This window comes from Pseudomonas sp. NPDC087598, assembly GCF_044743525.1.
In the GTDB taxonomy this organism is placed as follows: Bacteria; Pseudomonadota; Gammaproteobacteria; order Pseudomonadales; family Pseudomonadaceae; genus Aquipseudomonas.
The window spans coordinates 56028-113698 of the sequence record NZ_JBIUWQ010000015.1; the positions used below are offsets into that span (position 1 = coordinate 56028).

The following is a 57671-nucleotide window of genomic DNA, read 5'->3' on the forward strand; positions in this document are numbered from 1 at the left end:
CGGCCGTATGCGTTTGGCGCAGGGTCGAACAGCGTCGAGGTGATCAGCGCCGAAGGCCAGTCACTCAAACGCGTGCAATTTTATGAAGCAAATAACTTGCGCACACCGGCGCGAATTCGTCTTGTCTTGGGGTGGGACGATCCAAAAGCCGAGCTCGATCTGCACATTGTCACGCCCGACGGTCAGCATGCGTTCTGGGCGCACCCGGCGTTGAGCAATGGCGGTGGCCTCGACCCGGATGGCGTCGATGGCCCCGGGCCGGAAATGTTCACCATGACCGCGCCGCTGCATGGCACCTATCTGGTTTACGTCAACTATTGGGGCAACTTCGGTAACGGCGGCTATAACTTCGATGAGACCAGCAATCAGAACGAGGTGATCACCTCGCAAATCACGCTGGTGCTCAACGAAAACACCGTCGACGAAAAACGCGAGACCTTCATCGTGCCCCTGCGGGCGATCGGTGATCTGCTGCTGGTCAAGACTTTCAACTACTAAGCATCCCGCACCACGGATGAACTTCGGGTTTTGTGAACATGAGTGATAACACTGTTACTCCGGCCGTTGAAACGCCTGCCGGCAAACCTTCCCGGCGCTGGCCTCTGCTGTTGGTCGGGCTGTGCCTGGTGGCCGGCGTGGCCGGTGGTCTCGGCTGGCTGCTGCACAAACCCAAGGCGCCACCGGCTGCACTTGCCAGTGACAAACTCGGCCTGAGCCGCCCGGATGCACTGCTCGAAACCCGTTCCCTGAGCCAGTTGCCCAAGGACTTGCTGGCGGTGCCGTTCCTCAAGGCTACGCTCACCGAAGATTTCGTCTTCTATTACGAAACCCACGCCGACCGTCTCGGCCTGATCGGCAGCCTGCGCCGGATCATTTACGAGCATGACCTGAAGCTGCAGGACAGTCTGATCGAAGAGCTTTTCGATCAGCCGGCAGACGTCGCGCTGTGGCGCGGTGCCGATGGCCGGTTGAAGGATTTTCTGTTGGTGATGGATCGCGGCGGACTGGCCAAGCTGTTGGAGCCACTGGCGAAAGTCGCGCTGGATGACACCCAGCTCAGTCAGATGGGCGGACTCAAGGTCGGTGGCGACACGGTGCCGCTGTACCAACTGACCTACAACGCCAGCAAAGCCCTGTTGTTCGCCTCCCACGGCGACAAACTGGTGGTGCTGTCCAACCCGGCCAAGTATTACGACCCCGAAAGTGGCGCCTCTGAAGAATCGGGCCACGTTTCGCCACAAGCGCTGGCGGCACTGCTCAACGGTGAAAAACTGTTCCCGGAAGCCTTCGGCCTGCCAGCGAAAACCCCTGAGACCAAACAGCGTCTCTCGGTCAATTCCAGCGTCCTTGCCATGGGGTATCAGCGCTTCATCCCGAATTTCGCCGGGCTGCGCTTCGACATGGACGATAAAGGCTGGCACAGCTACCTCGCCATGGATGAACTGGACAACCAGCCGGATTTCGATTTCAAACCGGTGTGGCAGGCGATGCCGCTGGGCGCCAGTGCTTGCGTGACCTTGCCGGTCGCCGCTGAACCGCAAAAGCCGTTGCTGGTGAAACTCGGCGCCGAAGAAGCGGTGGCGCAGACCCTCACCGAACATGTGGCCGGCGCGGCGGGTCTGTGCTGGTATGCGGATTCACGTTTGTACACGCCATTGCTGGTTGCCAGTCTGAAGGACGAGGACAGCAGCAAACTCGACGGCGATCTCGGCAAACTGTTCGGCTCGATGGTCGGTGCATTCGAATCCAACGTCGAAGAAAGCGTCTTCCCGGTAGTCGAGAAGCAGGAAGGTCAGAGCCACGTCTGGCAACGTCAGGTCAGTTCCAATTTCGGCCCTTACGCGGCCAAAGAGGCCGAGGACCCGGACGCTATTTCCGGCAAGGCCTTCATGAAAGTCAGCCTCGCTCGTCACGGTTCAACACTGCTGTTTTCTCTCGACGACAAACTGGTCGACAAGGCTCTCGGCACGCTCGATAAACGCTTCCCGCCGATGGCTGACGTGCTGCCCAAAGATGTGCTGATGCCGATCTATTTCGGCCCCGACTCGATGGCGCAACTGATGCAGCAGGAAACCCTCGACAGCCTGCCGCAGGACATGGAGCCAGTGTTCTACAACGCCGCGCAAACCTACCTGATCCCGAAGCTGCGCACCCTCGGTGGTTACGGCAAGTACGCGCTGACCTTGCCGGAAGGCAGCGAGCCTGACGGTCATTGGCAATGGCTGCCGCTGGAATGGAAAGCGCTGTGACGGCACTGATCCGCAGCCTCGGCCTGCTCGCGCTGTTACTGAGCGCGGGCGCCCGAGCCGTCGAGGCACCGGCTCTCGATCCGGCGCAATCCCAGGTATTCCGCGCCTGGTTTGTGCGCATCGCTCAGGAGCAACTGAGCCAGGGCCCGAGTCCGCGCTGGTATCAGCAGGACTGTGCCGGGCTGGTGCGTTTTGCCGCCAACGAAGCGCTGAAAGTCCACGACGACAAATGGTTGCGCAGCAATGGTCTGTCCAATCGCTACCTGCCGCCGGAACTGTCGCTCAGCGATGACCAACGCAAGCTCGCCCAGCAATGGCAGCAGGGCGGCGGCAAGGTTGGGCCGTACGTCAACGCGATCAAACTGATTCAGTTCAACAGCCACCTGGTCAGCCGCGACGTGTCGCAGGCGCGCCCCGGTGACTTGATGTTTTTCGATCAGGGCGACGACCAGCACCTGATGATCTGGATGGGCCGCTACATCGCCTATCACACCGGCACCACCACCCCCACTGACAACGGCATGCGTTCGGCAAGCCTGCAGCAACTCATGACATGGAAGGACACCCGATGGATACCCGACGCAGCCAACCCCAACTTCATCGGCGTCTATCGACTGAACTTTCTCTCCCAATGACCGGTGCCCGCATGTTGCGAATCTGCGCTCGAATTCCCCTGCTGCTGGCGCTATTGCTGCCATTGGCGACCGTCAATGCCGAAGATTCGGTAGAACCGAGCAATTACACGCCGGTGTCCGGTGAAAGCTTTTTCCTGCTCGCCGACATCAGTTTCGCTGCCGACGAACAAGCGATGGTGCGCCTCGAAGCGCCGGGTCGTGACTACCGCCGGTTCCGCATGGAGCCCTATGGTGGCGCGGACATTCGCGTGTACCGCATCGACAAGCCGCTGGACTTCCTCAAGCGCCAGAAGAACCTGCACCGCGTGGTCAGCGACGGTCAGTTCAAGGGTGAAGGCCTGTCCAACACCCTCGCGTACCTGTGGGACAACTGGTACCGCAAATCCCGTCGGGTGATGCAGCGTGCGTTCTCCTACGAGTCGCGCAAACAGGTCACCGAAGAAGTGCCGGAACTGAAGATGGGCAACGCCATCGCCGCGCCGACGCCGTACGACGCACAGCCGCAATTTGCGCTGATCCCGGGTCTGCCGGTGGTCAGCCAGTTCCGTTATCCGCTGTGGCAGGCCAAGCCGATCCAGCCGCCGGCCGGGGTCAATCTGGCCGGCTCTTCCAGCGACTTTGTCAGCGTCGCACCGGGTAATGTCTACATCCCGCTGGGCAACCTGAAGCCAGGTCTGTATCTGGTCGAAGCGCTGATCGGCAAGTACCGCGCGACCACCATGGTGTTCGTCTCCAACACCGTCGCGGTGAGCAAGATTGCCGGTGATGAATTGCTGGTCTGGGCGGCGCGCAAACACGAAGGCAGTTCGGTGCCGAAGGTCAATGTGCTGTGGACCGACGGCCTCGGCGTGATGAGCAGCGGCGCCACCGATGCCGATGGTTTGCTGCGCCTGAAACACGTCAGCCCGGAGCGTTCGTTCGTGATTGGCGAAGACGAAGAGGGCGGGGTGTTCGTCTCCGAGAACTTCTATTACGACAGCGAAATCTACGACACCAAACTCTATGCCTTCACCGACCGGCCGCTATATCGCCCGGGGGATTGGGTGTCGCTGAAGATCGTTGGCCGCGAGTTCAAGAACGCGCGGGATTCGGTGTTGCCGGGAGCGGCTGACGTTAATGTCAGCGTGCTTGATGCGACTGGCACCGAATTGCAGCATCTCGATTTGAAACTCGATTCGAAGGCCGGCACTCAGGGCCGATTCCAGTTGCCGGACAATGCCGTGGCCGGTGGTTACGAGATTCGCTTCAATTACAAGGATCAGGCCTACAGCAGCGCCTTCCGCGTGGCCGAGTACATCAAGCCGCACTTCGAAATATCGCTGAATCTGGCCAAGCAGGATTACCGCACCGGTGAGCCAGTCAAGGGCAGCCTGGTGCTGCTCTATCCGGACGGCAAACCGGTGGCCAATGCCAAGCTGACCCTGAGCCTGCGTGCCCAGCAATTGTCGATGGTCGACAACGAGCTGCAATACCTCGGGCAATTCCCGGTGGAGCTGACCAGCACCGAACTGACCACCGACAGCAAGGGCAACGCGACCCTCGACTTGCCGGCCGCCGACAAACCGAGCCGTTACATGCTGACCGTGTTTGCCAGCGACGGCGCGGCGTATCGGGTCAAGACCACCAAAGAAATCCTCATCGACCGTGGTGCGGCAAGCTTCCGCTTGAGCGCGCCGCAACGCTTCAGTGCGGTCAATGACAAGGTTGCGTTCAGCTACGCCAACGAGGGCGGCACCGAGCAGAGCAAAGCGGTCACGCCGAACAGTTACGCCTGGGTGCGTCTGGAAGACCAGAGCACCGGCGAGGGCAAGCTTGCCGTCAAGGACAAAGGTTTCAGCATTGCCTTCGAGCGTCCGGGTACTTACAACCTGACGCTGAAAGATCAGCAAGGTCGTGTACTCGGCGCCACTGGCCACTCGGTCACTGGCGATGGCGTCAAAGCGGTGCCGGGCACCGTGGAAATCGTCCTCGACAAACCGGAATACAAGGCTGGCGATGAAGCCCTGGCGTTGATCACCTTCCCGGAGCCGGTCAGCGATGCGTTGCTGTCGCTGGAGCGTGACAAGGTCGAAGCCACCGCGCTGCTGGCCAAGGGCGGTGACTGGCTGAAACTGGAAAAACTCAGCGACACCCAATACCGCGCACGCATCCCGGTGAAAGACAACTTCGCGCCGAACCTGACCTTCTCCGTGCTGTACACCAAGGGTGGTCAGTACAGCTTCCAGAACGCCGGGATCAAAGTGATTGCGCCGCAAATCGACGTGGCGATCAGCACCGACAAAGCGGTGTATCTGCCGGGCGATACCGTCACGGTTGACTTGACCACGCAGTTCGCCGGCAAAGTGGTTCCGGCGCATCTGACAGTCAGCGTCGTCGACGAAATGGTCTACGCGCTGCAACCGGAAGTCGCGCCGACCATCGACCAGTTCTTCTACCATCCACGCCGCAACAACGTGCGCACCAGCGCCAGCCTGTCGTTCATCAGTTACGACGTGGCGTTGCCGGGCAGCCCGGGTGCGCCGGGCAAGGCCAACCGTAGCGAGCGTGGAGTGAAAGTGCTGGAGCGGCCGCGTCGTGAAGACGTCGACACTGCCGCATGGCAGCCGGAATTGCTGACCGGCGCAGACGGCAAAACCCGTTTCACCTTCAAGATGCCGGACTCGCTGACCCGCTGGCGCATCACCGCCCGGGCGATTGCCGATGACGGTCAGGTCGGGCAGAAAAAGCAGTTCGTCCGTTCGGAAAAACCGCTGTACCTGAAGTGGAGCGGCCCGAGCAAATTCCGCAAGGGCGATCAGCCGCAACTGGGTGTGTTTGCGTTTAGTCAGGCCGAGAAACCGGTGAAGGCTGAACTGGTCACCCATTACGCAGGCACCGAACAACGCCTGCCGGTGACGCTGAACAACGGCATCAACTACCTGCCGTTGCCGGCGCTTGCGCTGGTCACGGGTGAGTGGACGGCGGAACTGGTGCAGGATGGCAAAACCGCCGACTCCCTCGCCGTACGTCTGAGTGCGACCGGCGATGGTTGGCAAGTGACGCAGACCCAGAGCCTCGACGTGGCCAGCGGCGATACACCGCTGAACCTGCCGGCGGACGCCACGGACATTCGCCTGCGCCTGGATGACAGTCCGCAAGCGCTGTTCCGTTCAGCCCTAGACGATCTGCTCAGCTATCCGTACGGCGGCGTCGAGCAGACGGCCAGCCGTTTGCTGCCGCTGAGCATCGCTTATCCGTCGTTGGCGTCGAGCCCGCAGATCCGCGATCGCCTGCGTCTGATCATGCAGAACAGCCGTCTGCGCCTGGTGCAAATGGCCGGGCCATCGGCGAGCTTCACCTGGTGGGGCTACGATGGCGAGCCGGATGCGTTCCTTACCGCTTACGCTTACTACGCCGACTGGAACGCCAGCCAGGTGCTGGAGCTGACCTTGCCGCCGGAGCATTGGCAGCGGGTGCTCGAGGTCTACGCCAAGCAAGCGCCGAACACGCCGTTGCTGCAACGGGCGCTGATTCTGTCGTTCGCCAAGCAGATGCATCTGCCGGTCAACACGCTGCTCAGCGGCTTGATGGAGGATCTGGCCAAGGCTGGTGAAGGCAACGCCGAAACGCTGCTGGACGATGGTGAAGACAGTCTGGTGATGGGCGATCCGGATTCGGCGCTCGGTCTGGCGGCGGCGCGAGTCTTGACCGCAGCGCTGGCCACGCAGTCGAAAGTGACATTGCCTGATGCGTTCAATCGTCAGGTGGGCGCGGCGCAACAGCGTCTGTCGGTCAGTTCACAACCTTTCGCCGAGGCGCTGAATCTTTCGCTGCAACCGTTCGATCAGGCGCGTGCGACGGCGTTGCTGCAACGTTTGCTGCCGCAGCAATCGACCCTCGAACGCGCACTGGCGCTGAGCTGGTTGCAACGCAGCATCGCTCAGGCTTCGCCGACCATCGCGCTAACGCCGGGTGAAGGCTGGAAGAAAAATTACGGCGCGACTGGCGAGATGTTCTGGACATGGCAGGGTGCGACGCCGGTGCCGAGCGTGTTGTCGGTGTCTGGCACTCAGGAGCGTCCGCTGCGTGCGGCGCTGAGCTTCCAGACCCAGCAACCGGCCGTCGATCCAATGGCCGTGACCATCACCCGTCGCCTGTCGCGACTGGTGCCGGGCGACGAAGCGTTCACCTTCAAACTGGAGCCGGTCGGCACCAAGCCGCTGTCCAGCGACAGCCTGTATCTGGACGAAGTGATCCTCACCAGCAAAGCGCCGAAACCGCTGCGCTACGGCATGCTCGAAGTGCCGCTGCCACCGGGCGCCGATGTCGAACGCACCACGTGGGGCATCAAGTTGCAGGGCAAGGACGGCACCGAGCCGACCGCGCTGGAGAAGGCGCGCTTCGAACCGGGGCAACTGGCTTACGCGGTGCCGGTGGATGCGCTGAGCGGTGAATTGCGCCTGCGTCATCTGGTGCGGTTCTCGCAGAAGGGTCAGTTCAATCTGCCGCCGGTGCGTTTCACTCAGGTTTACGCGCCGCAACATCAGGCTCAGGAAGCGAAAGCCGCCCTCGGTCAGGTCACGGTCAACTGACATGACCCGGCCGCTGCTGTGGCTGCTGATGTCTGTGATTCCTGCGCTGGCGGCGGCGCAGGATGAACCGTTGCGCGTGGCGTACAAGGGTGAATTGTTGTCGTTGAACCAGACGCAACTGATCGCTCGCGAGCCTTTGCCGCCATCGCTGGATACGCCGCTGGGCAGTCTGTGGAAATTGTTCGTTTATGCGTGGCTGGTGGATACCGGCGCTCGCGAAGCGGCTTATGAATGTCGCGGGCAGTCGAAAGAGGAAGTCTATTGCTGCTCGGTGGGCGGCAAGATCGAACGTGATCAGGCGTTGGTGAAATCCTGCGGGTTGTATTTCGAGCCTGCGCGGTTGGGTATTGCGGCTGCGGATTGGCGAACCTATTGGCAGGCGCGGCAGGCACCTTCGTGGTTGCTGGAGTTGCCATCGGTGCAGCCAGCCACGCGAGTTTCCGTGGCTGACTTGCTCAAGGTGTTGGCTTCGTTGCCGGCGCAGGAGCAGATGCGCCGCGTTTTGCTCGATGTGGTGCTGAATGCTGCCGACGGCAATGTCGTCGGTGAACTCGGCGGACGCCTGCGGGTGAAAACCTGGAGCTGGCTCGGCGATCAGGATCCGCATTCGCGGCAGGGTGGTTTTGCCGGTTGGACGGCTGATGGCTCGCCGGTTTGGGCCGGTGGACGCGGCACCAGTCAGATGGTTCTGCGTCATTACGGTCAGGCGTTGGCGCCTGTGTTGCCGGCGGCATGGCCGGCGGAGGCGGGGCGCTGTGTCGAGGTCGGGCTGTTCTCTCGCTATCCGCTAACCCGCGTTCTGGCGGGTGAACGGGTCGTAACTTCCGGCCCGCTACAGGGCGACTACCGCGTCGAATTCGCCAACGGCAATGCGCTGGATATCCACAGCGACGGTGAACTGTTTCTGCTCAACGACAAACTCGTCGCCAGGCTCGATCGCGAAGAATACGTCGCCCGAGTGCTGGAACGCGAAGCCAAACCGGAGCCCGCCGAAGCTGCCAAAGCCTTGGCCGTGGCGATCCGCACCTATCTGCTGCAAAACGCCACGCGCAGCGGCGACTGCCTGAGCATCGACGACAGCAGCACCCGTCAACGGGTTGCGCCACGTCCTGCTTCCGCCGAATCGCGCAACATCGCCGCATGGACCGCGGATCTGGTACTGGCCGGCAGCACCGTCACCTATCACTCCGATCAACCCGGCCCGGACAAACTCGCCTGGCAGCAAGCCGTGGAACAGGCCAATGCCGGCCAGCGCTACGACGCGATTCTGCTGCATGCCTATCCGCGCGCGAGCCTCAGCCGCTGGGACAATCCGGTTGCCTCCTGCGAAGCATTGCCCGCTGCGCAAGACTGGCTGCAAAAGCAGCGGCGCGGCTGGCGTCCGAAGCTGGAAAGCGAAACCGGCTACAACGAAGTCAGCACATTCGCCGTGTGCAAACTCGCCTTCGGCCGCCCCTTCGTCGACCGCGAACGTCAGCGCATCTACGTGCGCGGCGTGCTGACGTTGCAGGATCGCCTCGACCTGACTCACGAATATCTGCACCTGGCCTTTGAAGCACATCCCAATGGCCAGGATGAAACCTACATCGAAGGGCTCGCCCGTCACCTTTTGCTGGAATAGACCATGACACTCCGTTATCCACAGGTCTTGCTGCTGCTTTGCACGTTGACCGCGCTATCGCCGGCAATCGCCGCCGACAGCGTCAAACTCGACACCCCGATCGGCGGCTGGCGCAGCGGCGCCCCCGAAGGTGAGGGCGAAAGCTTCCGCCAGACCGTGAATTACCCGGCCTCGTCGGTCAACACTCCGGTCGGCCAAGCCAACACCGCACGCATCAGCGGCGAAATCAAAGCCACGCCAAAGAGCCGCGAGCCTGGCCGCTTGATCGTCAACGGCGTCAGCATGCCGCTGAAAATCGACGACAGCGGCCGCTTCGACCGGCCGTTTTCCTTTCCCAACGGCAGCAACAGCGTCGAAGTCCGCAGCCCCGGCGGCCAACAACGCCACCGCACGCAATTTCTCAATACCAGCGGCGGCGCCACCCCGGCCAAACTGCGCGTACTGCTGGCGTGGGACAGCGACGGAACCGACCTCGATCTGCACCTCGTCACCCCCGACGGCGCGCACATCTGGTACGGCAACCGCACCGCTGCCAACGGCGCTGCCCTCGACGTAGACGTGACCACCGGTTACGGCCCGGAAATCTTCGCCATGCCGGCGCCGATCAAGGGGCAGTATCTGGTGTACGTAAACTACTTCGGCGGTGGTTATCGCAGTGATGAAGATGGCAGCGATGAAGCGGTGCAACCGTTGACCACGGCGCAAGTCACGGTGATCACCGAAGAAGGTACACCGAGCGAGAAGATGGAGACGTTTTTGATCCCGATGCGCGCGGTCGGCGAGCTGACGCTGGTGAAGTCGTTCAGTTATCCGTGAATCACCTGTTCATTTAGGAAAAACACCGCACAGGGCATTGCCTTCGTAACCGTGCACGATCGGCCCCAGCACCATGAGTGGGCCGCAGGCGTAGAGCGGGGAGGGCACTGTTTGTTGCGTGTCGAGCAGAACGACTTCCCTGCCGAATTCGTCGCTGCCAAAGGATTGCTCGTAGTACGAATTGCACACCGGCAGCTTCAACGGCACCGGAATCACCAGCGCCCAGACCGTGATTCCGCACCATTCGCGGGTGGGTGTCGATGTTGCTGTTCTGGTGATTTGTGGAGTGATTGAACGGTAGCTTTGCGCTCTGTAGGCGTCGGTTTTCAGTGTGACTTTTTCCGGGAGGGAGATGCCTACGCCGACGCATCCGGTCAAGCAGAGGCACAGGGTTGTTGCAGCAACGGATTTCAGTCGTGTGCTCAGAGTTCGGGGGATCAATTTCTAACTTCCTTGTGGAGCGATTCTCGGGTTTCTAGCCCCTCCAACCGCGTTGGACGGTTACTTCAAAAGAGGTTTCAGCAAACCAATGGCAACGTGGGTGTTGAGTTGCTGGCGTTGGCACTTTTGAGGTGCAGCAGCAACGCAGGCATGAACGCGACGTCCAGCCTGTCGCGCCTGCGCCAGAGTTCGAGCATCGTCAATAAGCCGTTGCCGAATGCCAGCAGTGAGTAGAGCAACACACTGTTCGGCATCGACTGGTAGAGGGCGGGTATCAGACACAACAGCAACCAGATCACACCTCCTGCCAGAATCCCCAGCAAGCACGTCTTGCGACTGACCAAAGTGCGCATGGCCGTCCAGTTGAACGCCGCGCTGAGCAATGGCGCAACGTTGCCGAAAATGATCGGAATGTAGTCGACACCCCCGGCCGGTGAAGGGGATGCGGGTAAAAACAGAGGGTGGTTATGGGGCGGGATTTAGCACTGAGGAGGTGGAATTTGCAAGTGTTTGGGGGCCAAGCAGACGAGTGATTCACCAGAACTTCCTCGGTGCGCAAACGTATCCACGTTTCACGGGGGTGTACCGGTACTGGAGGCTTGTGGCATCAGGTTGACGCCGAAATGTTCGTTTCCCAGCGGTTTTTTTCCGGGTGTCGGCGAGGTTACGGCGATGATCGTCGCCTGATCCTGACGCCGCATGGGCATGACTATGCTGGTGTCGGCATTCAGGTAACTGGCCATCGTCGCGAGCGTGAGCCCTACGAAAGGCGAGGCCGAGCCGGTGTCACCCAATCGCTGGGTGAGGTCGTAGCTCGCGTGCGAATCGAGCAGGTTCAGCGGACTGTGTGCCGCGTTGAGCGCCGGCAACAGTTGCGCCAGTGGCGTGGTATTCGAGCCCCCGTCAAAGAACACCCGGGTAGGCTTTTGCGCGAGTCTGTCCGTGGCCTCTTTCCAGCCAGCGGCCAGTTTGACGGTCATGACCTCACGCTTGAGACGTTCACCGTTATCGGGCTGCAGCAGCGATACATTGACCGGCCGATGTAATCTGGCCAACACGGGCAGTGCATCCCATTGCTCGAACGCATGCCGGGTCCAGGGCTGAGGAATGAACATTGAGGGCCGGAACTCCACGGCGGGTTTGCTCGTTCCCCAACCGGTGAACTCCGGGTCAATCCTGTTCTTGTTGACCTTGGCAAACTGAGCGTAGTAACGCAGCCATTCGACGCGTTCGGGGCGCCCGACGACCATGGCGACCATCGAGTCGGTGAGCTCACCTGGTTTACGCGGGCCAGGCCCACCAATCAGTGGCGCTTTTTTTGCGGAGAGAGCAAACGACATGCTGAACCCTTCAACGTTGTAGATCAGTACGGCGGGGAGGTCGGGGTTTTGCTCGAACAGTCGGAAAAGGTTTTCTACCAGGCCTTCGGGGGTGTCGTTACAGATAACGCCGTCTTGCAGATTGCGCACGCGATGCCAGTGCAGGCCCGCTTCCGTGCGGTATGTGTTGACCATACCGGTAAGCATTTGCCGGGTTCTTTCTGCGGAGAAACGCAGGTTCGGTGTGTCAGGGTTCCAGCCTCGAACCACGGTGATGGCGGGGATGGGCCACTTTTCCACGAAGTCGCGTAAACCCAACTCCAGCGCATCGGCCTTGCGCTTGTCGTAGGCCATATCTTTGTCGTCAGCATCCACCGGGTACTTCTTCGGATCGGTAGGCAGGATGCTGCCGACGTGCCGGGCCTCGGCCTGTTGTGCATTCTGTTCCTGCAAGGCTTTCCAGACCTGGCCCTGACGGAAGATATCCAGACTTATCCCGACGGCGAGCACATCCAGAGTGTCCAGACGGGGCGAGGTAACCGGGGCGCGGTAACGAGCATCAACAGGCATGGCTGCGGCATCCTTGGCAGAGGTATAGGTCGTCACGGGGGAGGGCGGGCTGGCAAAGCAACGGCTGACCGTCAATGGTTGCTCAGCGGCCAGAGTCAGAGGAGAGGTCAGGAAAAAAACGCTGAGCAGCAGGCAAGCAGGCTTGAGAAGCATGCCGTTTTTGCTCTTGCGACGCCGGCAGGCTGTGCCGTCATCGTTGGCGCGCATGCTGTTGCTGGCTGGCGGCGGATAGGGGATCGATTGCCTGGAACAAGGTTCCTTTGCCTGTGCAGCGTCAGTCATCACGCATTTCCTCCTTGAAAATTGACTCGATGGCCTCAACGAATGCGCCTTCGATTTGATCCCCCGCGATAATGACCCTTATTGGCGTTGCACCTCAAATACGAAGGGATCTCCCTGATTCGGGAAGTGCAGCAGGTACTGCGCAACCGGAGTCTTGCCATCGGGCAACAGATAATCCATTTTCAGCCCGGTCGGATTATTTTCCCGCTCCGGACCCAGGTAGGAATTGTCCGGATAGCTGAACTGACTCTGTGGTGCTTTGCGAACGCCCGCACAGGACGCAAACAGCCGCGGCAACGCGTAAAAGTGTTGGCCGTGTATCAGCAAAACCTGAGGGTATCGATCACCGTAGCCACTGCTCACGTACTGCATCTCGAGACACGCCGAGGTGCCTTGGCGCCAGACCGTAGCCGACGCCACATTTTCCGGGTCGACCGGATCACCTACGCGCCATGCCGGCGTCGCGAGGTTGCTGACGTCGCGCAGCGGCCAGCGCTGTTTGCCGATCGCCAAGGCCTTGCCATCGAAAACAATTTCGGGCGTGCCTTTGGGCGGTTTTAGTGGCAGCCCATCGGGCGCGCTCCAAAGCGCCTGGTTATAACGTTCAAACGCTGGGCGCATGGCATTGACCCAAAGGCAATGCCTCGGCGATTCAGAGCAGGTCATGGCCAGTTCCATCCCCGACCCTACAAACAGGTTGCTGCCCAGCGACTCATAGAAAGCACGGTAATCGGTGAACTGCACCGGGGCTGCCGAGGCCGCAAAGGGCAGGCTCGCACCGAGAAACAGGCTCAGGCAACAGGTAAATGTGCTCATCGATGCCCCTTGGCGCCGGATGCCTTGATGTAATGCGGATTGATGGTACGGAAATCGTTTTGCCGATGGTTAGCCAATTGTGCTCAGAAGTCTTCCGCCGTGACTGACACATTGATATAGAAGAACGTTATTTCTGACCATGATTCGCGTCTGTTTATGAGCGTTTCTTCGGACCCCATCCCCAGCAGATACCAACGCTTTGTATTTTTATCGCGATAAGAAAAAAATGTGGAATCCCATCCACAGCAGATATGTCGTAACTCAGGCATTGCGAAGCTACGGCTCATGTAGCGTTCAGCTTTAAGAGCATCCGAGCCTTTGACGCGGTAGCGAGCATTGAGCGGTTTGCCCAACTGTTTGTTGTCTTGAGTGCACTCCAGAAACTCGACGAAGCCAGGCTTGTCGCTGAGTTTCGCAAGAAAATCCCCGCATTGCGGTTCGGCCATCGCGTTACCTGCAAATGTGGATAAGCCTGCGAAGACAAGTCCGCCAATCAACCTGTTCATGTATTCATCCATGATAAGTGCACCAACGTATTTTCCTCCTGCTCTTTTCATACGATCAGGCAGCGAGGTTATACAAGGCTCCCCTACTGATACAGCTTTACGCTGGTCAAGCTATCGGGGAGATTTCTGGACAGGATAGGATTATTTCAGGCATTAAAAAGCCGGCTTGTGGCCGGCTTCTCGGGGACTGGCTTGGTTTATTTTTGGTAAGCCGCGCCAGCCTTCAAAACGTACACCCGGATCTGCGTCCGGCTGTGGGACTTGGTCAGACGTTGGTCTGCCGCGTCGGGCGTCATCGGAGCCGCCGGGAGCGGGTCGATGCGCAAATGTGGGGCGCAGGATACTGAGTTTTGCCGGGGATTCCCAGCCTGAAGTGCGGTTTAGAGCGACCGCAGTCGAACAAATTCGAGATTTGTACCGATTATCAGGGCCTCATCGCGAGCAGGCTCACTCCTACAGGGGGCTTTGCAGGCCGTGCGATCATATAAACGGCACCACTGGCCGTCGTTTGCTCAGGGTCGACCACCAGAATACCCAACCCAATATATGGATCCGATGCTCTTCAATTTGCGCCGGGTGGAAGACTTCGTCCGGGTATTCGGCGCTGTTGTGGCTACGCAGGCGCAGGCCGTTGCCGGGCATGCGGTGCAGGTATTTGATGCGCAGCATGCCGGCGTGTTCGATGGCGTAGATTTCGCCGTCGACGACTTGAGTCAGGCGGCGGTCGATGGCGACGATGGAGCCGTCTTCGATGCAGTCGGCCATGCTGTTGCCGATCATGTGTGCGCAGATGGCGTCGGCTGGGCGAATGTCCAGTTGATCGAGGTGTGAGCGCAGCAGGCGGATGGAGAGGTCCGGGTCCTGAATGACATGGGTTTTACCAGAGTCATTGGGCAGTGGTGTTTCTTTGAAGAACGCCAGTTCGATGTCGTTGGGATGGATGAATCGATAGGCGCCCTGCGGATCTTGGGCATCAAAGCTGGCGCCGTTGCTGGCAGTCGGGGTCAGGCTCGGCAGCTCTTTTGTGCCTTCGCCGGTTTTCAGCCATTCGCTGTTGACGGACAGCAGGCGTGAGACTTCTTCCATGCGATACGCCGGGACGCCCCGGGTGTACCAGTTGTGGACATTTTGGGCTTCCGTGCCCCAGAACTTTGCGAAACCCGTCGTCGAGATGTTCGCTGCTTCCAGGAGTGCCTTGAATCTTGGACCGCTAGTGTTCTTTCTCATAAACACGGAGTCTACGGCCGTGCTAGAGCAGTTTGAATAAACCGGGTGTTCAAAAACGGGCTGAATTTTGCGACGGGATGTAAGACGTCCTTGTGGGAAATTACACAGGCTAAAACTTTTTTGTAGTCCGCTATAAACACTCTGTTTAAGGCGGCTTTTCCCGGGCACAAAAAACCCCGGATCAACCGGGGTTTTCTTCAAGCATCACGCGTAGCGCAAGTGCTTAACCTTTGTAGGCTGCAACCGACTTGGTGATCGCGTCGCGAGCGGCGTCAGCACCGGCCCAACCTTCGATCTTGACCCATTTGCCTTTTTCGAGATCTTTGTAGTTCGCGAAGAAGTGCTCGATCTGCTGAATCAGCAGTGGTGGCAGGTCGGTGTATTCCTTCACGTCGACGTACAGCTGGGACAGCTTGTCGTGTGGCACTGCGATGACTTTGGCATCGCCGCCGCCGTCGTCGGTCATGTTCAGGATGCCGACTGGACGTGCGCGGATCACCGAGCCTGGAGCAACCGGGTAAGGGGTCACGACCAGTACGTCGAGGGGATCACCGTCGTCAGCCAGGGTGTTCGGGATGTAACCGTAGTTGGCCGGGTAGAACATTGGGGTGGCCATGAAACGGTCAACGAACAGGCAATCGCTGTCTTTGTCGATTTCGTATTTGATCGGCGCGTGGTTGGCCGGGATCTCGATCGCGACGTAGATGTCGTTCGGCAGGTCTTTGCCAGCCGGAATCTTGCTGTAGCTCATTGGGCGTTGCCCCCGTAGTTGACCAAAAACACTTGGCCGGATTGACCAAAAAGTGGCGGCGATTATAGGCATATTCTGCCGGGCGCGCCATGTACCGAAAGTCGTGCAGAGCTTAGTCGTGCGCCTGATAGACCGGGTCCGTGGCTTGAAGTTGCCGCAACCTGCCCAACGGGTCCTGCCGATAAAAAAGCTGCAGCTGCGTGTACACCTGTGGATAACTTTCGTGCAGCACATCCGGTGCACTGAAGAAGTACTCGCTGGTGACGGCGAAGAACTCGGCCGGGTTCTCGGCGGCATACGGGTCGATGGCGGTTTCGGCATCAGGGTCGCGGTCGAGTTGATGGTTGAGGTCGTCGTAGGCCTTTTGCATCACGTCGGCCCAGTCGCTGACGCGCATGTCGGCGTGCAGCGGCGGCAGGCCGTTGGCGTCGCCATTGAGCATGTCGAGTTTGTGCGCCAGTTCGTGGATCACCAGGTTGTAGCCTTCCCAGCCACCACTGGCCATTACGCCCGGCCAGGCGAGGATGATCGGCCCCTGCTGCCAGGCTTCGCCGCTGTGTTCGCCATCCCACTCATGTTCGACGCCACTGGCATCGCGATGGCGCTGCGGGCTGAGGAAGTCATCGGGGTAGAGGACGATTTCGTGGAAACCCTGATACCAATTCAAATCACCGAGATTGAGCAGCGGTAATTGCGCCTGGGCGGCGAGCAGCAGGCGTTGTTCCTGATGCAGTTCGACGCCGGGCAGGGCGGTCAGGTGTTTTTCTTCGAGAAACAGTACGCAGGCTTCGCGCAGCCACTGGTCTTCGGCGGCGCTGATGCCGTCTAGAAAGCTCAGGTGATGGCGCACCCGTTGCCACATGTCATCGGCAATCGGGTGCTTCGCCAGAATGCGCCGGCGTCGCCAGGCGCTCAGCGACCACATCGGCTTAGTGCGATTGCGCTTTGGTGCCGCCGAAACGGCTGCGCACGACGCCGATGATCATCGGCACCAGCGACAGCAGGATGATGCCCACCACCAGCAGCGACAGGTTCTTCTTGATGAACGGCACGTTGCCGAAGAAGTAACCCAGCGTCACCAGACCGCCGACCCACAGCACGGTACCGAACACGCTGAAACCGAAGAAGCGTGGGTAGGGCATCTTCGCCACGCCGGCGACGAAGGGTGCGAAGGTACGAATGATCGGCAGGAAACGCGCCAAGGTCACGGTTTTGCCACCGTGCTTGTCGTAGAAGTCGTGAGTCTGTTGCAGGTAATCGCGACGGAAGATTTTCGAGTTCGGGTTGCTGAACAACCTTTCTCCAGCCGTTCGTCCTATCACGTAATTGGTGCTGTCGCCGAGGATTGCCGCCAGCATCAGCAGGCCGCCCAGCAGCACGGGGTCCATGCCTCCGCCAGCGGCAACGGCACCGGCGATGAACAGCAGCGAATCGCCCGGCAGGAACGGCATGACCACCAGACCGGTCTCGCAGAAAATCACCAGGAACAGGATGGCGTAGATCCATGGCCCGTAATTGTTCACCAGCAAATCGAGGTAAACGTCGAGATGCAGGATAAGGTCGAGCGGGTTGAAATCCATGGAGGCACCTGTGGTGATGGCCCGACTCGGCAGGCCTGTGCGGATGACTTCGTGTAAGCCTACAACGGGGTGTAGTTTTTCTTACAAGCCGGAAAGATCGGGATTATACGGTCTGAAAGATGAAAAGCGCGTTGGTTTTGTAGCGGGGGATGTCGGGGTGTGAGGATTTGTCAGGGAGGCATGGATTTTGGTGGCGAGTGTTTTTTGTGGCAAGGGCGCTTGCTCCCGCTGGAGGGCGCAGCACTCCCGAATCCGCAGGCATGCGGTGAGCCTGCGGGATCGAGGTGTTGAGGTTTGGGGCTGCTTTGCAGCCCAGCGAGAGCAAGCTCCCTCGCCACAGGAGCTATCCGAAGTCGGTCCAGGGGTCAGAGTTCTTCGCTGATCGGCAGCACGTAGTTCTTGAACTCGGTGTCTTCCTTGAATCCGATCGATTCATAGGTTTTCTGCGCCACCTCGTTATCGGCACTGGTGGACACGCGCATGCGCACGGCCTGGGTTTCCTTGGCCATTTTCTTCGCGGTGCGGATCAGGTTGTCGGCGACCAGTTGGCGGCGGGCGTCTTCGGCGACGTAAATGTCATTGAGGATCCATACGCGCTTGAGCGACAGCGAGGAAAAGCTTGGATACAACTGACAGAACCCCATCAGTTTCTTGTCGTCATCATCGGCCAGAGCCAGGTAGATCACCGATTCCTTGCGGCGCAGGCGTTTTTCGAGAAACGCGCGGGAGGAGTCCGGATAAGGCAGGGAACCGTAGAACTCGCGATATTTGACGAACAACGGAGTCAACAAATCCAGATGTTCGAGGGTCGCTTGAATAATCCGCATGATAGGTCTCGTCTTCAAGTGGCTGTCTTCAACTGCTCTGACGGCGATGGGAAACCCTGGCGGCCGTGTATCGATCCTGCCTGAAACCTGCGCAGAAACGCAATGCGGAAACGGTTCAGGTTGAGGGCGCATCCAGTAGGAAATTTCCTTTCATATCTGCACCTGCGTCCGACTCCAGCGTCTGAACCTGTGCTTCGTCCTTCAGATTGACCCCCGACAGCTGCCGCCGGCAGGCTTCGCGCATCAGGTACAGCAAGCGATGCGCCGCCATCCCATAGCTCAAACCCTCCAGCCGCACGTTGGAAATGCAATTGCGGTAGGCATCGGTCAGTCCGATCTTTGGATTGTAGGTGAAATATAAACCGAGGCTGTCCGGCGAACTGAGGCCCGGGCGCTCACCGATCAGCATCACGACCATTTTTGCGCCGAGCAGTTGGCCAATTTCATCACCGACGGCGACCCGGCCCTGTTCGACCAGAACGACGGGGGCCATGGACCAGCTGTCAGCGCTCATCTGCTCTTCCAGGCGGGTGAGAAACGGCAATGTATGCCGATGCACCGCCAGTGCCGACAAGCCGTCCGCCACGACAATCGCCAGATCAACGCCGCCCGGATGTGCCGCCGCGTAATTACGCAGGCTCTGCGCCGAGTCTGCGCTCAACTTGCGCCCCAGGTCCGGGCGTTGCAGGTAGCTGTTGCGATCCGTCGCCGCGCTGTGCAGTAAAAGGCTTTCGCGCCCGCGCTCGCTGAGTTGCGCGCTGAGCCCTGCATGATCGAACGGCAGATGCACCGCATCCCGCGCTTGTGCGTGGGCAAACTGGAAATCCAGTTGAGCGCTGGTCGGCAGACTGGTGCCGGTGCGGCCGAGGGCTATGCGTGCCGGGGTCAGGCGGCGCAGTTCCAGCCATGGGTTTTGCGGGTCGACAGGCGGTTTTTGCATAAGACTCATCCCAGTTGCGCCAAGGCCTGGCGGAAGGCCGGCGGCAGGTTATTGCCGAAATGCACCTTGCCGTCCGCTTGGGTGAAGATGCCCATTCTGGCCAGCCATTGTTCAAACTCTGGCGCCGGTTTCAGGCCCAAGGTCTGGCGCGCGTAGAGCGCGTCGTGGAACGAAGTGGTCTGGTAATTGAGCATGATGTCGTCGGAGCCGGGGATGCCCATGATGAAGTTGATCCCGGCGACACCCAAGAGGGTCAGCAGGGTGTCCATGTCGTCCTGATCGGCTTCGGCGTGGTTGGTGTAGCAGATGTCGCAGCCCATCGGTACGCCGAGCAACTTGCCGCAGAAGTGGTCTTCGAGGCCGGCGCGGATGATCTGTTTACCGTTATAGAGGTATTCCGGGCCGATAAATCCTACGACGGTGTTCACCAGGAATGGCTTGAAATGTCGCGCTACGGCGTAGGCCCGTGTCTCGCAGGTCTGTTGATCGACGCCGTGGTGGGCGTTGGCCGACAGCGCGCTGCCCTGACCGGTTTCGAAATACATCAGGTTTTGCCCGAGGGTGCCGCGATTCAGGCTCAGGCCGGCGTCATAACCTTCCTGCAAGACATTCAGGTTGATGCCGAAACTGGCGTTGGCCGCTTCGGTGCCGGCGATGGACTGGAACACCAGGTCCAGCGGCACCCCACGGTTGATCGCCTCGATCGAGGTGGTGACGTGGGTCAGCACGCAGGCCTGGGTCGGGATGTCGTAGCGCTGGATGATCGCGTCGAGCATTTCCAGCATCGCGCAGATCGAAGCGATGCTGTCGGTGGCCGGGTTGATGCCGATCATTGCGTCGCCGTTGCCGTACAGCAGGCCGTCGAGAATGCTCGCGGCAATACCGGAAGGCTCGTCAGTGGGGTGATTGGGTTGCAAACGAGTCGACAGGCGCCCGCGCAGGCCGAGCGTGCCGCGAAATTTCGTCACGACGCGGATTTTTTGTGCGACCAGCACCAGATCCTGCACGCGCATGATCTTCGACACTGCCGCGACCATTTCCGGCGTCAGCCCGGGGGCGAGGGCGCGCAGGCTGGTTTCATCGGCGGCGTCGCTGAGCAGCCAGTCGCGAAAACCACCGACGGTGAGATGGCTGACGACGGCGAAGGCCTGTTTGTCGTGGGTGTCGATGATCAGTCGGGTGACTTCATCGGACTCATAAGGAATCAGCGCTTCCTGTAGGAAATGCGTTAGCGGAATGTCAGCCAGTGCCATTTGCGCAGCCACGCGCTCGCCGTCATTGAGCGCGGCGACACCGGCGAGAAAGTCCCCGGAGCGCGCCGGGCTGGCCTTGGCCATCACATCCTTGAGGCTGTCGAAGCGAAAGGTCTGGGCGCCGACGGAATGGGCAAATGCGGCCATGGGGCGGTGTCCTCTTGATTCTGTGGATAACTCAGTTCCTTGTGGGAACGGACTCCGTGGTGAGGGGATTTATCCCCGATGGGGCGCGCAGCGGCCCCAAACCCTGAGATCGCGGAGTATCAGATACACAGCGATAAATGGGTTTACGACTGCTTCGCAGCCGATCGGGGATAAATCCCCTCGCCACAGGTTCATCCCCCGCACAAGGGAGGTGTATGCACTTCTATATAGCGGGCACCTGGTGAAAGGCCCGGTGCCGGTGCAACTAGATACCTTCGAGCATAGCGTCTGCCGGCGCTTCGGCGCGTTGCTTGGCGGTCAGCTGGAAATACAGATAACCGGCGGCCATGAAACCCATGAACACACAACCGATCAGCGTGTTGAACCACGCCATCGCCACCAGGCACACCACCGCCAGGAACAGCGCAATGGCGGGTACTACCGGGTAGCCCGGTGCGCGGAAAGTGCGTTCCAGGTTCGGCTCGGTTTTGCGCAGTTTGAACAGGCTGAGCATGCTGATGATGTACATCACGATCGCGCCGAACACCGACATGGTGATCATTGCAGCAGTCAGCGTCATGCCTTGCAGATTGACCAGACCGTCGCTGTAGATCGCCGCGATGCCGATCACGCCGCCGGCCAGAATCGCCCGGTGTGGCGTCTGAAAGCGCGAGAGTTTGGCCAGACCTTTCGGCAGATAACCGGCGCGGGCGAGGGCGAAGAACTGTCGCGAGTAGCCGAGAATGATGCCGTGGAAACTCGCCACCAGACCGAACAGGCCGATCCACACCAGCATGTGCATCCACGATGAGTTATTGCCAACCACGGCTTTCATTGCTTGCGGCAGTGGGTCGTTGATGTTCGACAGTTGACGCCAGTCGCCGACACCGCCGGCCATCACCATCACGCCGATGGCGAGGAACACCAGGGTCAGAATCCCGCTGACATAAGCCTTGGGAATCGTGCGTTTCGGGTCTTTGGCTTCTTCGGCGGCCATGGCCGCGCCTTCGATGGCGAGGAAGAACCAGATCGCGAACGGTATCGCCGCGAAGATCCCGGGGATCGAGCCCATGGTGAACTCGTTCGAACCCGACCAGCCGTTAAGCACGAAGTTACTGAAGCTGAAGCCCGGCGCGACCACGCCCATGAACACCAGCAATTCGGCGACCGCCAGTACGGTGACCACCAATTCAAAGGTTGCGGCAATGCTGACGCCAAGAATATTCAGGGTCATGAAGACGAAATACGCGCCAACCGCCGCGATCTTCGGATCAAGCTCCGGGTACTGCACATTCAGATAAGCGCCAATGGCCATGGCAATCGCCGGTGGCGCGAAGACGAACTCGATCAGCGTGGCGATACCGGCGATCAGTCCGCCCTTCTCGCCGAACGCACGACGGCTGTAGGCAAACGGCCCGCCAGCGTGTGGGATTGCGGTGGTCAGTTCGGTGAAACTGAAAATGAAGCAGGTGTACATCGTCGCGACCATCAGCGCCGTGACCAGAAAACCCAGAGTGCCCGCGGTGCCCCAGCCGTAACTCCAGCCGAAGTATTCGCCGGAAATCACCAGGCCGACGGCAATGCCCCAGAGGTGCAGGGTGCCGAGTGTGGGTTTGAGCTGTGTGGTGGAAGTCATAAGTCCTCGCTGTCTTTTTTATTGTTTGATCTGTTGGACTTTCGGGTGTCGCGGTTAGGTGGGTGGATGCTGTTCACGCAGCGGCAGTTGTCGAGCAAATCCTGAATGACGGGTACGCAAGGGCCGTGCCAGAGCGGCCAGGCCTTGGGTTGTGTCATTAAGGACGCCTTCGCGAGCAGGCTCGCTCCCACAGGGTTACTCGGTGCAAATGTGGGAGCGAGCCTGCTCGCGAAAGCGGTAGACAGGGCGACACCGAAACATCAGTGTCGCCCCTCAGGTTTTAGAAGAAGCCCAACGGATTGATGTCGTAGCTCACCAGCAGGTTCTTGGTCTGCTGATAATGATCGAGCATCATCTTGTGGGTTTCACGGCCGACGCCGGACTTTTTGTACCCGCCGAACGCGGCGTGCGCCGGGTACAGGTGGTAGCAGTTGGTCCACACACGACCGGCCTTGATGGCGCGGCCCATGCGGTAGGCGCGGTTGATGTCGCGGGTCCAAAGGCCGGCGCCGAGGCCGAACTCGGTGTCGTTGGCGATGGCCAGGGCTTCGGCTTCATCCTTGAAGGTGGTGATGCTCACCACCGGGCCAAAGATTTCTTCCTGGAACACGCGCATTTTGTTGGTGCCCTTGAGCAGGGTCGGCTGGATGTAATAGCCGGTCGACAGATTGCCCTCGAGTTTTTCCACTTTGCCGCCAGTCAGCAACTCGGCGCCTTCGCCCTTGGCGATTTCCAGATAGGAAAGAATCTTGTCGAACTGCTGTTCGGACGCCTGTGCGCCGACCATGGTGTCGGTGTCCAGCGGATCGCCACGTTTGATTTGCAGGACTTTCTTCATCACGACGGCCATGAACTCGTCGTAGATCGATTCCTGCACCAGTGCGCGGGAAGGGCAGGTGCAGACTTCGCCCTGGTTGAAGAACGCCAGGACCAGACCTTCAGCGGCTTTCTCAATGAACGTCGGCTCGGCCTGCATGATGTCTTCGAAGAAGATGTTCGGCGACTTGCCACCCAGCTCAACGGTGGACGGAATGATGTTTTCGGCGGCGCATTTCATGATGTGCGAGCCGACCGGGGTCGAGCCGGTGAAGGCGATCTTGGCGATGCGTTTGCTGGTCGCCAGTGCTTCGCCGGCTTCTTTGCCGAAGCCTTGCACGACGTTGAGTACGCCCGGCGGCAGCAGGTCGCCGATCAGCTCCATCAGCACGGTGATACCCAGCGGTGTCTGTTCGGCGGGCTTGAGTACTACGCAATTACCGGCGGCCAGCGCTGGCGCGAGTTTCCACGCGGCCATCAGGATCGGGAAGTTCCACGGGATGATCTGACCGACCACGCCCAGTGGTTCATGAATGTGATAAGCCACGGTGTTGCCGTCGATTTCGGCAGCGCTGCCTTCCTGGGCGCGCAGGCAGCCAGCGAAGTAGCGGAAATGGTCGGCGGCCAGCGGGATATCGGCGTTGAGGGTTTCACGGACGGCTTTGCCGTTGTCCCAGGTTTCGGTGATCGCCAGCAGTTCGAGGTTCTGTTCGATACGGTCGGCGATTTTCAGCAGGATCAGCGAGCGCGCCTGCACGGAGGTCGCGCCCCACGCATCGGCGGCGGCGTGGGCGGCGTCCAGTGCCTTGTCGATGTCTTCGGCAGTGGAGCGCGGGAATTCGGCAATTGGCTGGCCATTCACTGGCGAGGTATTGGTGAAGTACTGACCTTTGACAGGCGCGACGAACTCGCCGCCGATGTAGTTACCGTATTTACTCTTGAACGAGACTTTGGCGCCTTCAGTACCGGGGTGAGCGTAACGCATGATGATGTTCTCCTTGGCTTTGTACTTATTAGAGAAACGCGCAAGTGCGCTTGCTATAAGCGTAGAGCAAAGGTCGGGCCACTGCCGTGCAGGTCAGGTAAATCAAGGTCTTGCGTGGTTTTTGTCGGACGAGCGGATTGCGTCTGTGACGCTTTCGGTACAGGTGTCGTGACACTTTGTACCGTTTTCGGCACAGCCTGTGACCGGGCAGTCTTGCCAGCATTGCAATGCCGTAGCGGCTGGAGGATGCTGGGCGTCACCTCAAGCATTGGGCCGCCGAGCCTCGGGGAGAACAATAAGAAATGCACGACAACCATTTGAGTCGCCATGCCCAACAGGTTCTCACGGCCACACAGGGCAAATCGCACCTGCACGGGCCGGGAGCCGATCCATCGATTGCCCGCTCGTGGCTGCGCTGTCTTGAGGACTATCACCTCGATCCGGCCCTGAGCATGGCGCCCACCGTGCTCGAACACGGGCGCGTCCTCGAAAGCCGCGAGCGTCTGCAGCAGGTGTTGCAGATCGCCGGCAATGAAATGAGCAGCCTGCATCAACAACTCTCCGGCGCCGGCCACGCGGTTTTGCTGACGGATGCGCGTGGGGTGATCCTCAACTGCGTCACCGCACCTGCCGAACGCAAGATCTTCGAACGCGCCGGCCTCTGGCTCGGTGCCGACTGGAGCGAAGCCTGCGAAGGCACCAACGGCATCGGCACCTGCCTGGTCGAGCGTCAGGCCCTGACCATTCATCAAGATGAACACTTTCGCGGCCGTCACACCGGCCTGACCTGTTCGGCGAGTCCGGTGTTCGATCCGCATGGCGAACTGCTCGCGGTGCTCGACGTGTCGTCGGCGCGCCACGATGTTTCGCGACAGAGCCAGTTCCACACCATGGCATTGGTCAATCTGTCGGCGAAGATGATTGAGAGCTGCTACTTCCTGCGCTGTTTCGATAATCAATGGTTGCTGCGTTTTCACTTGCAGGCCGAATCGGTGGGCTTGTTCAGCGAAGGTTTGCTGGCGTTCGATGGAGAAGGGCGGATCAGTGCGGTCAACCAGAGTGCGCTGAATTTGCTTGGGCATATTCGCGGTGGTTTGCTGGGCAAACCGGTGGAGGCGTTTTTCGATAGTTCGCTGGATGAATTGCTCGGCCGCGCGAGTGCCAATGCCAGCGCCAGTTGGCCGTTGCGCACCCGCGATGGTCGACATCTGTTTGCCGTATTGCGCGGCGAGTCGCGCAAGCCGACGCCGATCATGCCCGTCAGGGTAGTGCCCGAGGCGCCACGTCTGTCGGGCATCTGCCTTGGTGATGCCGCGTTGCAGGCGGACTTCCGCAAAGCCCTGCGCGTGTTCGAACGCGATGTACCGCTGTTGATCAATGGCGAAACCGGCTCCGGCAAAGAGGCGCTCGCCAAAGCGGTGCATCAGGCCAGTCAACGCTCAAGCAAGGCCTTCGTCGCCCTCAACTGTGCGGCCATTCCCGAGAGCCTGATCGAGAGCGAGCTGTTCGGCTATCGCGGCGGCAGCTTCACCGGTGCACGCAAGGACGGCATGCGCGGCAAGTTGCAGCAGGCCGACGGCGGCACGTTGTTCCTCGATGAAATCGGCGACATGCCGCTGGCCTTGCAGACCCGATTACTGCGGGTGCTGGAGGATCGACAGGTGGTGCCGATCGGCGGCGAGCCGGAAGCGGTCAACGTGCGGATTATCAGTGCGACTCACCGCAATCTGCTGGAGCGGGTGGCGGACGGCAGTTTCCGCGAGGATTTGTATTACCGGCTCAATGGCCTGGAAGTGGCGTTGCCGGCGTTGCGCGAGCGCAGCGACAAATCACAGTTGCTGGACTTCTTGCTGGCCGAGGAGGCTGGCGGCGAAACGATTCTGCTCGCAGAGCCGGCGCGGCAGGCATTGCTGGCGTTCAACTGGCCGGGGAACGTGCGCCAGTTGCGCAATGTCCTGCGTACGCTGGCGGCGTTGTGTGATGAAGGGCGGATCGGGCTGGAGGATTTGCCGGCAATGATTAGGCAGTTGCGGCCGCCAGTGGTGGAAACCCCGACATCCGAACACCCGCTGGAAGATGCCGAGCGGTCGGCATTGCTGAGTGCCCTTGAGCAAACGCACTGGCATATGACGCACACGGCGCAACAGCTCGGCGTCAGCCGCAACACCCTCTACCGAAAACTGCGCAAGCATGGGATTGAGCGGCGGGTCAGTTAGAAGCCCCTCACCCTCACCCTAACCCGCTCCCAGAGGGAGAGGGGACTGACCGAGTTGTTCTCTCGCGCTACGCCGACCTGAGCTATCGAGGTGAACACAGGATTTGAGAGCAGCAAAGATCGGCTCCCTCTCCCTCGGGAGAGGGCTGGGGTGAGGGGTAGCAATCTGCAGCCATGTCGAGATTCATTGTCCAACCAATCCCGCCCCATCACCTAAAGAGTGCGATTTCCCCCTCCCTACGCTAACCTGCGGCCATGTTTTACGAGGTCGACTATGCACATTCATATTCTGGGTATCTGCGGGACTTTCATGGGCTCGATGGCCGTTCTGGCCAAAGAACTGGGCCATCACGTGACCGGCTCCGACGCCAACGTCTATCCGCCGATGAGCACACAGCTTGAGGCCCAAGGCATTCAGCTGACTCAGGGCTACGACCCGGCCCAGCTCGATCCGGCGCCGGATCTGGTGGTGATCGGCAACGCCATGTCCCGCGGCAATCCGGCGGTGGAATATGTGCTGAATAAAGGCCTGCCATACGTTTCCGGCCCACAGTGGCTGGCCGATCATGTGCTGCAAGGTCGCTGGGTATTGGCTGTCGCTGGCACCCACGGCAAAACCACCACCAGCAGCATGCTCGCCTGGGTGTTGGAACACGCCGGCATGAGCCCGGGTTTCCTGATCGGCGGCGTACCGCAGAATTTCTCGGTATCGGCACGTTTGGGTGGTACGCCGTTCTTTGTGATCGAAGCCGACGAATACGACAGCGCGTTCTTCGACAAGCGTTCGAAGTTCGTTCACTACCGCCCACGCACCGCGATCCTCAACAACCTTGAGTTCGATCACGCAGACATTTTCCCGGATCTGCCAGCGATCGAGCGGCAATTCCATCATCTGGTCCGTACGATCCCGAGCGAAGGCCTGGTGATTCACCCGACCACCGAGCCGGCCTTGCAGCGTGTGATCGAGATGGGCTGCTGGACCCCGGTGCAGACTACCGGCGTCGGCGGTCAGTGGCAGGTCAAATTGCTCAAAGACGACGGCTCGGCCTTCGAGGTGATGTTCGAAGGCGTGTCGCAAGGCACGGTCGAGTGGGAGCTGACCGGTCAGCACAACGTCGCCAACGCCTTGGCCGCGCTGGCGGCGGCGCGTCACGTCGGCGTTGTGCCGTCGATGGGCATCGCCGGGCTGAGTGCGTTCAAGAACGTCAAACGTCGCATGGAAAAAGTCGCCGAAGTACGCGGCATCACCATTTACGACGACTTCGCCCATCACCCGACGGCGATTGCCACCACGCTCGACGGCCTGCGCAAACGCATCGGCGATGCACCGCTGATCGCGATCATCGAGCCGCGCTCCAACTCGATGAAGCTCGGCGCGCACCGTGACGGTTTGCCGGAGAGTGTGAACGATGCCGATCAGGTGATCTGGTACGCACCGGCCAATCTTGGCTGGGATCTGGGCGCGACCGCTGCGCTGTGCAGCGTGCCGTCGATTGTCAGTGATTCGCTGGAAGGCATCATCGAACGTGTGAAGAGCCAGGCTCAGCCCGGCACCCACGTGGTGATCATGAGCAACGGCGGCTTCGGCGGCCTGCACGGCAAACTCGCCGAGGCGCTGCAATGAACACTCGTTTCGAGAGCAACGGCCCGGAACGCATCACGCTGGCGATGACCGGCGCTTCAGGCGCGCAGTACGGTTTGCGCCTGCTCGATTGTCTGGTGCGTGAAGATCGCGAGGTGCACTTCCTGATCTCCAAGGCAGCCCAATTGGTGATGGCCACCGAGACCGACGTCACGCTGCCGCCCAAGCCGCAGACGATGCAGGCCTTCCTCACCGAATACACCGGGGCTGCCGCCGGGCAGATCCGTGTTTACGGCAAGGAAGACTGGATGTCGCCGGTAGCCTCGGGCTCCGGTGCTCCCGCCGCGATGGTCGTGGTGCCGTGCTCGACGGGCACGTTGTCGGCGATTGCCACGGGCGCCTGCAACAACCTGATCGAACGTGCGGCAGACGTGACGTTGAAGGAGCGTCGCCAGTTGATTCTGGTGCCGCGTGAAGCGCCGTATTCGAGCATTCATCTGGAGCACATGCTCAAGCTGTCGAACATGGGCGTGACCATTCTTCCTGCGTCTCCGGGTTTTTATCACCAGCCGCAGACCATCGACGATCTGATCGATTTCGTCGTGGCACGGATTCTCAATCTGCTGGGGATACCTCAGGACATGCTGCCACGTTGGGGCGAGCATCATCTGAGCAGCGATGAATAAGCTGCTGGCGTCTCTGCTGGTGACAGTGCTGGCGCTGCATCTGACGGGGTGCGCCACCGCGCGAACGCTTGATGCGGCCAAGCCTGGGGCGCCGGTGGTGTATTCAGGGACGCGGCTGGATTTGTATGCAATGAATGGCGGGTGTTGCGCGATGGATCGGTTTGGCGCTGAGGCACCGAGCTATCCGGGGGTGGATCTGCCGGCGAGTGCGTTGCTCGATACGTTGTTGCTGCCGTTGTCTTTGCTGACCGTCATTGGCGTGGGGTTTCAGGCGACGGGCGGATTGTAGGGGGAGTGCTTTGCACTCCATTCGCGAGCAGGCTCGCTCCCACAGGTTTTGATGGCGCTCACAAATTCTGTACTCGCTGAAGATCCCTGTGGGAGCGGGCTTGCCCGCGAAGAGGTCAGCCCAGACACCATAAGACTATTTGCCGAGCTTCCTCAGATCATCCGACTCGATCACCCGCACACCATCCTGCTCTTCCAGCGCCAACCGCCACATCGCCCGCGCCAGTTGGCACGCCTCGATGCCACGGTATTTACCCGGAATCAACTTCGACAACGGCCCGGCCAACTGTTCGGCCAGACGTGGCTCAGTGCGTTCACCCAACAACAGCGATGGCCGGCAAATGGTCAACTGTGGCCAGTCTTGCGCGCGCAGGGCTTCTTCCATTTCACCCTTGACCCGATTGTAGAAAACCGATGATTTCGGATCGGCGCCAATGGCGCTGATCACGATCAGGTGTCGCGCGCCCATTTCCCGCGCACGCTTGGCGAAGGCCACGACCATGTCCAGATCGACCGCACGGAACGCCTGTTCCGAGCCAGCCTGCTTGATGGTTGTGCCGAGGCAGCAGTAAGCGATGTCGACGCGACCGCTGAGCTGCGGCAGAAAAACCTGCGGATCGCCGACCGGGTTTTCCAGGTGCGGATGTTCGGCCAATGGCCGACGCGAAGGGGCGAGCACGCGAGTAATTGTTGGCTCATTGAGCAAACGGTCGAGTAGATGTTCACCGGTCAATCCGGTGGCTCCGGCAAGCAATACGTGCTGAGGCGTCAAGTACATAGTGTCTCTCCCTTGATACTGTTCAGCTTAGTTGCTGTTTGTCGCTCCGTCGTTCAATGCAGCACTTTGCAACGCTTTTCTGGCTTGCTGTTTGCGCAGCAGTTGCCAGTGTGACAGCACGGTTTTCGGCGCCCAGATTTGCGGCTCCGAGGCTTCGAAATTGTCCGCCAGTTCTCGTTCGGCAACGGTGGCCTTGGCCAGTTTGAACGCTTGTTCGAGATCGTCGGTCTGGTTCAGCGCCTGGGCGAACAGCGCATCGCCGAAGTAGGTGAAGTTGGCCTCTTCGGAGCAGCCAAAGGACACTCGATCGGCCCGCGAGGCGGTCATGACCAGCGTGCGTTCGTCTTTGAGGGCCGGGATGAAACCGCCGGAATAGCATGAGGAAATCACGATGATCTTGTCGCGGTTTTTCAGCGGCGCGAGCACGGCGGCCAGTTCATCGGCGGGCAGGTCGGCCAGTTCCATGCGCGGCTGGTCGAGCACCAGTTCGTGTTCGGCGGTGCCGTGGCTGGTCAGGTAGATGAACAGCAAGTCTTCCGGGCCACTGCGCTCGGCCAGGGTTTGCGCGGCGCGGCGCAGGTTTTCGCGGGTGGCCATCGGCCGGTCGCCGAGGTGGTCGCGATGGTTGACCAGACGGATCTGGCCATAGGCGCCGAAACGTGTGCTGAGCATGTTGGCGACGTAATCGGACTCGCGCAGAAACACGCTCTGTTTGCCGTCACCACCGAGCGTCAGGGTGTACAACTCGACCGCAGGCGTCGAGGCCGGGATGGCGGCCAGTGCGTCGTCGAGCAGGCGACCCTGAGCGAGCAGGCCGAGTTCGAGGGTGTCGGGCAGCAACTTGCCGTCGGCATCGCGCACACGCTGGCCGTTGATCCAGGTGCCGCTGAGCACGCTGCCATCGGTCAGCACCAGGGTGCCACGTCCGGTGTAGCTGTCGCTGTCGAAGCCGCCGATGTAGAAGCTGCCGTCGGGCAGGTTCAAGCGGCCCTGACCGCTGAAGCGCCAGTCGCTGAACGAGCCGACGTAATGGCTGCCGTCGGCGCCGATCAGTTCACCCTTGCCGGTCAGCGCGCCTTCCTTGAACTGACCGAGCCAGACGTCGCCATCAGCGTTTTCGTAGCGGCCCTTGCCGTGCAATTGATTGTTCTTGAAACCACCGACATAGATGTCGCCGTCGGCGCTGTTGAACGTGCCGTTGCCTTCCAGTTGGCCATTGACGAAATGGCCAGTGAACGAGTTGCCGCTGGCGTCGCCGCGCTGGCCTTCGCCATTCGGTTTGCCGTGGGCGAACTGGCCTTGATAGGAGCTGCCGTCATCCATTTCCAGACGGCCGAGCCCGGAATATTGATCGGCCTTGAACTCGCCACGGTAGGTCATGGCGTTTTCCTTGAGGGTGCCTTCGCCATCGCGTCGACCGAGTTTGAACCCGCCGGTGTAACTGCTGGCGTTGGTGGTCAGGCTGCCTTGCCCGTCGAACAGCCCTTGCTGGAACTGGCCGCGATAGACCTCGCCATTACTGCCGTGCCATTCGCCCTGACCATGCCACTGGCCCTTGTCGAACTGCCCGGCATACCAACTGCCATTAGGGTAGTCGACGCGCCCCTGACCCTGCAGCAAGCCATCGACCAACTCGCCACGATAGCGTCCGCCGTCCGGCAGGCGCGCATCCGGCGGCAACAGCGATTCGCCGTCGCCACAAGCGGCAAGCATCAGGGTCAAGGCAAGGGGGGCAAGAGAAGCGAGTGGGCGCATAGCGGGATCCGGGCAATTAGGCGACCGAGTATGCCGCAGCTATGTGACCTTATACAGCCGCCGGAAGGAAGCGGATGCGAAACAGCGTGCGCTGTTTCGCATCCCGGCGCTTAAACGAAGCAGAGCGACAGCGGTTCGGCGATATAGGCCGGTTTGTCCGAGCCTTCTATCTCCAGTGTCGCGGTGGCTTTGAGCAGCCACTGGCCAGGTTTTTTCTCGGTCACTTCGCCCAGATCGACCTTCAGGCGAACTTTGGAATTGACCTTCACCGGCTGAATGAAACGCACGCTGTCCAGGCCGTAATTGACCACCATCTTCACGCCTTGCGGCAGCACGAGGATGTCCTCCATCAATTTCGGGATCAGCGACAACGACAGGAAACCGTGGGCAATGGTGCTGCCGAATGGTGTTTGCGCGGCTTTGACCGGGTCGACGTGAATGAACTGATAATCACCGGTGGCTTCGGCGAACAGGTTGATGCGTTCCTGATCGATGGTGAGCCATTCGGAACGTCCGAGTTCCTTGCCGACATAATCTTTGAGCTCTGCAACTGGAACATAGGGCATTGAGACTCTCCTTGGGTTCATCGGTTTTATAGTTTTTCAGGTGGGGGATTTGACCGCCCTGCGAACCACTGTAGATCATCATGGCGATTTGCTCAGGTCAACCGACCATGCTTTTGGCGAATGCCGATCCATAGCGCAGGCGTGCTTATAATGCCGGGCGCTTTCTGTCGGAGATGTCAGATGTTGTTACGTGGCCTGACCCTGCTGGTGCTGTTCCAATTACTCGGCACGGCACTCAATCATTTGCTGTTGCCGGTACTGCCGGGGCCGATCATCGGCCTGCTGTTGCTGCTGATATTCCTGATCATTCGCGGTGAAGTCGGCGAGCCGCTGAACCTTGCCGCCAGCAGTTTGCTGCGTTATCTGCCGCTGCTGCTGGTGCCGCCCGCGGTGGGTGTGATGGTGTATGCCGCGGACATTGCCGCCGACTTCTGGGCGATTGTCGGTGCACTGGTGGTGTCGCTGATCCTGTCGATGGCCTTCGCCGGGGTGCTGATGCAGCGTCTGGTCAAACGTCACGCGCGACATTCGGAGGAGTCCTGATGCTCTTCGATTGGCACGGCGCCTGGGCGTCGGTGATTCACCATCCACTGTTCGGCATCGGCATCACCCTCGGTGCTTATCAACTGGTGCTGGCGGCGTTCGAGAAAACCCGCTGGATCTTTCTGCAACCGGTGCTGGTCTCCATGCTGTTGGTGATTGGTGTGCTGGTGGGCTGTGGCCTGACCTATGCCGAATACCGCAAGAGCACCGAGATTCTGAGCATTCTGCTTGGACCGGCGACCGTCGCGCTGGCAGTGCCGCTTTATCTCAACCTGCGGCGTATCCGCCAATTGTTCTGGCCGATTTTTACTACGCTGGTGATAGGCGGGGTGGTCGCCACGGGCATGGGCGTGGCGCTGGGCTGGTGGTTCGGTGCCGAGCACATGATTCTGATGACCATGGCGCCGAAGTCGGTGACGTCACCGATTGCGATGTTGGTGGCCGAGCAGATCGGTGGCGTTGCGGCGCTGGCAGCGGTGTTCGTGCTGATCACCGGGGTGATCGGCGCGATCTTCGGCCCGGCGCTGTTGAACCGTCTCGGCGTACACAGCCCCGAGGCGCGCGGCATGGCGCTGGGCATGACCGCGCACGCGGTCGGCACGGCGGTGGCGATGCAGGAAAGTGAGGAGTGCGGCGCCTTCGCGGCACTGGCGATGAGTCTGATGGGCGTGGCCACGGCGGTGTTCCTGCCGTTGGCGGTGTCGATGGTGGTGTAAGGAAATGTCTATGAGTCTGCCGCTTTTCCCGCTGAACACAGTGCTGTTTCCCGGCTGCAACCTCGACTTGCAGATCTTCGAAGCGCGCTATCTGGACATGATCGGCCGCTGCATGAAACAGGGCGGCGGCTTTGGCGTGGTGTGCATCCTCGATGGCCATGAAGTCGGCGTCGCACCGCAAGGTTTTGCCCTGGTCGGGTGCGAGGCGCGCATCACTGACTTTCAGCAGCAGGACAACGGTCTGCTGGGGATTCGCGTGCAGGGCGGTCGCCGCTTCCACGTGCTGCGCACTGAAGTGCAACGCGACCAGTTGATCCTCGCCGACGTCGAGTGGCTGGACGATGAGCCCGAGCAACCGTTGCAGGACGAAGACGCCGACCTGGTGGCGTTGCTCAAGGCGCTGGCGGAGCACCCGATGGTCGAAGCATTGAGCATGGGCAGCGAAGCGGTGGGCCAGCAATCCCTGGCAAACCAATTGGCTTATCTGTTGCCCTTTGCTGAAGAAGACAAGATCGACCTGTTGCAACTGGATGACCCGCAGCAACGGCTGGATGCGATTCAGGCCTTGCTCGATGAATTACAGGGTGAACTGTTCGCCTAGTTGTACTTTGAATCAACTCATGGCGCCTGCCAGCATTGTTTTGGTTTTTTCTTTGGCATAACTTCAAGTTGCCCGCAGGACGCGGGTGATCTGGTTAATAATAAGGAAAAATCATGACTGTTTATGAAGATGAGTGGGCGTTCTGGGACGATATTGCCGGTAGGTATATTTTTAAACATGCCGGCAGCGACCATAACGTTAATCACGTTATAGAAGCGGCGGCGGTCTACGCCGATTTGATGGTCATTGAGCGTCGTAAACGCAAGGCCGCCAGAATTCCTCTCAACGATATTCCTCGTGTTTCCGCTACGGCAGAGTCTTTCGCTCCGATGGCTGTGGCCTGAATTTTCTTGTCTTGCAGAAGGATCAGTTGCTGCGGATGGCTAAGCAGCAAGACTTCTGCGTGGAGGTGGTTTTATGTCTACGAATAAAAGAGACAACACTGCATTTACCGCAAATCTCTACGTTAACGGATTGCCAGTGGTGCTTAATCAGCAACGCTTGAAACAGCGTTTACGCGACTCGCGGATAACCCAACGTGAGAAGCTGGATACTGAAGTGGCGCTGGCGGACCTGCGCGAATCGAGTTTTATCACCCTCGCCGACCATGAGGATGACAAACCGCTGCTGCTGAAATTCACGCCACAGGGCGACAGCTACACGATCCATATTGTGCTGCGCGGTGTGAATGATGGCGCACGTCTGGTGATAGAGAGTCATACGCACAATCTGCTGGTCAGTCAGAACGAACGGAGTGAGTTTTTTTTCATCAGTAAGACGGGGTTGATGCGAGCCAGACTGAGTGATCTTGAAAACGGCCCGACTTATATCGGGCTGGCGAGTGAGTCGAATAAAAAGCCGTTATATCGCGACACGGTTAATAGAATGGATATTTTTAAAAGTGTGGATCCCAATGTGACGGGGCATATTGCCTATAACAATAAGCCGGTGGTTTTTGTGTTCAAGCTTATTGATAAACTCCCGGCTGAGTCTTGATGAAGCACGCCATTCACTTGTGCAATGAATGGCGTATTTCACCCGTTCAAATTATTTTGCGAATCAGGTTCTGTAATGTTCAGGAACGGGCCACACAATGTCATTGGCAAATGTACCGTTACCTTTCGGCAAGTTGAGTATCTTTCCGCCTGCCTCGGCCACTCGATTGATCAGTGCATCGTAAGGGGTGTAGCCCACGCGATACTCAGCGTCGGCGTCTGCGCCTGCCCACGTTGCACTCTCGATTTCCTCGGCGTCTTCGCCCGCTTGCCGAAAGATGTCTTCAACCCGCGCTGCCCGCTTCAAGTCCGAGTGCACCAGCCAGATCCTGTCGGCGCTGATGCCCCGCGTAGGCATTGATATCCGGCCTTCGAGTGTATCGCCGTCAAAATCCGTGTTGTTCAGATAAATGTTTTCCACCCGGGGTACGACCTCGACGCCACGGGTGTCGATGACATAAAGGAAGCCGAGTTTTTGCTTGCGTCGCAGCAGTGGGTAGTCACGCGAGTCGTCCATTTCAAACGATGTATCAGATTCCCCGTCTGTGCTGTGTCGATTTCCGGTTGACGAATCACTGTCACTGAAATGCCCCGGATAGCGATTGGCCTGGCTGTTGTAATGCCGAGGGTTGGAGTAGTAATCAAAACTCAGGTAGGTCAATGCATTGGCCAGTCCAAATGTCGCGCTCAAGGCCCGTTTGGTGGTCGTGTCGGAGGGATTGCCACGCAGTTTTATCAGCCGTTTGTCGCGCGCCAGTTCGAAAGGCGTGCGCAGATCCGCGCGAAACATCCCCGGGATGTCAGTCCGATACAGCGAGTTGTGCACATTACGTTTGTAACCTGCATGCTCCAGATAGCTTTGCAGAAACTGACGGTCGTAGCGTTGGTCAACGTCGGGTAAAGAGTCGTCGGTATATTCGCCTTCGTTTCTCAATCTGAGAACGTACGGATCCAGTTCTTCGGCAATCTGCCTGAATCGCTGATCGTCATTGCTCTGGGTCAATTGCTTGTGCTGTTCGGCCCACTGTGGAAACACGCCGCGTTCCATGTCCTTTCGCAGACGATTCTGTTGGGCGATGCTCAAGTTGTAGGCGCGCAGGATATCTGTGCGTTCGGCCAGGGATTTCTGCGGATGTACCCATCGCAATGAGTCGGTGAGGTATTTGTGGATGTCCGGTTCTTCGGCGCGTCTAGCCCAGTCAGGTGCCCGCCCCAGCGCTTCTGCCTCGCTTCGAAAAACCAGGGCTTCTGCCTCCCGCAAGCGGTACACGCTCCAGATTTCGCCATCGCTCCAATGTGCAAGTTTCACAGGAACTGAGGTATCTCCCCGAGCTCTAAGTGGGTCGACTCGGATCAACTTGCCATCTTCATCCTTGAAGGCGAAGCCGATATCTCTGTGAGTCACTTTGGACTCGTAATAAGAGCCATCGCCCATTTCGAACCGATTAGTAATTTCTTTGTGTACGGCGTAGTAGCCTCGGGAATCCGCAGCATAAGACGAGGTGTGCAGTAGAAGCTCGTAATGCTCGATCGGCTTTCGCAAACTCCATGTGCTGGTGTTGGCGATTCGATAAAGCGGTGGTCCGGAGGGATTGCGTTCGGAAGGCAGCTTTGCCCGCCAGGCTTTCATGGCGTCATCGAACGCCACCATCACGGTCTGAGTGTTGTTTTCTGCATGATCGCCAGCCACCTCCGCGAACTGCCTGCCTTTGTAGGACTTCAGTCCGGCTGCGTCGGGCGCGGATAATTCGCGTGCAGGTTTTTGTACGTAGGATTGCAGGGGAGAAACCGGGGCGGTATGCGCCACCGCGGCGATGTCCGATAGCGGCGTGACCGATACCGTCAAGGCAGGCTCCGTGTGCACTGTTCTTCCTGATGTACCTTCCAGTCCGCCCTCTGATGAAAGCGGGTTCGACCCACTGGGTCTGTTGCGACCGGGCAAATTCAGATCCAGGTGTTCCAGCCCGCTGTCAGGTGTGATGGGGCGGGATGTCGAAGGCGTGGATGTATCGACTTCAGGCGTTAATCGAGGGACTTTCGGTTTGTTGCGCATTGAAATATGACTCCATGTCGATGAGTCAGCCGATCCAATGGCTGACTGAAGTTTCCCGATGTGGTGATAGACATCACATCGGGCGTTTCACATTAAGCAGCTCGTGGAATGATCAAGAAGCCGTTGCCGGCTCGATGTTCAGAGACCGGCGTGCGCCTGTCGGCGGTGTTGTACGGTCAGGTTCGGTAGTGCTCAGGCACTGGCCAGATGATGTCGTCAGCGAAGGTGAGTTCACCTTTCGGCAGTTCAAGCACTACGCCGCCAGAACTGGCGATTTCGTCGATGAGTCCGTCGCAGAGGGATCTCCGGTGATGGTTGTCGAAGTCGGTGCCCGCCCAAATGCTCTTCTCGTAATATTTGAGCTTGTTGTTGGTCTCCGCCATTGCGTAAATATCGTCCACTCGGGCTGCCCGTCCGAGGTCCGATCGCACCAGCCAGATTCTTTCAGCACTGACGCCCCGAGTGGGCATTGATATATGCCCTTCCAGTTCGTCGAACATGAATCTGGCTTTGTTGTTGAGGGCTATTTCCTCGTGCCCCGGGACGACTTCGACGCCACGTGTGTCGATGGCATAAACAAACGAGGTGGTCTGTTTGCGGCGCATGGAGGTGTAGTTTCGCGTGTCATCGAAGACGAACGAACTGTCAGAGTCGGATTCGTCACCAGCACGTATTTCATTGGAAACGGTGCTGTCATCAGAGTCGTAGCCACCGCCCCAGTCGCGGCCTTGCGAGACGTTGTCGTCTGAGTCGGACTCATCGCTCGCAAGCCTTTTTTTCGCCCGTGCGTCCGGATTGATGCCGGGGTGAAGGTTGGCCTGCGAGTTGTAGTGCAGCTCGTGAAAGAAGCCACCATTCGTGGCGGCGTAACGCGTGGCGTTGTTCAGGCCGAAGGTCGCGCTGAACGCCCGTTTGCTGGTCGTGCCGCTCGGGTTGCCCTTGCGATGAATCATGCGCCTGTCCCTGGACAGTTCGAACGGTGTTCGCGTTTCACCTCTGAACATGGCCGGTATATCGGTACGGTAGAGCACGTCGTACGTGTTGCGCAGGTAGCCGAGGCGGGCCGTATAGTCGGCAAGAAAGTTCTTGCTATAGCGATAAGTCGGGTCGCCATGGGCGAACTTGCTACCCAGGGTCCGCAGCTTCTGCACGTGATGTTCAAGTTCTTCGGCGATCAGTTTGAAGCGCTGATCATCGTCCTTGTTCATGGTCATGCGTTTATGTTCTTCGGCCCATGCGGGCATCTGGCCGCCTTCGAGCTCGGTGCGCAGGCGCTTCAATTGCGACGCCGTCAGGTTGTAGCTGCGCAGTAGAAGACGACGCTCCTTGAGGGGCATTGTCGGGTGGATCCACCTCAATGACTCTGTCACCTGTTCATGATCACGGTGGTGCTGGATGCGCGTGACCCAGGACGGCGGGTTGCCGGATGTATCGGCCTCGGCACGGAATTCCAGCAGTTGGGCGTCGGTCAGGTTGTACATTTGCCGGAGATCGCCATCCGTCCAATGCGCCAGTTTTACCGGCGGCGGGATGGTGTCTCGGGGCTGGGACAGGTCAACTTCCACCCAGCGATGGTTATGGTCACGGTAGGCATGGGCGACAATGGGTGCGTCGCTGGCGGCGCCGGCATTGCGCACTTCGTGGAAACCGTTGGCACTCGCAGATTCGGAAAACGTATGGCGTTCGCTGTCTAGAAAGGTCAGATGACGGCCTTCCTTCCACAGGTTGTTTTTGATGGAACGGTAAATCGCCGGGCCCGACTCTAGTTCCGTTAACTTCTTCAATCGGTACGTATTGATGCTTTCGTCAAACTGGACGAATGCATGATGCGTTTTACCTTCAACTTCTACATCCGCGAAGTAACTCCCGCCGTATTCTTTCACCCCGGCCGCGTTAGGTTCTATCGTCCTGTTCCAATAAGGCAGAGAGAATGTGTAATCCATTAATGATGGTGTACCGGGCGTGCGGATGGTCGGATTACTGGTCGTCGGCAAATCGTGCACGGTCACGGAAGGTGTTAGTTGCAGATCAGCAGGGGAAGGCCCGGTAGACGGCGCGTCCCAAGGGTTCGTGGAGTCCAGTCCCTGCTGCCAATTCGCGAAATCCCTGAATGGATCAAAGCCCGGGTCACCGAGACGCGGTCGTTTGGTGGAACTGCCTGGCAGTTCAGGCGCGAGAGGCGAGCGTGGTCGAGGTGTTTGCCGCATGAAAGTTGTACTCCATGTTCAATGAGCCAGCCGATCCGTCGACTGGCTCTGGTAAACCCGGTTCGACGCAGAGGGCGAACCGGGCACAAACCAGCAGGTAAAGCGTCAGGCGGTTTGGCTCGCCTCGATGAATAGGTCCTGCTCTTTGATGCGCACGGTTGGATCGCTATCGATGCTCCAGTAGTTGTCCACCGAGTCGTAGTAAACCGTTCCGGCCATGCGTGGGGTAAAACCGATGTTCTTGACGGTAATTTTTGTCGCCAACTCGTTCTTTTCACGTTGCAGGCGAATATCGGCCAGCAACGCGTCGACGTCTGCGTAGCCCTGCGCGTCGATCACATAGAGTTGCAGCACTTCAAACAGCAACTCGACCGAATAAATATTGCCGGACGATGTCGCCACGCTGATCGATTCCACCGGACCTGCATGATCGACACTTGGCAGTTGAACGACGGCGCTGCCGATTTGCAGATGGTGGGCGTCCAGCCGGATATCGGCGCGGGTAATTGTTTCAGTCATTTTCGTGGTGAAAATGGTCCATGACGACGCGTCGGACATTTGCGCGATGGCTCCCGGAGTGGACAGGCTGAACGTGCTGTTGCTGACCGGATAGACATCGTAGGAAGAGGCCTGGCCGTGCAACACGTAAGTGCCATTGTGCGGCGGCGGTGGAAAGTTGATGGCCTGGGGTTTGACGCCCAGTTGCACGGGCTTTATGGGGCCAGGCCTGACGAACGGGTATTTGCCTTGCCTTGGTTGCAGGCATTCGCGGGCGGTCAGGGTTTTGCTGCCCGGAGCGTCGGCGTCTTCGCGGTAAGGCACGCGCGGCGCGGCGATGTTGTACGAGGTGCCATCGCGCATGATCAAGACGATCGGGTGCCTGACTTGCACGAGGGTGGTCTTGATGTTGTTGAAGCCGGTCTGACCATCGCGTTCTTTTCTGGCCTTGATCACGCCGGTGAAATTAAGCGTCTTCGATGGCAGAAGCAGCCATAGGTTGAACTGTTCGTACTGCAAATAGCGGACGCCCGCCGCATTGCTGCTGACGGAGACGTCGTAGCTGACCCTGATATCGAGAATTTCTCTCGCGTCGTAGTCCAGATGCAGGGTTCGCGCGGCTACGGGCGTGTTGGCAGGGGCGAAAATCTTCAGGCGCGATCCGCTGCGCGAAACAAAGTGATGCGTGGCCGGTTGAGTAAAGATGTCCACCGTGCCGCTGTTGGCGATGTGCGGCGCCGGCGGGCGTTGACCAATGACCAGCACCCGGCAATCGACGTCATGTGCCAAGGCATCTGCCAGTTCCAGCGCCAAGACCGGTTCCAGTTCGTAACGGTCCTGGGTCTTGAACAGCAGTCGGCTGTTTTTTATCACGCGTTTGTCGTCGATCTGTTGATAAACGCCCTCGACGGTCAACACATGGTCGGGCTCTTCGCCGTCTACGCCTTTGAGGCTGGTGACGACCAGGGAGGTGCCAATGACCTGCCAGCGCTGAATTCGCGCCAGTGGCCAGGCAAATTCGATGATGCTCGTTTCTTCCCCGTCTTCGATGATCACGGGGCGGGCTGCGGTGTCGGCAATGAAGTAGCGATCAATGCCGGCGCCGCCGCCCACCCGACAGTCCGTGCCACGGATGATCAGCGTATCGTCACCGGCGCCGGCCGTGACATGGTCGTTGCCGTTGGCCGAGATCTGATTGGCTTCGTCGCTGCCGGTGATTCGATTCGAACCATTGCGCAGGGTCGAAACGTTTTCGATGGATTGGATCTGCGCGACTTCGACCGCCGCGACAGTGGCATCGTGACTGCGCAGCGCGATCTTGCCGGTCTGCAGGTTTACGTCGTAACCCACATGACGGGTATCGCTGGTCGGGCGCGAGCCTTCGAAGGTCAGTGTGTCGTTGCCGGCACCTGCGTCGAGGACGCTGCCTTTTACCGGTTGCTCGACTCGATCGAATTCCTGGCGGGTGGCCTCGAAATAAAACACGTCATTCTTGTCGCCGCCGGTCAGCACTTTCTCGCCTTCGGCATAGCTGAAAATATTCGGCCGGGCCTGTACGCCGACCACCTGATCATTGCCACCACCCAGTCGCCACAAAATCGCCTTGTCGTCCCCGGGTGTGCCGGTGATCACGCCTTTGAGGCCGGCCGGCAGCCCGTTGCGGGCGTCGATGCGGTCGTCGGCGGCAATGACGGTAGGCAGCTTGTCCGATGTATAGGGTTTTTCGCCCAGCGATTCGTCCCACTGGTAACGCCAGATTTTTACCGGTTCGAGCACCACTCGGTAGCTGCCGTTGACGACATGTTCCACGTAGTTCTTATAGGCGCCTTCAAGCAATTGCTGGGTAGAGCTCTGCAGTTGTTTGTCGTAGTGAGCGGAGAACTGCGCGATTTTGAAGCGATCAATGACGTCTTCATCCAGCTCCTGCCGGGTGAAGGCGAACCAGCCGGAGCGCAAACGTTCGTGGGCGGTCAATTCGATGTAGTCATCGATGTCGTCGACCACCCTGACCGCCCGATAAATTTCTGCGGTGAGGATGAGCACAACCGCCGCGAGGATGCCCAAGGGGCCGGCGATGGCGCCAAAACCGGCCACGGCGGCGATGCCAAGCGCAATGCTGATCACCGCACCTGCCACCGCCAAACCGCCGGCGACATAATGATCCTGGCTTTCCTTGCCTGAAGTGGCGGCGGCTGCATTGAACGATTTGATCGCACTGACAATGTCGAACGGCAATGTGATCAGGCTGGCGATAAGCCCGGCGCCCCGTGAAAGGTATTTTCCCACGGAGGTGGCGGGGAACTGCCCGAACACTTTCGAGCCATTCTGGAGCATCGCTTCTCCGGTTTTGCTCAGACCACGCTCAATGATCAAAGACCCGAGTTCAGCAGAGATCGCGCCACCATTGAACGCCGCTTCACCCCAATCCCCGACCTTGATGGCATCGACCAGGCCCATGTAACCGCTGTAGATGCCATAAGCCTGCAAGCCCACGCCGGCGCCGCTGGTGAGGTAGGTTTTGCCTTTGTGCACCCAGGGTGGCAAATAGTCGAGCACATCGACACGATGGATATCTATTTTCTGCGCGGCATTGCTCAGCTTGTTCAGACGATCGACCTGGCTGCCGGGCGTGACAGGCTCGGCGCTGACCATCAGTGCTGGCGCATCGACCGAGCGCAGTGTGGAAATCTCGAACATCAGCGTCGCCACGGTCTCGCTCGCGGCGACGTCTGTGGCGACGATTCGAGCGACGACTTTGGCCGGGTCGAAGCTCATCGAGTCGAGAAAGCCCTGATCGGCCACTTTCAGATTGATGTTGTCCGGGTTGAGGTGTTGCCCGTCGATTCTCGCCCCGAGCAAATCAAGCTCGACCCGGGATACTGTGAATTCGCCTATGCGCAGTGGGCCATGGCGTTTGTCGAGGGACTTGAGCGTCGGTGCCGGGGACTGGTCAGGCTTGGCAGCCGATTCAGGCACAACGGCAGATAACTGCAGATGCCCGGCCGATGGTGCGTGGGTATTGGCCGAAGAGTCGATATCCGATATCTGCAGTGTGCGAAAAGTTACCAGTTCGACAGCGGGTTGAATAAGTTTTGACATTGTTTAAATCCTTTATAAGTAGCCGCGATGCGGCGCCGGTTTCCATACCGGAGGGCGAACGAAAGGGCTCCCGTAGAGTCGTGCGAGAGTTGCAGTCATGGTTGTTGGTGCTTCTACGAATTACCGATCGTAAACTTGTTGCGAATTAATGGTTTTAGACGAGAGTGTGTCGTTGCTTATGTTTCAGGCCAGGCTATGTCATCGGCATATTCATTTTTATTTCCCGACAACAACAATATCGATTTGCCACTCGCCGCGACTTCATCAATCAACTGGTCGTATTCGTATTTGTTGGCTCGTCCCGCATGGGTGGCCGCTTCAATAAATTCGGCACGGTCTCCGGCCTGTTCGGTGATGTCGTGGACTTTTGCGCCTTTGGTCAGGGTTGAGTTCAACAACCAGATCCGTTCGGCTGGCAGTCCTGCCCGGCTGACCGAAATCAGACCTTCATAGTCGTCGTCGGGAAACCAGGTTTGCGGCTGCTCGCGGGCTGCTGAATTGAACATGTGGTTCTCTTCATGCGGCACGACTTCCAGGGTGCGGGTGTCCAGCGCATAAATGAACATTTCGGTCTGCCGTTCGCGGATCTTCACGTAGTTGCGTTCGTTATCCAGAGAGACTGGATCGTCGGCGTCCGACCAGCTGGAAGATGAGCTGCTGTCACTGTCACTGGAGTCACTCGAACTGCTGTCCGAAGCCGCCTCGGCAGCACTTCTGCCGGGGTACTTGTTGGTCTGTGTGTTGTACAGGAGGTATTCGGGATCTGGCGCGCGGCCATATTCCAGGCCTTCCTTCAGGCTGAAGGTGGCGCTGATCGGTTTGTGGGTCGCCGCACCCGGTTTGTGCGCATAACGGGGAAGCATTGAATCATCATTCGCCAGTTCAAACGGCGTCCGATCGTCGCCCCTGAACAGGGCTGGTACGTCGGTCCGATACAGGCAATCATGCTTGTTGCGCCGATAGCCCAACTTGGCCAGTAATGCTTCACGCAGCGGTGTGGTCAGGCTGGTTTCCGGGTGATACCAGTCATGCCTGGCGCCGCGTTTGAGATTGAGTTCGTTGCTCAGGTCCTGGCTCAACCGGGTGAGAGTCTGCGGATCACTGAAGTCTGCCGTCAGTTGCTTGTGCGTTTCGGCCCACTGCGGAATTTTCAGCTCGGTCTTCATTTCTTGGCGCAAACGCAGCAATTGGCTCGGTAACAGGTTATAGGACTGCAACAACGCTTCGCGTCCGTCCGGGCTGAGCGTCGGATGCAGCCAGCGCAGACTGTCGCGCAGCAGGTCTGCAAATGGATTGGCCATGGCATTCGCTTCGGCCCACTGTGGAGGCTTGCCGAGTGTTTGTGCTTCTACCCGGAACCGCCCGATGTCGGCACCTTGAATGGCGTACACCTCCCAGATTTCCTGGTCGGTCCAGTGTTTGAGATGCGTGGGCTGCGCACTGAAGCCAGCGCTTGGCGGATCGACCTCGATCCAGTTGCCGTGGCGATCCATGAAGGCAAAGCGCGTGCCGGTCTCCACTGAACCCAATGCCGGCTTGAGGTGGTAATAACCTTGCCCGTCGGGCGAGTGTGCCGATGCCCTGTAGTGGCTCTGGTTGAGAATGATGTGGGGTTTGGAGGCGCGAGGCTGTTTGGCCGCGCTGTCGGTTTGCGCGTCCGCGCCCGGGCCCGGTCTTTTTGTTGGTGTGTTGTTTGTCGTGTGGGGCTCTGGGCTGACGGCGGGGTTCTCACTGGTTTGGCTGGCGAGGCGCCAGGTCGGGCGTCCGGGGTTTTTTACCAGCAGTGGGCCGGATGCATCGCGCTCCGTCAGCAGCTTGACCTGACAGCTGCCGAGTGTTGCATCGAATTCGACATGTGCCGTATGCAGTGCGCCTTGATGCTCGATGTCGACGAATCGGCGTCCGACAACAAGGCGAAAACCCGCTGCATCGGCGTCTTGCAGACCGCGCAGGAAGTCGGGCCTGAGCCAGTATTGGTTGAACGGATTGTCTGCTGCCTGCGCGGTAATGCGGTTGCCCGGCAATGCGCTGATGACCACAGCAGGCGTGTGCGCCGTCTCCCTGCTTGAGTGGGGCAGGGGGATTTCAGTGGCGATATTGTGGGGCCAGGTGTCGAGCGGCCTTGCGAAGGGCGATGAAGGCGCTGGGTTGATGTCGGGTTGTCGAGTCGTGGATGGATTGTTTTCTGTCTTGTTCGGAGTTGTGGCGGGCGGTTTTCTGGGTATCTTTGGGCTCATTGAAACTCCGTGGTAGTTGCACTTGTATTAAGTTGGCTGTTGCTGGGTATGTATTGGAAGAGTATTTTTTTGGCGTGCGCTCAAGTACAAGGCCAAACCTGCAAGAGTGATTTTTTTATCGGAATCGGGGTGAGCGCGGGGCTTAATCTAAATGATTTTGCCGAGGGCGTGAGAGGAGAAGTGCGAGGCTTTTATCTTGAATGTGTAACTTCAGTTTTTTATTTTCGATAAAACCAACGCTTGTAGGAAGTTGGCTGGGAAAGTTCTGTGGCGGGGATAAGAAGTTGGCCTCACTCTCGTCGGAATATTCCTCGGAGAGTGGGCGGTGGAGGTGCGTGAAGCTGTGTCGCGATCAGTAGGCGTAGCGCAACAGCGTATGAGGCAAATGGCGCAGGACGAAAAAGCTGAACAACGCCATCATTGCCGGCAGGATCAGCCACCAGACCTTGAACGGCATGGTATTGAGCGGCGATTGCCGTTGGTTCAGCCACAGGCTCGCCGCGCACACGCAAGCGGCGAGCATGGCGCCGGCGAGAATGTCTGTCGGCCAGTGGGCGCCGAGATAGACGCGCGACAGCGCAATCGCCATGGCCGGTATGCAGCCGATCAACAGCCACGTCAGGCGCATGCGTGGCGGTTGTCCGCGCCCGGCAAGGACAGCCAGAGTCAGGAACAGCGCGAACGAGCCGGAGGCGTGGCCGCTGGGCATGCTGTAACTGGTGATCGGATCGGTCAGCACTTCCGGGCGGACCCGGGCGAAAAACTGTTTGGTGGCGGTGTTGGCCAGTGCGGTGACGAGGAGGGTGCTGCCAGCGAAAATGGCCTGGCGCCACTGCCGGCATACGAGCAACAGGCCGGTCAGCAAGATGCTGAACAGCAACATGTTGCGGAACTCACCGATCAGCGTAAGCGTGACGGCGATTTCATCCAGCACCGGTTGGCGATGCTCCTGCACCAGGGTCATCACGCCTTGATCCAGCGCGGTCAGGTACGGATAGCCGATGAACAGGCCGATCAGAATCAGCAGGCTCATGCTGCTGATCCAGATAGTCGCACGGCGGTGACGTCGCAGGCTGCTGTTCACACTGAGGCCGACCATGACGGCAATGCTGGCGGCGACGATGCCCGCCTCAAGCCAGAAACCTTTCGGCAATGGCAGGCGGAAGGCAGCGCCAGTGGCCCAACCCGGCAGCAGATAGGCCAGGCTCCAGCCGGCGGCGGCCAGCAGGCTGACGGCGGCGAAGCGCGGGAAAGGCATGTCGCACATCCCGGCAACCATTGGCAGCATCGGCCGCAACGGGCCGATGAAGCGCCCAACCAAGAGGCTGGCGATGCCGTAGCGCTGGAAATAGGTCTCGGCGCCAGCCATCCATTCCGGATGATGGCGCAGGCCGGGCAGTCTGCGGATGTTCTGGTGGAAGTGTCGACCGAGGAAGTACGACACCAGATCACCGAGGATGCCGCCGAGAAAGCCCAGCAACAGGGTTTCGCTCAACGACAAGGCGCCGCTGCCGGCCAGCACCGCCACGGCAAACAGCAACACGGTGCCGGGCACGATCAACCCGGCAATCGCCAGGCATTCGACAAAGGCCACAACGAACACTGCCGCAGCCAGCCACTGTGGATTGGCCGCCAGCCACCCGGTCACGCTATCGAGCCATGGGCCCATACAAACAACTCCATTTCATAGATTTCACTCCTGTAGACGCTGCCGCAGGCTGCGATCCTTGCTTTTGAAGATCAAAAGATCGCAGCCTGCGGCAGCTCCTACACGGGGTGTGTTTACAGCAGGAAATAATCCTGGCCTTCGACCTGACCCCGGCGCAGCGGGTTCCGCGTGCACCATTGTGCATACGCCGCGTCGACGAAGCGGTACATCAAGTGCTCGTCACGACCGTGAGGAATACCCAGACGCGTGGTTTGAATGATGTGCGAGGGCGCAGGGCCGGCATCTTCCACCAGCAACACTTCATGGTCGAAACGCTTGGCGTCCCACACCGGCACCTTCAAGCCCAGCGCCTTGCACAGCAATGTCTGGCCGGCGCAGAGTTTCTGCGACGGGCGCGGACGACCCTGTGCATCCGGATTGTTCAACAGCATCTGCGCCAGACTCGCCGGGCCGCTGATTTCATCGACCCACGGATACGCCGATTTGATCAGCACCGCATTGCCCGGCCCTTGCGCGCTGAAGTTCAGCGAATCGCCGCCACGGGCGTAATACATATAGATGTGGCCGCCATCCAGAAACAAAGCTTTACGTTTTTCTGTGTAGCCGAGGGAGGCATGACTGCCTTTTTCCGCGCAGTAATAGGCTTCGGTTTCGATGATTCGAGCACTCAGCCACAGATTGCCGACCCGGTGGCGGATGATTTTGCCGAGCAGATCCTGCGCCAGCACTTGGGCATCACGGTCGAAAAAAGCGTCCGGAAGGCCCAGTGGCAGGCGCTCGGAGCTGGTGCGAACGGTCAGGTTGGACATGGCAGGCAAGGTTTATCCAGGCTGAGAAGGTCGTGATGATAACAATTCGAGTCTTAATCACCGCTGAACATTGGCAATTCGCAATCCATTTCGACCATCCGCCTGTCACCGCTGTTAGTCCCGGGACGCGACAGCTATAATCTGCCGCTTTCCTCTTTGCCAAGACCCCAGCAGACCATGACTGAGTCCGTTCTTGACTACATGACCCGATTGGGTCGCGCCGCCCGCGAAGCCTCCCGGGTCATCGGCCGTGCCAGCACCGCGCAGAAAAACCGCGCCTTGCAGGCTGCTGCCAATGCGTTGGACGCTGCGCGCGCCGAACTGGCTGCAGCCAATGAACAGGATCTGGCCGCCGGTCGCGCCTACGGTCTGGAACCCGCGCTGCTGGAGCGTCTGGAACTGACCCCGGCACGCATCGACGGCATGATCGTCGGCCTGCGTCAGGTCGCAGCGTTGCCGGACCCGGTTGGCGCAATCCGTGATATGAGTTTCCGCCCGTCGGGAATTCAGGTCGGCAAGATGCGCGTGCCGCTGGGTGTGATCGGGATCATTTACGAATCCCGGCCCAACGTGACCATCGACGCCGCCAGCCTGTGCCTGAAGTCCGGCAACGCGACCATCCTGCGCGGTGGTTCCGAGGCTATTAATTCCAACCGTGCGATTGCCGCCTGCATTCAGCGCGGTCTGGCCGAGGCCGAGCTGCCAGCTGCCGTCGTGCAAGTGGTCGAAACCACTGACCGTGCCGCCGTTGGCGCAATGATCACCATGCCCGAATACGTCGACGTGATCGTGCCGCGCGGTGGCCGTGGCCTGATCGAGCGCATCAGCCGCGATGCCCGTGTGCCGGTGATCAAGCATCTGGACGGCATCTGCCACGTTTACGTCAGTGCCCACGCCGATCTGCCGAAAGCCCAGCGCATTGCCTTCAACGCCAAGACCTATCGCTACGGTATTTGCGGGGCGATGGAGACGTTGCTGGTCGATCAAAGTGTTGCCGGGGATTTCCTGCCGTCGATGGCCGCCCAGTTCCGCGAAAAAGGCGTTGAGCTGCGTGGTTGCGAGCGCACCCGGGCGATCATCGAGGCCGTAACGGCCAGCGATGAAGACTGGAGCACCGAGTATCTGGCGCCGATTCTATCGATCCGTGTGGTCGACGGTCTGGACCAGGCGATCGAACACATCAACCATTACGGCTCGCACCACACCGACTCGATCGTCAGCGAAAACCTCGCCGACACCCGCCGGTTCGTGGCCGAAGTCGACTCGGCGTCGGTGATGATCAACACCCCGACCTGCTTCGCCGATGGATTTGAATACGGATTGGGTGCCGAGATCGGCATTTCTACTGATAAGCTGCACGCCCGCGGCCCGGTGGGCCTGGAAGGACTGACCTGCGAGAAGTACATCGTGGTCGGTGATGGCCAGTTGCGCGGTCAGGCGCCGGTCTGACTTGACCGACCTCGACCTGACAGCGCCGCAAACCGGCAGCGAGTCTCGCCCCCGACGCATCGGCGTGCTGGGCGGAACGTTCGACCCGGTGCACATCGGCCATTTGCGCGGTGGGCTGGAAGTCGCCGAAGCGCTGGCGCTTGATGAGTTGCGCCTGACGCCCAGTGCGCGGCCGCCGCATCGCGATACACCGCAAGTGTCGGCGCAGGATCGGCTGGCGATGGTCGAGTGCGCGGTGGCCGGAGTGCCGCCGCTGGTGGTGGACTCCCGCGAATTGCAGCGGGACAAACCGTCTTACACCATTGATACCCTGGAGTTGATGCGTGCCGAAATGCCCGCCGAGACCCAGGTTTTTCTACTTTTGGGCTGGGACGCATTTTGCGGCCTGCCCACTTGGCACCGCTGGGAAGAGTTGCTCCAGCATTGCCATATCCTGGTGCTACAGCGCCCGGACGCCGACAGCGAACCGCCGGATGCCTTGCGCAACCTGCTGGCAGCGCGTTCGGTGAGCGACCCGCTGGCCCTGAAAGGGCCGAGCGGACAGATTGCATTCGTCTGGCAGACACCGCTCGCGGTCTCCGCCACCCAGATCCGGCAACTGCTGGCCAGCGGTACGGCGGGACGTTGGCTGGTGCCCGACGCGGTCCTGGCCTACATCGATGCGCACGGTCTTTACCGTGCGTCGAACTGAGCAAGGCGTGCTTCACTGATACGAATCCACGTATCGCCAAGCCGCCGAATATATGAGCAAAACGAGTTTTATATGACTGACAAAGACCAAACCAAAGTAAAGCGCAAAGGCACATTCAAGAGCGCCCCGCTGCCAGAACCGGTCAACACCAACGAGCCGCTGAAGGGCGACGAACTGGTCAAGCTGGCCGTAGCTGCCCTTGAAGACGTCAAGGCACAAGACATCCAGATCATCGATGTTCGCGACAAGCAAAGCATCACTGACTACATGATCATCGCCACTGGTACTTCCAATCGCCAGATCAACGCGATGCTCGACAAGGTCCGCGAAGAAGTCAAAAAGCAGGGCGCCAAGCCGCTGGGCGAAGAAGGCAAGGGCGACAGCGACTGGGTACTGCTCGACCTCGATCTGGTGATCGTGCACATGATGACTGCCTCGGCACGCCAGTTCTACGACCTGGAGCGTCTGTGGGCCGGTGCCGAGCAAAGCCGTGCGGCAGACGCCAAGCACCACAGCCCGGAAAACACCCACGAGCATTTCACCAAGCTCAACAAAGACCAGCTGTAAGGGATTGCTGTGCGACTGCGACTGATCGCCGTCGGTTCACGCATGCCCAAATGGGTGGAAGAAGGCTGGCATGAATATGCCAAGCGTCTTCCGTCCGAGCTGGCGCTGGAACTGGTGGAAATACCGCTCAATACCCGTGGCAAGAATGCCGACGTGGCCCGCTTCATCCGCCAGGAAGGCGAAGCCATGCTGGCCAAGGTCGGGCCGAACGAGCGGATCGTCACGTTGGAAGTCCACGGCAAACCCTGGAGCACCGAGCAGCTTGCGGTCGAACTCGATCGTTGGCGGCTGGATTCGCGCACGGTCAATTTCATGGTCGGTGGCCCGGAAGGGCTGGCGCCGGAAGTCTGTGCCCGCGCTGATCAGCGTTGGTCATTGTCACCGTTGACGCTGCCGCACCCGTTGGTGCGGATCCTGATCGGCGAACAGTTGTACCGTGCCTGGACCGTACTGTCCGGTCACCCTTACCACAAGTAAGCCTGCCCTCATGTCTCAGCCGATCCGCATCAAGGACCACGAAAAGGACGCACGCCTGGTGCGTAGCCGCGTCGTGTTCGGGGCCATTGCGATCGTGATGCTGATCGGCGTGTTGATTGCGCGGCTGTATTACTTGCAGGTGATCCAGTACGAGTACCACTCGACGCTGTCGGAGAACAACCGCGTCCATGTGCAGCCGATTCCGCCGACGCGGGGGTTGATCTTCGACCGCAACGGCGTGGTGGTGGCGGACAACCGTCCGAGCTTCAGCCTGAGCATGACCCGCGAGCGCTCCGGCGACTGGCAGCAAGTGCTCGATGTGATCGTTGAAGTGCTGGAATTGACGCCCGAGGATCGGGTGATTTTCGAGAAGCGCATGCGTCAGGGGCGCCGGCCATTCGAGCCGGTGCCGATCCTGTTCGAGCTGACTGAAGAGCAGATCGCCCGGATCGCGGTGAACCAGTTCCGTCTGCCCGGCGTGGAAGTGGTCGCGCAACTGGTTCGTCACTATCCGCAGGGCGCGCACTTTGCGCACTCGGTCGGTTACATGGGGCGGATCAACGAGAAAGAGCTGAAAAGCCTCGATCCGGTCAACTACAGCGGCACCCATCACATCGGCAAGACCGGCATCGAGCGTTTCTACGAGCCGGAATTGCACGGTCAGGTCGGTTACGAGGAAGTCGAGACCAACGCCCGCGGCCGCGTCTTGCGCGTGCTCAAGCGTACCGATCCGATTCCCGGCAAGGACATCGTCCTCAGCCTCGACATCAAATTGCAGGAGGCGGCCGAAGCCGCGCTCGGCGGGCGTCGTGGTGCGGTGGTTGCGCTGGATCCGAAGACCGGCGAAGTGCTGGCCATGGTCAGCCAGCCGAGCTTCGACCCGAACCTGTTCGTCACCGGAATCAGCTTCAAGGCGTATGCCGAGCTGCGTGATTCCATCGACCGGCCGCTGTTCAACCGCGTGCTGCGCGGTCTGTACCCGCCGGGCTCGACGATCAAACCGGCGGTGGCAATTGCCGGTCTCGATTCGGGTGTGGTGACGGCGTCGAGCCGGGTGTTCGACCCGGGCTACTACATGCTGCCGAACTACGATCACAAATACCGTAACTGGAACCGCGCGGGTGACGGCTTCGTCGACCTCGACACGGCGATCATGCGTTCCAACGACACCTACTTCTATGATCTGGCGCACAAGCTGGGCATCGATCGGCTGTCGGCCTATATGAACAAGTTCGGCATCGGCCAGAAGGTCTCGCTGGACATGTTCGAAGAATCCCCCGGCCTGATGCCGTCCCGCGAATGGAAACGTGCGACCCGCAAGCAGGCCTGGTTCCCGGGCGAAACCCTGATTCTCGGGATTGGCCAGGGCTACATGCAATCGACCCCGCTGCAACTGGCCCAGGCCACGGCGCTGGTCGCCAACAAAGGTGTGTGGAACCGTCCGCATCTGGCCAAATCCCTCGAAGGGGTGAAGCCGGTGGACGAAAACCCGATGCCGGACATTATCCTGCGTGATCCGTCGGACTGGACCAAGGTCAACCACGGCATGCAGCAAGTCATGCACGGTGCCCGAGGCACCGCTCGCAAAGCGGCCATTGGCGCGCAATATCGCATCGCCGGCAAGTCGGGTACGGCTCAGGTCGTTGCGATCAAGCAGGGCGAGAAGTACGACCGCTCCAAGGTTCAGGAGCGTCATCGTGACCACGCCTTGTTCGTCGGTTTCGCCCCGGCCGATGACCCGCGAATTGTCGTGTCGGTAATGGTCGAGAACGGTGAGTCCGGCTCCGGCGTCGCCGCGCCGGTAGTGCGTCAGGTCATGGACGCCTGGCTGCTCGATCAGGATGGACGTTTGAAGGCCGAATACGCCAGCCCAATCAGTGCGGAGGCTACGGCCCGTGATGAATAACTTTGATCGCATGCTCTCCAGTGAGGATGTGATGCGTCGCCGCGCGACGCTGCTGCAAAGACTGCATATCGATGGCCCGTTGTTGATCCTGTTGCTGATCCTTGCCGCCGGTAGCCTGTTCGTACTGTATTCGGCCAGCGGCAAGAGCTGGGATCTGCTGGCCAAACAGGCCACTTCGTTCGGCATCGGTCTGGTATCGATGATCGTCATCGCCCAGTTCGAACCGCGTTTCATGGCGCGCTGGGTGCCGCTCGGTTATGTGATCGGCGTGGTGCTGCTGATGGTGGTGGACATCATGGGCCACAACGCCATGGGCGCCACGCGCTGGATCAACATTCCCGGGGTGATCCGCTTCCAGCCTTCGGAATTCATGAAGATCTTGATGCCGGCAACCATCGCCTGGTATCTGTCCAAACGTACCTTGCCGCCACAACTCAAGCATGTCGGCATCAGCCTGATGCTGATCGGCGTGCCCTTCATTCTGATCGTGCGTCAGCCCGACCTCGGCACGTCGCTGCTGATTCTTGCCGGTGGTGCGTTCGTGCTGTTCATGGGTGGCTTGCGCTGGCGCTGGATTCTCAGCGTGCTGGCCGCTGCCGTACCCGTGGCCGTCGCCATGTGGTTCTTCATCATGCACGACTACCAGAAGCAACGAATCCTGACGTTCCTCGACCCGGAAAGCGATCCACTCGGCACAGGCTGGAACATTATTCAGTCGAAAGCCGCGATCGGCTCCGGTGGCGTATTCGGCAAGGGCTGGCTGCTCGGCACCCAGTCGCACCTGGACTTCCTGCCGGAAAGCCACACCGACTTCATCATCGCGGTACTCGGCGAAGAGTTCGGTCTGGTGGGCATCTGTGCGCTGCTGCTGATCTATCTGTTGCTGATTGGCCGAGGGCTGGTGATCACCGCTCAGGCGCAAACGCTGTTCGGCAAATTGCTCGCCGGCGCGTTGACCATGACGTTTTTTGTTTACGTTTTCGTCAACATCGGTATGGTCAGTGGCCTGTTGCCGGTCGTAGGGGTGCCGTTGCCGTTCATTAGCTACGGAGGAACTTCGCTGGTGACGCTGCTGTCAGCGTTTGGGGTTTTGATGTCGATCCATACCCATCGCAAGTGGATCGCACAGGTTTGAATAAGGTGAAGAGTTCAATGCAAGTAATGCGTGGCTGGGCGACTCGATGCGCGCCGCTGGTTGGCCTGATGGGTCTGCTGGGCAGCGTCCAGGAAGCGCTGGCCGGCGAATACGAAGGCTCGCCTCAGGTGGCCGAATTCGTCGGTGAAATGACCCGCGACTACGGTTTCGCTGGCGAGCAACTGATGGGGGTTTTTCGCGAGGCGCAGCGCAAACAGGCGATTCTCGACGCCATCTCCAGACCCGCCGAGCGGGTCAAGCAGTGGAAAGAATACCGCCCGATGTTTATCACTGACGCGCGCATTGCGCGAGGTGTGGACTTCTGGCGTCAGCACGAGGCCACGCTGGCCCGTGCCGAGCAGGAATACGGCGTGCCGGCCCAAGTTATCGTGTCGATCATCGGCGTTGAGACCTTTTTCGGACGTAATACCGGTAATTACCGGGTGATCGATGCCTTGTCCACGCTCGGATTCGACTATCCTCCCCGTGCCGAATTTTTCCGCAAGGAACTGCGTGAGTTTCTGCTGCTGGCACGCGAAGAGCAGGTCGATCCATTGACCCTCAAAGGCTCCTACGCCGGCGCCATGGGCCTGCCGCAGTTCATGCCGAGCAGTTTTCGCGCCTACGCGGTGGATTTCGACGGTGACGGCCACATCAATATCTGGAACAACCCGGATGATGCGATCGGCAGCGTCGCGAGTTATTTCAAGCGTCACGGTTGGGTCGCCGGTGAGCCGGTGGTCAGCCGGGCGGATGTGCGTGGCGAGCAGGTCGATGAAGGTCTGACCACCGGCATCGAGCCGACAAAGACTGTCGGAGAGTTGCGGGCGCTGGGCTGGTCAAGTCATGATGCGCTGCGCGATGATATGCCGGTTACTGCATTTCGCCTCGAAGGCGACAACGGCCCCGAATATTGGATGGGCCTGAAGAATTTCTACGCGATCACGCGTTATAACCGCAGCGTGATGTACGCCATGGCCGTACATCAACTGTCTGAACAGCTGGTACAAGCACGGGGCGTCAAGTAATGCGGGCATTGCCTAACAATAAACCCCTGAAGCTGGTGGCATTCGCTGCGTTGGCGGTGCTGGTCGCCAGTTGTTCGACCAGCCGTTCCCCGACTCAGAAGACCTCATCGACCGCTGTGCGTGCGCAGCCGGGCCTGGACATCAACCGTGCGCACAAAGACGGCGCGCCATGGTGGGACGTCGATGTGTCGCGCATCCCGGATGCCACGCCGACCCTGCACACCGGTCCGTACAAGGCTAATCCGTACACTGTGCTGGGCAAGACCTACTTCCCGTTGCAGGAATCCAAGACTTACGTCGCTTCGGGCACGGCGTCCTGGTACGGCACCAAGTTTCACGGTCAGAACACCGCCAATGGCGAGGTCTATGACCTGTACGGCATGAGCGCCGCACACAAGACTTTGCCACTGCCAAGTTACGTTCGGGTGACCAACCTGGACAACAACAAGAGTGTGATCCTGCGAGTCAACGACCGTGGGCCGTTCTACTCTGATCGCATCATCGACTTGTCCTACGCGGCGGCAAAAAAACTCGGTTACGCCGAAATCGGCACCGCGCGGGTCAAGGTCGAAGGCATCGATCCGCAGCAATATTGGGCCGCCAAGGGCCGTCCGGCACCGTTGATGCTCAACGAGCCGCAGGTCGCGCAGAACAACGCTCCGGTGATCACGGCCTCGGCCGGCACTGTCGAGCAATGGACGCCGCCGCCGCAGCAACATGCCTCTGACACCGTCCCGGTGCCAATGAGTGCAAAAAAAAACGCTTCTGCAACAGCAACTGGCCAGTATCTGCAGGTGGGCGCGTTCGCCAACCCGGACGCTGCAGAACTCCTGAGGTCGAAGCTCAGCGGGATGGTGAGCGCTCCGGTGTTCATCAGCTCGATCGTGCGCAATCAGCAGACCCTGCACCGGGTTCGCCTGGGGCCGATCGGCTCGCCGGGTGAAATTGCCCAGGTGCAGAACAGCGTGCGCCTGGCCAACCTTGGCTCGCCAAGTGTGGTCACCGAGTAATACGTAGGACTTGATTGACGATTCACCAGCGATTGGGGGGTGGATCAGGTTGTTGGCTCGTCGAAGAACAAAAGCCCGGCAAGGGTGACTGGAGTGAGCAACTGAACACGCGATGGCTCGTTAGAAAGTCATCTGATTAAATTTTGTCCGCAAGGACAGTTTCCATTAGCGATTTCGAGAGACGGATGAACATCACCACCTTTGCCAAACGCCTGTGTCTGCTAGTCCCGCTGCTCCTCTCGCCAGCCGCCTTCGCGGCCGAGATGATGCCGTCGCCACCGCAACTGGCCGCCAAAGCCTACGTTCTGATGGATGCCAGCAGCGGCAACGTGCTGGTCGAGAACAATGGCGACCAGCGTCTGCCACCGGCCAGCCTGACCAAGCTGATGACCGCATACATCGCTACGCTGGAAATCCGTCGCGGCCAGATCGGTGAAAACGATCCGGTGACCGTCAGCGAAAACGCCTGGCGCACCGGCGGTTCGCGGATGTTCATCAAGGTCGGCTCGCAGGTGACTGTCAGCGACTTGCTGCACGGCATCATCATTCAGTCCGGCAACGACGCCAGCGTGGCGCTGTCCGAGCACATCGCCGGCAGCGAAGACGCGTTCGCCGACCTGATGAACAAGACTGTGGCTGATCTGGGCATGACCAATTCCCACTTCATGAACCCGACCGGTCTGCCAAACCCTGAGCACTACTCGTCGGCTCACGACATGGCGATCCTGGCCCGCGCGATCATCCACGAAGACCCGGCTCACTACGCGATCTACTCGCAGAAAGAGTTCTTCTGGAACGGCATCAAGCAGCCTAACCGCAACCTGCTGCTGTGGCGCGACAAGACGGTTGACGGCCTGAAAACCGGTCACACCGACGAAGCCGGCTACTGCATGGTGTCTTCGGCTGTACGTGATGGCCAGCGTCTGATCGCTGTAGTGTTCGGTACCAACAGCGAAGTGGCTCGCGCCGCTGAAACCCAGAAGCTGCTGACCTACGGTTTCCGCTTCTTCGAAACCCAGACCTTCTACCAGAAGGGCACCGAACTGGCTCAGGCCCCGGTGTGGAAAGGCACCACCAATCAAGTCAAGGCCGGCCTGGCTGAAGACCTGACCATGACTCTGCCGAAAGGCCAGCTGAAGAAGCTCGCTGCCAGCATGACCATGAACCCGCAACTGACCGCGCCAATCGCCAAGGGCGACGTGATCGTAAAGTCGAAGTGAAACTGGAAGACAAGGTGGTGCACAGCGCCGACCTGATCGCTCTGGATGCTGTCGAGGAGGGTGGTATCTTCCGCCGCATGTGGGATAGCATCCGTCTATTCTTCTACGGCTTGTTCAACTGATTTGTGTTGACCTGCATGGCCCCGCCCCGATCCGGTGCGGGGCCATGTGCGTTACCACGGCTTGCGCTCTAGAGGCCGTTACGCCATGACCGATACCGAAGTAAAGGCGCCAAAGATCGAATTTCCCCAGACTGATTATCCGATTAAGGTGATCAGCGATACGGGCGTCGGCAACAAAGACAAGATCATCGACATCGTCAAGAAACACGCGACCATCAATGATGAGCGCATCGACGAGCGTCAAAGCAGCAACGGCAAATACACCACCATCCAGTTGCACATTGTCGCGACCGACCAGGATCAGCTGTACAACATCAACAGCGAACTGCGAGCCTCCGGTATCGTGCACATGGTGTTGTGATGTCTGGCACGCTGGGCTTTCGTGAGCTCGGCCAGATGGCTTACGAGCCGGTCTGGCATGCCATGCAACGCTTTACCAACGAACGTGGCAGCGATGCCGCCGACGAAATCTGGCTCGTCGAACACCCGCCGGTGTTCACTCAGGGCCAGGCTGGCAAGGCCGAACATCTGTTGCTGCCGGGCGATATCCCGGTGGTGCAGGTCGATCGCGGCGGGCAGGTGACTTATCATGGCCCCGGCCAATTGGTGGCCTATCTGTTGCTGGATGTGCGCAAGCTGGGTTTCGGCGTGCGTGATCTGGTCAGTCGCATGGAGCTTTGCCTGATTGAGCTGTTAGCCAGTTACGGCGTGACCGCCGCGGCCAAGCCAGATGCTCCCGGCGTCTATGTCGACGGAGCGAAAATCGCTTCACTGGGTTTGC

General features: G+C 59.6%; 48 protein-coding genes and 2 pseudogenes (2 of these 50 cut by a window edge). 26 read left to right on the forward strand and 24 right to left on the reverse strand.

Going from position 1 to position 57671, the window contains the following annotated elements; translation table 11 throughout:
- The 4 genes in view from ACIOWE_RS11260 to ACIOWE_RS11275 are tightly spaced (at most 38 nt apart) and all read left to right on the forward strand, a layout consistent with a single transcriptional unit that may run on beyond the window.
- Positions 1-498: the 3' portion of a YfaP family protein gene (locus tag ACIOWE_RS11260; RefSeq protein WP_201236645.1), read on the forward strand. The gene continues 294 nt to the left of window position 1, outside the view; only the last 498 of its 792 coding nucleotides appear in the window; its start codon lies beyond the left edge, outside the window; its stop codon occupies positions 496-498.
- Positions 499-536: 38 nt separating this feature from the next.
- Positions 537-2249: a DUF2138 domain-containing protein gene (locus ACIOWE_RS11265; RefSeq protein WP_401391015.1), complete on the forward strand. Its 1713-nt coding sequence runs from the start codon at positions 537-539 to the stop codon at positions 2247-2249.
- Entirely contained in the window at positions 2234-2884 is a 651-nt protein-coding gene (locus tag ACIOWE_RS11270; RefSeq protein WP_129395691.1) for a DUF1175 domain-containing protein, read from the forward strand. Before ACIOWE_RS11265 ends, ACIOWE_RS11270 begins: the two co-directional genes overlap by 16 nt.
- Positions 2881-7455, forward strand: coding sequence for an alpha-2-macroglobulin family protein (locus tag ACIOWE_RS11275; protein ID WP_401391018.1), 4575 nt, complete (start codon positions 2881-2883; stop codon positions 7453-7455). The genes ACIOWE_RS11270 and ACIOWE_RS11275 overlap by 4 nt, the downstream gene beginning before the upstream one ends.
- On the opposite strand, the gene ACIOWE_RS11280 is transcribed toward ACIOWE_RS11275, so the two are convergent.
- Positions 7448-7753, reverse strand: coding sequence for a hypothetical protein (locus ACIOWE_RS11280; protein ID WP_401391099.1), 306 nt, complete (start codon positions 7751-7753; stop codon positions 7448-7450). The genes ACIOWE_RS11275 and ACIOWE_RS11280 overlap by 8 nt on opposite strands.
- On the opposite strand from ACIOWE_RS11280, the gene ACIOWE_RS11285 reads away from it, so the two are divergent.
- Positions 7655-9076 (forward strand): DUF2300 domain-containing protein, encoded by a 1422-nt coding sequence (locus tag ACIOWE_RS11285; protein WP_401391102.1) that lies wholly within the window; start codon positions 7655-7657, stop codon positions 9074-9076. The genes ACIOWE_RS11280 and ACIOWE_RS11285 overlap by 99 nt on opposite strands.
- A gap of 3 nt (positions 9077-9079) precedes the next feature.
- Positions 9080-9892, forward strand: a complete 813-nt coding sequence (locus ACIOWE_RS11290; RefSeq protein ID WP_401391021.1) for a YfaP family protein — start codon at positions 9080-9082, stop codon at positions 9890-9892.
- A gap of 9 nt (positions 9893-9901) precedes the next feature.
- On the opposite strand, the gene ACIOWE_RS11295 is transcribed toward ACIOWE_RS11290, so the two are convergent.
- From ACIOWE_RS11295 to ACIOWE_RS11360, 14 genes and pseudogenes are all read right to left on the reverse strand, one after another.
- Positions 9902-10333, reverse strand: a complete 432-nt coding sequence (locus ACIOWE_RS11295; RefSeq protein WP_401391024.1) for a hypothetical protein — start codon at positions 10331-10333, stop codon at positions 9902-9904.
- A 77-nt stretch (positions 10334-10410) separates the two neighbouring features.
- Positions 10411-10686 (reverse strand): hypothetical protein, encoded by a 276-nt coding sequence (locus ACIOWE_RS11300; RefSeq protein WP_401391027.1) that lies wholly within the window; start codon positions 10684-10686, stop codon positions 10411-10413.
- Between the two features lie 225 nt (positions 10687-10911).
- A pseudogene (locus ACIOWE_RS11305) lies at positions 10912-12375 on the reverse strand (DUF2875 family protein); the annotation flags it as partial.
- A 207-nt stretch (positions 12376-12582) separates the two neighbouring features.
- Positions 12583-13320, reverse strand: a complete 738-nt coding sequence (locus tag ACIOWE_RS11310; protein WP_401391030.1) for a hypothetical protein — start codon at positions 13318-13320, stop codon at positions 12583-12585.
- Positions 13321-13403: 83 nt separating this feature from the next.
- A complete protein-coding gene (locus ACIOWE_RS11315) occupies positions 13404-13826 on the reverse strand; it encodes a DUF4952 domain-containing protein (protein ID WP_401391033.1) in 423 nt (140 codons plus the stop codon).
- Positions 13827-14306: 480 nt separating this feature from the next.
- Entirely contained in the window at positions 14307-15053 is a 747-nt protein-coding gene (locus tag ACIOWE_RS11320) for a helix-turn-helix transcriptional regulator (protein ID WP_401391035.1), read from the reverse strand.
- Between the two features lie 223 nt (positions 15054-15276).
- Positions 15277-15804: an inorganic diphosphatase gene (ppa, locus tag ACIOWE_RS11325; RefSeq protein WP_008052339.1), complete on the reverse strand. Its 528-nt coding sequence runs from the start codon at positions 15802-15804 to the stop codon at positions 15277-15279.
- A gap of 112 nt (positions 15805-15916) precedes the next feature.
- Positions 15917-16729 carry a zinc-dependent peptidase gene (locus tag ACIOWE_RS11330; protein WP_401391038.1) on the reverse strand — a complete coding sequence of 271 codons (813 nt, stop codon included), beginning with the start codon at positions 16727-16729 and terminating at the stop codon, positions 15917-15919.
- A 4-nt stretch (positions 16730-16733) separates the two neighbouring features.
- Positions 16734-17384 (reverse strand): DedA family protein, encoded by a 651-nt coding sequence (locus ACIOWE_RS11335; protein ID WP_103303711.1) that lies wholly within the window; start codon positions 17382-17384, stop codon positions 16734-16736.
- A 365-nt stretch (positions 17385-17749) separates the two neighbouring features.
- Entirely contained in the window at positions 17750-18211 is a 462-nt protein-coding gene (locus ACIOWE_RS11340; RefSeq protein WP_074691599.1) for an N-acetyltransferase, read from the reverse strand.
- Between the two features lie 115 nt (positions 18212-18326).
- On the reverse strand, positions 18327-19151 hold the full coding sequence (eutC, locus tag ACIOWE_RS11345) for an ethanolamine ammonia-lyase subunit EutC (protein ID WP_401391041.1): 825 nt from the start codon (positions 19149-19151) through the stop codon (positions 18327-18329).
- 5 nt (positions 19152-19156) lie between these two features.
- On the reverse strand, positions 19157-20551 hold the full coding sequence (locus ACIOWE_RS11350) for an ethanolamine ammonia-lyase subunit EutB (protein WP_401391044.1): 1395 nt from the start codon (positions 20549-20551) through the stop codon (positions 19157-19159).
- A gap of 265 nt (positions 20552-20816) precedes the next feature.
- On the reverse strand, positions 20817-22187 hold the full coding sequence (gene eat / locus ACIOWE_RS11355) for an ethanolamine permease (protein ID WP_401391047.1): 1371 nt from the start codon (positions 22185-22187) through the stop codon (positions 20817-20819).
- Between the two features lie 280 nt (positions 22188-22467).
- Positions 22468-23988, reverse strand: coding sequence for an aldehyde dehydrogenase family protein (locus ACIOWE_RS11360; protein ID WP_201236657.1), 1521 nt, complete (start codon positions 23986-23988; stop codon positions 22468-22470).
- Between the two features lie 302 nt (positions 23989-24290).
- Here ACIOWE_RS11360 and ACIOWE_RS11365 point away from each other — a divergent pair, with 302 nt between their 5' ends.
- The 4 genes from ACIOWE_RS11365 (at position 24291) to ACIOWE_RS11380 (ending at position 28760) form a co-directional block, all read left to right on the forward strand.
- Complete coding sequence (locus ACIOWE_RS11365; protein ID WP_401391051.1) at positions 24291-26204, forward strand: sigma-54-dependent Fis family transcriptional regulator; 1914 nt, start codon at positions 24291-24293, stop codon at positions 26202-26204.
- Positions 26205-26477: 273 nt separating this feature from the next.
- Positions 26478-27827, forward strand: a complete 1350-nt coding sequence (gene mpl, locus ACIOWE_RS11370; protein ID WP_201236659.1) for a UDP-N-acetylmuramate:L-alanyl-gamma-D-glutamyl-meso-diaminopimelate ligase — start codon at positions 26478-26480, stop codon at positions 27825-27827.
- Positions 27824-28471: a flavin prenyltransferase UbiX gene (ubiX, locus tag ACIOWE_RS11375; RefSeq protein ID WP_158956780.1), complete on the forward strand. Its 648-nt coding sequence runs from the start codon at positions 27824-27826 to the stop codon at positions 28469-28471. The genes mpl and ubiX overlap by 4 nt, the downstream gene beginning before the upstream one ends.
- Positions 28464-28760, forward strand: coding sequence for a YceK/YidQ family lipoprotein (locus tag ACIOWE_RS11380; protein WP_401391056.1), 297 nt, complete (start codon positions 28464-28466; stop codon positions 28758-28760). The genes ubiX and ACIOWE_RS11380 overlap by 8 nt, the downstream gene beginning before the upstream one ends.
- Positions 28761-28895: 135 nt before the next feature.
- Here ACIOWE_RS11380 and ACIOWE_RS11385 read toward each other — a convergent pair whose 3' ends face one another.
- The 3 genes from ACIOWE_RS11385 to ACIOWE_RS11395 form a co-directional block, all read right to left on the reverse strand.
- On the reverse strand, positions 28896-29537 hold the full coding sequence (locus tag ACIOWE_RS11385) for an oxidoreductase (RefSeq protein ID WP_201236662.1): 642 nt from the start codon (positions 29535-29537) through the stop codon (positions 28896-28898).
- A 27-nt stretch (positions 29538-29564) separates the two neighbouring features.
- Entirely contained in the window at positions 29565-31292 is a 1728-nt protein-coding gene (locus ACIOWE_RS11390) for a C13 family peptidase (protein ID WP_401391059.1), read from the reverse strand.
- 110 nt (positions 31293-31402) lie between these two features.
- Positions 31403-31858, reverse strand: coding sequence for a MaoC family dehydratase (locus ACIOWE_RS11395; protein ID WP_034153755.1), 456 nt, complete (start codon positions 31856-31858; stop codon positions 31403-31405).
- Positions 31859-32038: 180 nt separating this feature from the next.
- Here ACIOWE_RS11395 and ACIOWE_RS11400 point away from each other — a divergent pair, with 180 nt between their 5' ends.
- The 5 genes from ACIOWE_RS11400 (at position 32039) to ACIOWE_RS11420 (ending at position 34714) form a co-directional block, all read left to right on the forward strand.
- Complete coding sequence (locus ACIOWE_RS11400; RefSeq protein ID WP_201236665.1) at positions 32039-32401, forward strand: CidA/LrgA family protein; 363 nt, start codon at positions 32039-32041, stop codon at positions 32399-32401.
- Positions 32401-33117: an LrgB family protein gene (locus ACIOWE_RS11405; RefSeq protein WP_103303700.1), complete on the forward strand. Its 717-nt coding sequence runs from the start codon at positions 32401-32403 to the stop codon at positions 33115-33117. Before ACIOWE_RS11400 ends, ACIOWE_RS11405 begins: the two co-directional genes overlap by 1 nt.
- A 10-nt stretch (positions 33118-33127) precedes the next feature.
- Entirely contained in the window at positions 33128-33718 is a 591-nt protein-coding gene (locus ACIOWE_RS11410; protein WP_401391062.1) for an LON peptidase substrate-binding domain-containing protein, read from the forward strand.
- A gap of 113 nt (positions 33719-33831) precedes the next feature.
- Positions 33832-34062, forward strand: a complete 231-nt coding sequence (locus ACIOWE_RS11415) for a hypothetical protein (RefSeq protein ID WP_401391065.1) — start codon at positions 33832-33834, stop codon at positions 34060-34062.
- A 73-nt stretch (positions 34063-34135) separates the two neighbouring features.
- Entirely contained in the window at positions 34136-34714 is a 579-nt protein-coding gene (locus ACIOWE_RS11420; RefSeq protein ID WP_401391067.1) for a hypothetical protein, read from the forward strand.
- 63 nt (positions 34715-34777) lie between these two features.
- Here ACIOWE_RS11420 and ACIOWE_RS11425 read toward each other — a convergent pair whose 3' ends face one another.
- The 6 genes from ACIOWE_RS11425 to ACIOWE_RS11450 form a co-directional block, all read right to left on the reverse strand.
- Positions 34778-36766, reverse strand: coding sequence for a hypothetical protein (locus tag ACIOWE_RS11425; protein WP_401391070.1), 1989 nt, complete (start codon positions 36764-36766; stop codon positions 34778-34780).
- 176 nt (positions 36767-36942) lie between these two features.
- Positions 36943-38775 carry a hypothetical protein gene (locus ACIOWE_RS11430; protein ID WP_401391072.1) on the reverse strand — a complete coding sequence of 611 codons (1833 nt, stop codon included), beginning with the start codon at positions 38773-38775 and terminating at the stop codon, positions 36943-36945.
- 303 nt (positions 38776-39078) lie between these two features.
- Positions 39079-42570: a calcium-binding protein gene (locus ACIOWE_RS11435; RefSeq protein WP_401391075.1), complete on the reverse strand. Its 3492-nt coding sequence runs from the start codon at positions 42568-42570 to the stop codon at positions 39079-39081.
- Positions 42571-42746: 176 nt separating this feature from the next.
- Positions 42747-44807 carry a hypothetical protein gene (locus tag ACIOWE_RS11440; protein WP_401391078.1) on the reverse strand — a complete coding sequence of 687 codons (2061 nt, stop codon included), beginning with the start codon at positions 44805-44807 and terminating at the stop codon, positions 42747-42749.
- A 352-nt stretch (positions 44808-45159) separates the two neighbouring features.
- Positions 45160-46476, reverse strand: coding sequence for a bifunctional DedA family/phosphatase PAP2 family protein (locus ACIOWE_RS11445; protein ID WP_401391081.1), 1317 nt, complete (start codon positions 46474-46476; stop codon positions 45160-45162).
- A 113-nt stretch (positions 46477-46589) separates the two neighbouring features.
- Complete coding sequence (locus ACIOWE_RS11450) at positions 46590-47285, reverse strand: DNA-3-methyladenine glycosylase (protein ID WP_401391105.1); 696 nt, start codon at positions 47283-47285, stop codon at positions 46590-46592.
- Between the two features lie 177 nt (positions 47286-47462).
- Between ACIOWE_RS11450 and ACIOWE_RS11455 the strand changes: the two genes are divergently transcribed.
- From ACIOWE_RS11455 to lipB, 11 genes and pseudogenes are all read left to right on the forward strand, one after another.
- Complete coding sequence (locus ACIOWE_RS11455; RefSeq protein ID WP_401391084.1) at positions 47463-48734, forward strand: glutamate-5-semialdehyde dehydrogenase; 1272 nt, start codon at positions 47463-47465, stop codon at positions 48732-48734.
- A complete protein-coding gene (gene nadD / locus ACIOWE_RS11460; RefSeq protein ID WP_401391087.1) occupies positions 48703-49425 on the forward strand; it encodes a nicotinate-nucleotide adenylyltransferase in 723 nt (240 codons plus the stop codon). Before ACIOWE_RS11455 ends, nadD begins: the two co-directional genes overlap by 32 nt.
- A gap of 72 nt (positions 49426-49497) precedes the next feature.
- Entirely contained in the window at positions 49498-49992 is a 495-nt protein-coding gene (gene rsfS / locus ACIOWE_RS11465) for a ribosome silencing factor (RefSeq protein ID WP_016986117.1), read from the forward strand.
- 9 nt (positions 49993-50001) lie between these two features.
- Positions 50002-50469, forward strand: coding sequence for a 23S rRNA (pseudouridine(1915)-N(3))-methyltransferase RlmH (rlmH, locus tag ACIOWE_RS11470; RefSeq protein ID WP_003185785.1), 468 nt, complete (start codon positions 50002-50004; stop codon positions 50467-50469).
- Positions 50470-50479: 10 nt separating this feature from the next.
- Complete coding sequence (gene mrdA / locus ACIOWE_RS11475) at positions 50480-52375, forward strand: penicillin-binding protein 2 (protein ID WP_401391089.1); 1896 nt, start codon at positions 50480-50482, stop codon at positions 52373-52375.
- A gap of 31 nt (positions 52376-52406) precedes the next feature.
- On the forward strand, positions 52407-53510 hold the full coding sequence (gene rodA / locus ACIOWE_RS11480; protein ID WP_177431391.1) for a rod shape-determining protein RodA: 1104 nt from the start codon (positions 52407-52409) through the stop codon (positions 53508-53510).
- 17 nt (positions 53511-53527) lie between these two features.
- A complete protein-coding gene (gene mltB, locus ACIOWE_RS11485; RefSeq protein ID WP_103303685.1) occupies positions 53528-54538 on the forward strand; it encodes a lytic murein transglycosylase B in 1011 nt (336 codons plus the stop codon).
- Entirely contained in the window at positions 54538-55548 is a 1011-nt protein-coding gene (locus ACIOWE_RS11490) for a septal ring lytic transglycosylase RlpA family protein (RefSeq protein WP_401391092.1), read from the forward strand. Before mltB ends, ACIOWE_RS11490 begins: the two co-directional genes overlap by 1 nt.
- A gap of 185 nt (positions 55549-55733) precedes the next feature.
- Positions 55734-56890 (forward strand): annotated as a pseudogene (locus ACIOWE_RS11495) (D-alanyl-D-alanine carboxypeptidase family protein).
- 85 nt (positions 56891-56975) lie between these two features.
- Entirely contained in the window at positions 56976-57251 is a 276-nt protein-coding gene (locus ACIOWE_RS11500; RefSeq protein WP_166216752.1) for a DUF493 domain-containing protein, read from the forward strand.
- On the forward strand, positions 57251-57671 hold part of the coding region annotated (gene lipB / locus ACIOWE_RS11505; RefSeq protein WP_401391096.1) for a lipoyl(octanoyl) transferase LipB (this coding region is incomplete at its 3' end). The annotated region continues 219 nt past the right edge of the window; 421 of 640 annotated nt are visible. The genes ACIOWE_RS11500 and lipB, both read left to right, overlap by 1 nt.

What these genes read in the sequence shown, in the direction of transcription:
- rsfS (WP_016986117.1), top strand. Translation starts at nt 49,498, where the DNA reads ATGACTGACAAAGACCAAACCAAAGTAAAGCGCAAAGGCACATTCAAG.
- ACIOWE_RS11340 (WP_074691599.1), bottom strand. Translation starts at nt 18,211, where the DNA reads ATGCGGATTATTCAAGCGACCCTCGAACATCTGGATTTGTTGACTCCG.
- mrdA (WP_401391089.1), top strand. Translation starts at nt 50,480, where the DNA reads ATGTCTCAGCCGATCCGCATCAAGGACCACGAAAAGGACGCACGCCTG.
- ACIOWE_RS11315 (WP_401391033.1), bottom strand. Translation starts at nt 13,826, where the DNA reads ATGAACAGGTTGATTGGCGGACTTGTCTTCGCAGGCTTATCCACATTT.
- mltB (WP_103303685.1), top strand. Translation starts at nt 53,528, where the DNA reads ATGCAAGTAATGCGTGGCTGGGCGACTCGATGCGCGCCGCTGGTTGGC.
- ACIOWE_RS11405 (WP_103303700.1), top strand. Translation starts at nt 32,401, where the DNA reads ATGCTCTTCGATTGGCACGGCGCCTGGGCGTCGGTGATTCACCATCCA.
- ACIOWE_RS11390 (WP_401391059.1), bottom strand. Translation starts at nt 31,292, where the DNA reads ATGCGCCCACTCGCTTCTCTTGCCCCCCTTGCCTTGACCCTGATGCTT.
- rodA (WP_177431391.1), top strand. Translation starts at nt 52,407, where the DNA reads ATGCGTCGCCGCGCGACGCTGCTGCAAAGACTGCATATCGATGGCCCG.
- mpl (WP_201236659.1), top strand. Translation starts at nt 26,478, where the DNA reads ATGCACATTCATATTCTGGGTATCTGCGGGACTTTCATGGGCTCGATG.
- ACIOWE_RS11360 (WP_201236657.1), bottom strand. Translation starts at nt 23,988, where the DNA reads ATGCGTTACGCTCACCCCGGTACTGAAGGCGCCAAAGTCTCGTTCAAG.
- ACIOWE_RS11445 (WP_401391081.1), bottom strand. Translation starts at nt 46,476, where the DNA reads ATGGGCCCATGGCTCGATAGCGTGACCGGGTGGCTGGCGGCCAATCCA.
- ACIOWE_RS11440 (WP_401391078.1), bottom strand. Translation starts at nt 44,807, where the DNA reads ATGAGCCCAAAGATACCCAGAAAACCGCCCGCCACAACTCCGAACAAG.
- ACIOWE_RS11270 (WP_129395691.1), top strand. Translation starts at nt 2,234, where the DNA reads ATGGAAAGCGCTGTGACGGCACTGATCCGCAGCCTCGGCCTGCTCGCG.
- ppa (WP_008052339.1), bottom strand. Translation starts at nt 15,804, where the DNA reads ATGAGCTACAGCAAGATTCCGGCTGGCAAAGACCTGCCGAACGACATC.
- ACIOWE_RS11385 (WP_201236662.1), bottom strand. Translation starts at nt 29,537, where the DNA reads ATGTACTTGACGCCTCAGCACGTATTGCTTGCCGGAGCCACCGGATTG.
- ACIOWE_RS11395 (WP_034153755.1), bottom strand. Translation starts at nt 31,858, where the DNA reads ATGCCCTATGTTCCAGTTGCAGAGCTCAAAGATTATGTCGGCAAGGAA.
- ACIOWE_RS11365 (WP_401391051.1), top strand. Translation starts at nt 24,291, where the DNA reads ATGCACGACAACCATTTGAGTCGCCATGCCCAACAGGTTCTCACGGCC.
- ACIOWE_RS11350 (WP_401391044.1), bottom strand. Translation starts at nt 20,551, where the DNA reads ATGGCCGCATTTGCCCATTCCGTCGGCGCCCAGACCTTTCGCTTCGAC.
- ACIOWE_RS11310 (WP_401391030.1), bottom strand. Translation starts at nt 13,320, where the DNA reads ATGAGCACATTTACCTGTTGCCTGAGCCTGTTTCTCGGTGCGAGCCTG.
- ACIOWE_RS11455 (WP_401391084.1), top strand. Translation starts at nt 47,463, where the DNA reads ATGACTGAGTCCGTTCTTGACTACATGACCCGATTGGGTCGCGCCGCC.
- ACIOWE_RS11410 (WP_401391062.1), top strand. Translation starts at nt 33,128, where the DNA reads ATGAGTCTGCCGCTTTTCCCGCTGAACACAGTGCTGTTTCCCGGCTGC.
- ACIOWE_RS11330 (WP_401391038.1), bottom strand. Translation starts at nt 16,729, where the DNA reads ATGTGGTCGCTGAGCGCCTGGCGACGCCGGCGCATTCTGGCGAAGCAC.
- eat (WP_401391047.1), bottom strand. Translation starts at nt 22,187, where the DNA reads ATGACTTCCACCACACAGCTCAAACCCACACTCGGCACCCTGCACCTC.
- ACIOWE_RS11300 (WP_401391027.1), bottom strand. Translation starts at nt 10,686, where the DNA reads ATGCGCACTTTGGTCAGTCGCAAGACGTGCTTGCTGGGGATTCTGGCA.
- ACIOWE_RS11490 (WP_401391092.1), top strand. Translation starts at nt 54,538, where the DNA reads ATGCGGGCATTGCCTAACAATAAACCCCTGAAGCTGGTGGCATTCGCT.
- ACIOWE_RS11450 (WP_401391105.1), bottom strand. Translation starts at nt 47,285, where the DNA reads ATGTCCAACCTGACCGTTCGCACCAGCTCCGAGCGCCTGCCACTGGGC.
- nadD (WP_401391087.1), top strand. Translation starts at nt 48,703, where the DNA reads ATGGCCAGTTGCGCGGTCAGGCGCCGGTCTGACTTGACCGACCTCGAC.
- eutC (WP_401391041.1), bottom strand. Translation starts at nt 19,151, where the DNA reads ATGCAAAAACCGCCTGTCGACCCGCAAAACCCATGGCTGGAACTGCGC.
- ubiX (WP_158956780.1), top strand. Translation starts at nt 27,824, where the DNA reads ATGAACACTCGTTTCGAGAGCAACGGCCCGGAACGCATCACGCTGGCG.
- ACIOWE_RS11320 (WP_401391035.1), bottom strand. Translation starts at nt 15,053, where the DNA reads ATGAGAAAGAACACTAGCGGTCCAAGATTCAAGGCACTCCTGGAAGCA.
- ACIOWE_RS11415 (WP_401391065.1), top strand. Translation starts at nt 33,832, where the DNA reads ATGACTGTTTATGAAGATGAGTGGGCGTTCTGGGACGATATTGCCGGT.
- ACIOWE_RS11290 (WP_401391021.1), top strand. Translation starts at nt 9,080, where the DNA reads ATGACACTCCGTTATCCACAGGTCTTGCTGCTGCTTTGCACGTTGACC.
- ACIOWE_RS11425 (WP_401391070.1), bottom strand. Translation starts at nt 36,766, where the DNA reads ATGCGCAACAAACCGAAAGTCCCTCGATTAACGCCTGAAGTCGATACA.
- ACIOWE_RS11380 (WP_401391056.1), top strand. Translation starts at nt 28,464, where the DNA reads ATGAATAAGCTGCTGGCGTCTCTGCTGGTGACAGTGCTGGCGCTGCAT.
- ACIOWE_RS11435 (WP_401391075.1), bottom strand. Translation starts at nt 42,570, where the DNA reads ATGTCAAAACTTATTCAACCCGCTGTCGAACTGGTAACTTTTCGCACA.
- ACIOWE_RS11420 (WP_401391067.1), top strand. Translation starts at nt 34,136, where the DNA reads ATGTCTACGAATAAAAGAGACAACACTGCATTTACCGCAAATCTCTAC.
- ACIOWE_RS11335 (WP_103303711.1), bottom strand. Translation starts at nt 17,384, where the DNA reads ATGGATTTCAACCCGCTCGACCTTATCCTGCATCTCGACGTTTACCTC.
- ACIOWE_RS11500 (WP_166216752.1), top strand. Translation starts at nt 56,976, where the DNA reads ATGACCGATACCGAAGTAAAGGCGCCAAAGATCGAATTTCCCCAGACT.
- ACIOWE_RS11275 (WP_401391018.1), top strand. Translation starts at nt 2,881, where the DNA reads ATGACCGGTGCCCGCATGTTGCGAATCTGCGCTCGAATTCCCCTGCTG.
- ACIOWE_RS11265 (WP_401391015.1), top strand. Translation starts at nt 537, where the DNA reads ATGAGTGATAACACTGTTACTCCGGCCGTTGAAACGCCTGCCGGCAAA.
- ACIOWE_RS11400 (WP_201236665.1), top strand. Translation starts at nt 32,039, where the DNA reads ATGTTGTTACGTGGCCTGACCCTGCTGGTGCTGTTCCAATTACTCGGC.